The sequence below is a fragment of the Bacillus sp. SH5-2 genome, from assembly GCF_008368905.1.
In the GTDB taxonomy this organism is placed as follows: domain Bacteria; phylum Bacillota; class Bacilli; order Bacillales; family Bacillaceae_G; genus Bacillus_A; species Bacillus_A luti.
This window is the reverse complement of record NZ_QOSD01000004.1, coordinates 57,672-114,226: the sequence shown is the minus strand read 5'-3', so window position 1 is coordinate 114,226 and position 56,555 is coordinate 57,672. Positions and strand designations below refer to the sequence as shown.

66 protein-coding genes and 8 pseudogenes (1 of these 74 only partly in view) are annotated in these 56,555 nt (G+C 34.4%); 53 read left to right on the top strand and 21 right to left on the bottom strand.

The genetic code is table 11. The features are described 5' to 3' along the window. Positions 1-114 precede the first annotated feature (114 nt). Positions 115-1,249: pseudogene (locus DN410_RS03965) on the top strand (BA2291 family sporulation histidine kinase). A 33-nt stretch (positions 1,250-1,282) separates the two neighbouring features. Here DN410_RS03965 and DN410_RS03960 read toward each other — a convergent pair. Continuing rightward, a complete protein-coding gene (locus DN410_RS03960) occupies positions 1,283-2,032 on the bottom strand; it encodes a DUF4397 domain-containing protein (RefSeq protein ID WP_149175433.1) in 750 nt (249 codons plus the stop codon). An 826-nt stretch (positions 2,033-2,858) separates the two neighbouring features. On the opposite strand from DN410_RS03960, the gene DN410_RS03955 reads away from it, so the two are divergent. The 10 genes from DN410_RS03955 to DN410_RS03910 all read left to right on the top strand — a co-directional run bounded on the left by DN410_RS03955 (position 2,859) and on the right by DN410_RS03910 (position 12,370). Beyond that, a complete protein-coding gene (locus DN410_RS03955) occupies positions 2,859-4,169 on the top strand; it encodes an aspartate aminotransferase family protein (protein WP_149175432.1) in 1,311 nt (436 codons plus the stop codon). Then, entirely contained in the window at positions 4,166-4,864 is a 699-nt protein-coding gene (gene atoD / locus DN410_RS03950; RefSeq protein WP_149175431.1) for an acetate CoA-transferase subunit alpha, read from the top strand. Before DN410_RS03955 ends, atoD begins: the two co-directional genes overlap by 4 nt. Continuing rightward, a complete protein-coding gene (locus tag DN410_RS03945; RefSeq protein ID WP_149175430.1) occupies positions 4,849-5,511 on the top strand; it encodes a CoA transferase subunit B in 663 nt (220 codons plus the stop codon). The genes atoD and DN410_RS03945 overlap by 16 nt, the downstream gene beginning before the upstream one ends. A gap of 15 nt (positions 5,512-5,526) precedes the next feature. Then, positions 5,527-6,795, top strand: a complete 1,269-nt coding sequence (locus DN410_RS03940; RefSeq protein ID WP_149175429.1) for a peptidase — start codon at positions 5,527-5,529, stop codon at positions 6,793-6,795. Next, the gene (gene ablB / locus DN410_RS03935; protein WP_149175428.1) at positions 6,792-7,643 is read left to right on the top strand and encodes a putative beta-lysine N-acetyltransferase; all 852 of its coding nucleotides are present in this window, start codon (positions 6,792-6,794) and stop codon (positions 7,641-7,643) included. The genes DN410_RS03940 and ablB overlap by 4 nt, the downstream gene beginning before the upstream one ends. A gap of 118 nt (positions 7,644-7,761) precedes the next feature. Further along, a complete protein-coding gene (gene rocR, locus DN410_RS03930; protein WP_149175427.1) occupies positions 7,762-9,147 on the top strand; it encodes an arginine utilization transcriptional regulator RocR in 1,386 nt (461 codons plus the stop codon). A 210-nt stretch (positions 9,148-9,357) separates the two neighbouring features. Next, complete coding sequence (gene kamA / locus DN410_RS03925) at positions 9,358-10,776, top strand: lysine 2,3-aminomutase (RefSeq protein WP_149175426.1); 1,419 nt, start codon at positions 9,358-9,360, stop codon at positions 10,774-10,776. Then, positions 10,773-11,045, top strand: a complete 273-nt coding sequence (locus DN410_RS03920) for a YokU family protein (protein ID WP_000995763.1) — start codon at positions 10,773-10,775, stop codon at positions 11,043-11,045. The genes kamA and DN410_RS03920 overlap by 4 nt, the downstream gene beginning before the upstream one ends. Positions 11,046-11,117: 72 nt before the next feature. Further along, the gene (locus tag DN410_RS03915) at positions 11,118-11,333 is read left to right on the top strand and encodes a YozE family protein (protein WP_002171816.1); all 216 of its coding nucleotides are present in this window, start codon (positions 11,118-11,120) and stop codon (positions 11,331-11,333) included. Between the two features lie 374 nt (positions 11,334-11,707). Further along, a complete protein-coding gene (locus tag DN410_RS03910; protein WP_000101497.1) occupies positions 11,708-12,370 on the top strand; it encodes a hypothetical protein in 663 nt (220 codons plus the stop codon). A 4-nt stretch (positions 12,371-12,374) separates the two neighbouring features. On the opposite strand, the gene DN410_RS03905 is transcribed toward DN410_RS03910, so the two are convergent. Then, positions 12,375-12,530, bottom strand: a complete 156-nt coding sequence (locus tag DN410_RS03905) for a DUF3930 family protein (RefSeq protein ID WP_002018281.1) — start codon at positions 12,528-12,530, stop codon at positions 12,375-12,377. Positions 12,531-12,679: 149 nt separating this feature from the next. Here DN410_RS03905 and DN410_RS03900 point away from each other — a divergent pair, with 149 nt between their 5' ends. The 5 genes from DN410_RS03900 to DN410_RS03880 all read left to right on the top strand — a co-directional run bounded on the left by DN410_RS03900 (position 12,680) and on the right by DN410_RS03880 (position 15,423). Beyond that, positions 12,680-12,859 (top strand): YozD family protein, encoded by a 180-nt coding sequence (locus tag DN410_RS03900; RefSeq protein ID WP_000658451.1) that lies wholly within the window; start codon positions 12,680-12,682, stop codon positions 12,857-12,859. A gap of 110 nt (positions 12,860-12,969) precedes the next feature. Further along, positions 12,970-13,152 carry a hypothetical protein gene (locus tag DN410_RS03895; protein WP_000473370.1) on the top strand — a complete coding sequence of 61 codons (183 nt, stop codon included), beginning with the start codon at positions 12,970-12,972 and terminating at the stop codon, positions 13,150-13,152. Next, a complete protein-coding gene (locus DN410_RS03890; protein ID WP_149175425.1) occupies positions 13,152-13,973 on the top strand; it encodes a serine/threonine protein kinase in 822 nt (273 codons plus the stop codon). The genes DN410_RS03895 and DN410_RS03890 overlap by 1 nt, the downstream gene beginning before the upstream one ends. Then, entirely contained in the window at positions 13,955-14,710 is a 756-nt protein-coding gene (locus DN410_RS03885) for a sporulation protein (RefSeq protein ID WP_149175424.1), read from the top strand. Before DN410_RS03890 ends, DN410_RS03885 begins: the two co-directional genes overlap by 19 nt. Positions 14,711-14,787: 77 nt before the next feature. After that, entirely contained in the window at positions 14,788-15,423 is a 636-nt protein-coding gene (locus DN410_RS03880) for a phosphatase PAP2 family protein (RefSeq protein ID WP_149175423.1), read from the top strand. Here the strand turns inward: DN410_RS03880 and DN410_RS03875 are convergent. The 3 genes from DN410_RS03875 to DN410_RS03865 form a co-directional block, all read right to left on the bottom strand. Then, the gene (locus DN410_RS03875; protein WP_149175422.1) at positions 15,413-16,294 is read right to left on the bottom strand and encodes a cation diffusion facilitator family transporter; all 882 of its coding nucleotides are present in this window, start codon (positions 16,292-16,294) and stop codon (positions 15,413-15,415) included. The two genes, DN410_RS03880 and DN410_RS03875, sit on opposite strands and share 11 nt — an antisense overlap. A 340-nt stretch (positions 16,295-16,634) precedes the next feature. Then, positions 16,635-16,949 (bottom strand): thioredoxin family protein, encoded by a 315-nt coding sequence (locus DN410_RS03870; protein ID WP_001206934.1) that lies wholly within the window; start codon positions 16,947-16,949, stop codon positions 16,635-16,637. 79 nt (positions 16,950-17,028) lie between these two features. After that, positions 17,029-18,147: a site-specific integrase gene (locus DN410_RS03865; protein WP_149175421.1), complete on the bottom strand. Its 1,119-nt coding sequence runs from the start codon at positions 18,145-18,147 to the stop codon at positions 17,029-17,031. Positions 18,148-18,349: 202 nt separating this feature from the next. On the opposite strand from DN410_RS03865, the gene DN410_RS28330 reads away from it, so the two are divergent. Next, a complete protein-coding gene (locus tag DN410_RS28330; protein WP_255446661.1) occupies positions 18,350-18,487 on the top strand; it encodes a hypothetical protein in 138 nt (45 codons plus the stop codon). A gap of 492 nt (positions 18,488-18,979) precedes the next feature. Here the strand turns inward: DN410_RS28330 and DN410_RS03855 are convergent, their stop codons facing one another. Beyond that, a complete protein-coding gene (locus tag DN410_RS03855) occupies positions 18,980-19,588 on the bottom strand; it encodes a TetR/AcrR family transcriptional regulator (protein WP_149175420.1) in 609 nt (202 codons plus the stop codon). A gap of 126 nt (positions 19,589-19,714) precedes the next feature. Between DN410_RS03855 and DN410_RS03850 the strand changes: the two genes are divergently transcribed. The 3 genes from DN410_RS03850 (at position 19,715) to DN410_RS03840 (ending at position 23,495) form a co-directional block, all read left to right on the top strand. Then, a complete protein-coding gene (locus DN410_RS03850) occupies positions 19,715-20,038 on the top strand; it encodes a hypothetical protein (RefSeq protein WP_097855869.1) in 324 nt (107 codons plus the stop codon). 155 nt (positions 20,039-20,193) lie between these two features. Continuing rightward, positions 20,194-21,480 carry a TcaA 3rd/4th domain-containing protein gene (locus DN410_RS03845; protein ID WP_149175419.1) on the top strand — a complete coding sequence of 429 codons (1,287 nt, stop codon included), beginning with the start codon at positions 20,194-20,196 and terminating at the stop codon, positions 21,478-21,480. 206 nt (positions 21,481-21,686) lie between these two features. Then, on the top strand, positions 21,687-23,495 hold the full coding sequence (locus tag DN410_RS03840) for a hypothetical protein (protein WP_149175418.1): 1,809 nt from the start codon (positions 21,687-21,689) through the stop codon (positions 23,493-23,495). Between the two features lie 412 nt (positions 23,496-23,907). On the opposite strand, the gene DN410_RS03830 is transcribed toward DN410_RS03840, so the two are convergent. From DN410_RS03830 to DN410_RS03815, 4 genes are all read right to left on the bottom strand, one after another. Beyond that, entirely contained in the window at positions 23,908-24,267 is a 360-nt protein-coding gene (locus tag DN410_RS03830; RefSeq protein ID WP_149175417.1) for a hypothetical protein, read from the bottom strand. A gap of 1 nt (position 24,268) precedes the next feature. Continuing rightward, on the bottom strand, positions 24,269-24,751 hold the full coding sequence (locus DN410_RS03825; protein WP_149175416.1) for a stress protein: 483 nt from the start codon (positions 24,749-24,751) through the stop codon (positions 24,269-24,271). 147 nt (positions 24,752-24,898) lie between these two features. Then, positions 24,899-25,258, bottom strand: coding sequence for an ImmA/IrrE family metallo-endopeptidase (locus tag DN410_RS03820; protein WP_255446660.1), 360 nt, complete (start codon positions 25,256-25,258; stop codon positions 24,899-24,901). A gap of 247 nt (positions 25,259-25,505) precedes the next feature. Continuing rightward, complete coding sequence (locus tag DN410_RS03815; protein ID WP_149175414.1) at positions 25,506-25,883, bottom strand: helix-turn-helix domain-containing protein; 378 nt, start codon at positions 25,881-25,883, stop codon at positions 25,506-25,508. A gap of 551 nt (positions 25,884-26,434) precedes the next feature. On the opposite strand from DN410_RS03815, the gene DN410_RS03805 reads away from it, so the two are divergent. The 15 genes and pseudogenes from DN410_RS03805 (at position 26,435) to DN410_RS03750 (ending at position 33,320) form a co-directional block, all read left to right on the top strand. Beyond that, positions 26,435-26,710: a helix-turn-helix domain-containing protein gene (locus DN410_RS03805; RefSeq protein ID WP_149175413.1), complete on the top strand. Its 276-nt coding sequence runs from the start codon at positions 26,435-26,437 to the stop codon at positions 26,708-26,710. Between the two features lie 12 nt (positions 26,711-26,722). Continuing rightward, positions 26,723-26,974, top strand: coding sequence for a helix-turn-helix domain-containing protein (locus DN410_RS03800; RefSeq protein ID WP_149175412.1), 252 nt, complete (start codon positions 26,723-26,725; stop codon positions 26,972-26,974). Positions 26,975-27,017: 43 nt separating this feature from the next. Continuing rightward, positions 27,018-27,149 carry a hypothetical protein gene (locus DN410_RS28320; protein ID WP_255446659.1) on the top strand — a complete coding sequence of 44 codons (132 nt, stop codon included), beginning with the start codon at positions 27,018-27,020 and terminating at the stop codon, positions 27,147-27,149. Next, a complete protein-coding gene (locus tag DN410_RS03795) occupies positions 27,146-27,466 on the top strand; it encodes a hypothetical protein (RefSeq protein WP_149175411.1) in 321 nt (106 codons plus the stop codon). Before DN410_RS28320 ends, DN410_RS03795 begins: the two co-directional genes overlap by 4 nt. Before the next feature lie 3 nt (positions 27,467-27,469). Next, positions 27,470-27,661, top strand: coding sequence for a hypothetical protein (locus DN410_RS03790; RefSeq protein ID WP_255446658.1), 192 nt, complete (start codon positions 27,470-27,472; stop codon positions 27,659-27,661). A gap of 77 nt (positions 27,662-27,738) precedes the next feature. Further along, positions 27,739-28,674: pseudogene (locus tag DN410_RS03785) on the top strand (YqaJ viral recombinase family nuclease). Positions 28,675-28,689: 15 nt separating this feature from the next. After that, positions 28,690-29,496: a recombination protein RecT gene (recT, locus tag DN410_RS03780; protein ID WP_149175409.1), complete on the top strand. Its 807-nt coding sequence runs from the start codon at positions 28,690-28,692 to the stop codon at positions 29,494-29,496. Next, a complete protein-coding gene (locus tag DN410_RS28145) occupies positions 29,489-29,665 on the top strand; it encodes a hypothetical protein (RefSeq protein WP_218947462.1) in 177 nt (58 codons plus the stop codon). Before recT ends, DN410_RS28145 begins: the two co-directional genes overlap by 8 nt. 5 nt (positions 29,666-29,670) lie before the next feature. Beyond that, positions 29,671-30,486, top strand: a complete 816-nt coding sequence (locus DN410_RS03775) for a DnaD domain protein (RefSeq protein WP_149175408.1) — start codon at positions 29,671-29,673, stop codon at positions 30,484-30,486. A 64-nt stretch (positions 30,487-30,550) separates the two neighbouring features. Further along, positions 30,551-30,691 carry a hypothetical protein gene (locus DN410_RS28315; RefSeq protein ID WP_255446657.1) on the top strand — a complete coding sequence of 47 codons (141 nt, stop codon included), beginning with the start codon at positions 30,551-30,553 and terminating at the stop codon, positions 30,689-30,691. Positions 30,692-30,697: 6 nt separating this feature from the next. Beyond that, positions 30,698-31,249 carry an ATP-binding protein gene (locus DN410_RS03770; protein ID WP_255446656.1) on the top strand — a complete coding sequence of 184 codons (552 nt, stop codon included), beginning with the start codon at positions 30,698-30,700 and terminating at the stop codon, positions 31,247-31,249. A gap of 5 nt (positions 31,250-31,254) precedes the next feature. Further along, positions 31,255-31,470, top strand: coding sequence for a hypothetical protein (locus DN410_RS03765; RefSeq protein WP_149175407.1), 216 nt, complete (start codon positions 31,255-31,257; stop codon positions 31,468-31,470). Positions 31,471-31,964: 494 nt separating this feature from the next. Continuing rightward, entirely contained in the window at positions 31,965-32,408 is a 444-nt protein-coding gene (locus tag DN410_RS03760) for a hypothetical protein (RefSeq protein ID WP_149175406.1), read from the top strand. Further along, positions 32,401-33,129 carry a sigma-70 family RNA polymerase sigma factor gene (locus DN410_RS03755; RefSeq protein WP_255446655.1) on the top strand — a complete coding sequence of 243 codons (729 nt, stop codon included), beginning with the start codon at positions 32,401-32,403 and terminating at the stop codon, positions 33,127-33,129. Before DN410_RS03760 ends, DN410_RS03755 begins: the two co-directional genes overlap by 8 nt. Beyond that, a complete protein-coding gene (locus DN410_RS03750; RefSeq protein ID WP_149175405.1) occupies positions 33,126-33,320 on the top strand; it encodes a hypothetical protein in 195 nt (64 codons plus the stop codon). Before DN410_RS03755 ends, DN410_RS03750 begins: the two co-directional genes overlap by 4 nt. Positions 33,321-33,753: 433 nt before the next feature. On the opposite strand, the gene DN410_RS03745 is transcribed toward DN410_RS03750, so the two are convergent. From DN410_RS03745 to DN410_RS03725, 4 genes are all read right to left on the bottom strand, one after another. Then, entirely contained in the window at positions 33,754-34,440 is a 687-nt protein-coding gene (locus DN410_RS03745; protein WP_149175404.1) for a collagen-like protein, read from the bottom strand. Between the two features lie 1,648 nt (positions 34,441-36,088). Further along, positions 36,089-36,646, bottom strand: a complete 558-nt coding sequence (locus DN410_RS03735; RefSeq protein WP_149175403.1) for a hypothetical protein — start codon at positions 36,644-36,646, stop codon at positions 36,089-36,091. 1,674 nt (positions 36,647-38,320) lie between these two features. Next, the gene (locus tag DN410_RS03730) at positions 38,321-38,620 is read right to left on the bottom strand and encodes a hypothetical protein (RefSeq protein WP_149175402.1); all 300 of its coding nucleotides are present in this window, start codon (positions 38,618-38,620) and stop codon (positions 38,321-38,323) included. 80 nt (positions 38,621-38,700) lie between these two features. Continuing rightward, positions 38,701-38,922, bottom strand: a complete 222-nt coding sequence (locus DN410_RS03725) for a hypothetical protein (protein WP_000807684.1) — start codon at positions 38,920-38,922, stop codon at positions 38,701-38,703. Between the two features lie 723 nt (positions 38,923-39,645). Here DN410_RS03725 and DN410_RS03715 point away from each other — a divergent pair. Then, positions 39,646-40,543: pseudogene (locus DN410_RS03715) on the top strand (FtsK/SpoIIIE domain-containing protein); the annotation flags it as partial. A 31-nt stretch (positions 40,544-40,574) separates the two neighbouring features. Beyond that, positions 40,575-41,103, top strand: a pseudogene (locus DN410_RS03710) (replication-relaxation family protein). Positions 41,104-41,287: 184 nt separating this feature from the next. On the opposite strand, the gene DN410_RS03705 reads toward DN410_RS03710, so the two are convergent. Then, positions 41,288-41,488 (bottom strand): DUF1657 domain-containing protein, encoded by a 201-nt coding sequence (locus DN410_RS03705; protein WP_097903137.1) that lies wholly within the window; start codon positions 41,486-41,488, stop codon positions 41,288-41,290. Between the two features lie 360 nt (positions 41,489-41,848). Here DN410_RS03705 and DN410_RS03700 point away from each other — a divergent pair, with 360 nt between their 5' ends. From DN410_RS03700 to DN410_RS03690, 3 genes and pseudogenes are all read left to right on the top strand, one after another. Next, complete coding sequence (locus DN410_RS03700; RefSeq protein WP_149175400.1) at positions 41,849-43,075, top strand: phospholipase D-like domain-containing protein; 1,227 nt, start codon at positions 41,849-41,851, stop codon at positions 43,073-43,075. Positions 43,076-43,464: 389 nt separating this feature from the next. Further along, complete coding sequence (locus DN410_RS03695) at positions 43,465-43,752, top strand: gamma-type small acid-soluble spore protein (RefSeq protein WP_149175399.1); 288 nt, start codon at positions 43,465-43,467, stop codon at positions 43,750-43,752. A gap of 54 nt (positions 43,753-43,806) precedes the next feature. Further along, positions 43,807-44,100: pseudogene (locus DN410_RS03690) on the top strand (replication-relaxation family protein); the annotation flags it as partial. Between the two features lie 297 nt (positions 44,101-44,397). Here DN410_RS03690 and DN410_RS03685 read toward each other — a convergent pair. Beyond that, positions 44,398-45,564, bottom strand: a complete 1,167-nt coding sequence (locus DN410_RS03685; protein ID WP_149175398.1) for a serine hydrolase domain-containing protein — start codon at positions 45,562-45,564, stop codon at positions 44,398-44,400. A 530-nt stretch (positions 45,565-46,094) separates the two neighbouring features. Between DN410_RS03685 and DN410_RS03680 the strand changes: the two genes are divergently transcribed. Next, a complete protein-coding gene (locus DN410_RS03680) occupies positions 46,095-46,781 on the top strand; it encodes an IS6 family transposase (protein ID WP_149175397.1) in 687 nt (228 codons plus the stop codon). Between the two features lie 26 nt (positions 46,782-46,807). Here the strand turns inward: DN410_RS03680 and DN410_RS03675 are convergent, their stop codons facing one another. The 3 genes and pseudogenes from DN410_RS03675 to DN410_RS28305 all read right to left on the bottom strand — a co-directional run bounded on the left by DN410_RS03675 (position 46,808) and on the right by DN410_RS28305 (position 47,845). Next, positions 46,808-47,020 (bottom strand): hypothetical protein, encoded by a 213-nt coding sequence (locus DN410_RS03675; protein ID WP_149175396.1) that lies wholly within the window; start codon positions 47,018-47,020, stop codon positions 46,808-46,810. A gap of 375 nt (positions 47,021-47,395) precedes the next feature. Continuing rightward, positions 47,396-47,500: pseudogene (locus DN410_RS28310) on the bottom strand (thioredoxin domain-containing protein); the annotation flags it as partial. A 40-nt stretch (positions 47,501-47,540) separates the two neighbouring features. Beyond that, a pseudogene (locus DN410_RS28305) lies at positions 47,541-47,845 on the bottom strand (site-specific integrase). A gap of 383 nt (positions 47,846-48,228) precedes the next feature. Between DN410_RS28305 and DN410_RS27825 the strand changes: the two are divergent. Beyond that, a complete protein-coding gene (locus DN410_RS27825; RefSeq protein ID WP_179958574.1) occupies positions 48,229-48,366 on the top strand; it encodes a hypothetical protein in 138 nt (45 codons plus the stop codon). A gap of 189 nt (positions 48,367-48,555) precedes the next feature. Here the strand turns inward: DN410_RS27825 and DN410_RS03665 are convergent, their stop codons facing one another. Then, on the bottom strand, positions 48,556-49,167 hold the full coding sequence (locus tag DN410_RS03665) for a hypothetical protein (protein ID WP_149175395.1): 612 nt from the start codon (positions 49,165-49,167) through the stop codon (positions 48,556-48,558). Positions 49,168-49,625: 458 nt separating this feature from the next. Between DN410_RS03665 and DN410_RS03660 the strand changes: the two genes are divergently transcribed. The 6 genes from DN410_RS03660 to DN410_RS28300 all read left to right on the top strand — a co-directional run bounded on the left by DN410_RS03660 (position 49,626) and on the right by DN410_RS28300 (position 52,379). Further along, positions 49,626-49,979 carry a hypothetical protein gene (locus DN410_RS03660; protein ID WP_370456768.1) on the top strand — a complete coding sequence of 118 codons (354 nt, stop codon included), beginning with the start codon at positions 49,626-49,628 and terminating at the stop codon, positions 49,977-49,979. Between the two features lie 112 nt (positions 49,980-50,091). Continuing rightward, a complete protein-coding gene (locus DN410_RS03655) occupies positions 50,092-50,289 on the top strand; it encodes a hypothetical protein (protein ID WP_149175393.1) in 198 nt (65 codons plus the stop codon). Positions 50,290-50,422: 133 nt separating this feature from the next. Further along, the gene (locus DN410_RS03650) at positions 50,423-50,653 is read left to right on the top strand and encodes a DUF3947 family protein (RefSeq protein ID WP_149175392.1); all 231 of its coding nucleotides are present in this window, start codon (positions 50,423-50,425) and stop codon (positions 50,651-50,653) included. 139 nt (positions 50,654-50,792) lie between these two features. Next, the gene (locus DN410_RS03645) at positions 50,793-51,329 is read left to right on the top strand and encodes a C1q-like domain-containing protein (RefSeq protein WP_149175391.1); all 537 of its coding nucleotides are present in this window, start codon (positions 50,793-50,795) and stop codon (positions 51,327-51,329) included. Between the two features lie 96 nt (positions 51,330-51,425). Beyond that, positions 51,426-52,037 carry a hypothetical protein gene (locus DN410_RS03640; protein ID WP_149175390.1) on the top strand — a complete coding sequence of 204 codons (612 nt, stop codon included), beginning with the start codon at positions 51,426-51,428 and terminating at the stop codon, positions 52,035-52,037. Between the two features lie 219 nt (positions 52,038-52,256). After that, positions 52,257-52,379: a hypothetical protein gene (locus tag DN410_RS28300; protein WP_255446653.1), complete on the top strand. Its 123-nt coding sequence runs from the start codon at positions 52,257-52,259 to the stop codon at positions 52,377-52,379. Positions 52,380-52,633: 254 nt separating this feature from the next. Here DN410_RS28300 and DN410_RS03635 read toward each other — a convergent pair whose 3' ends face one another. Further along, on the bottom strand, positions 52,634-52,828 hold the full coding sequence (locus DN410_RS03635) for a hypothetical protein (RefSeq protein ID WP_149175389.1): 195 nt from the start codon (positions 52,826-52,828) through the stop codon (positions 52,634-52,636). 224 nt (positions 52,829-53,052) lie between these two features. Here DN410_RS03635 and DN410_RS03630 point away from each other — a divergent pair. The 5 genes and pseudogenes from DN410_RS03630 to DN410_RS03610 form a co-directional block, all read left to right on the top strand. Then, positions 53,053-53,619, top strand: a pseudogene (locus DN410_RS03630) (glycoside hydrolase family 25 protein); the annotation flags it as partial. 389 nt (positions 53,620-54,008) lie between these two features. Further along, positions 54,009-54,860, top strand: coding sequence for a peptidylprolyl isomerase PrsA (locus DN410_RS03625; RefSeq protein ID WP_149175388.1), 852 nt, complete (start codon positions 54,009-54,011; stop codon positions 54,858-54,860). Positions 54,861-55,233: 373 nt separating this feature from the next. Then, positions 55,234-55,452, top strand: a complete 219-nt coding sequence (locus DN410_RS03620) for a hypothetical protein (RefSeq protein ID WP_000864295.1) — start codon at positions 55,234-55,236, stop codon at positions 55,450-55,452. Between the two features lie 242 nt (positions 55,453-55,694). After that, positions 55,695-56,102: a hypothetical protein gene (locus DN410_RS03615; RefSeq protein ID WP_149175387.1), complete on the top strand. Its 408-nt coding sequence runs from the start codon at positions 55,695-55,697 to the stop codon at positions 56,100-56,102. A 344-nt stretch (positions 56,103-56,446) separates the two neighbouring features. After that, on the top strand, positions 56,447-56,555 hold the beginning of the coding sequence (locus DN410_RS03610) for a YolD-like family protein (RefSeq protein ID WP_149175386.1). Its footprint extends 239 nt past the window's final position; only the first 109 of its 348 coding nucleotides appear in the window; it begins with the start codon at positions 56,447-56,449; its stop codon lies beyond the right edge, outside the window.

Here is a 56,555-nt window from a genome sequence, read left to right as displayed (position 1 = left end):
AATTATTAAGAAGTGAAAAAATTTTATCAACAGATATTAACAAAATGTGACAATAATCTATTAACGAAATGCTTTTTTTGTGTTAACATTCAAAATATAAAGGGTATTCGTCGTATGGAAATGGAGGGAATGGGGGGTTTTTCCAATCGATAAGGATATTAAAGAAGTATTTTGTACGTACTTGAAAAACAATAGGCACCAATTCGTAGAGAACTGGAAAAACAAAATGATAATTTCCGAAAAAGATCCATTTAAACAAGAAGTAGTTCAAAATGGAGAAGAGTTATTTGAGTTAATTATTGAACTGACTATGGAAGATAAAGGTATTGAATATCTTCAACCATTGTGTGAGAAAATTGCTATTGAGCGTGCGGGAGCAGATGCGAATATTGGGGATTTTGTCTATAATGCAAACGTGGGAAGAAATGAACTTTTTGAAGCGATGTGTGAATTAGATGTAAGCGCTCGTGAACTAAAACCAATAATGGCTCAAGTACATACTTGTTTTGACAAATTAATTTATTATACTGTTTTAAAATACTCGGAAATTATTACGAGAAATTTAGAAGAAAAACAGCAATATATTAATGAAACACATAAAGAAAGGCTGACGATTTTAGGACAAATGTCGGCTAGTTTTGTACATGAATTTCGTAATCCGCTTACTTCAATAATGGGGTTTGTCAAATTATTAAAAACAGATCATCCTAGTTTATCGTATTTAGATATCATTTCACATGAATTAGATCAATTAAATTTTCGAATTTCGCAATTTTTACTCGTGTCGAAAAAAGAAATGTGGAATGAGTCGGAACGGTTTTGGCTGAATGACTTGTTTCAAGATATTATACAATTCTTATACCCGAGTTTGGTCAATGCAAATGTTTCAATTGAAAAGAATTTGCCATATCCAATTCCACTTGTTGGCTATCGGAGTGAAGTGAGACAAGTATTTTTAAATATTTTAATGAACTCAATTGACGCTCTGGAATCAATGAAAGAAGAACGGAAAATTATCATTGATGTATTTGAGGAAGATCAAGCTATACGAATTGTAATAAAAAATAATGGACCAATGATTCCGGCAGAAAACGTTGAAACGATTTTTGAACCATTTGTAACTACTAAAAAGTTAGGAACTGGCATTGGATTGTTTGTATGTAAACAAATTGTAGAAAAACATAATGGGTCCATTATGTGTCGTTCAGATAACGATTGGACAGAATTTCAAATTGCATTTCAAAAATAAACAGTCTACACCAAATAAATGGTGTAGACTGTTTTAATTTGTAAGAATAACGGTTTCTAATTTTGGATCTTTAGAGGAGTAACCCACTATGGAAATTGTATAAGTAATATTAGGTTCAACGCTGAATTTCGGTATAGTTAACAAAACCTCTTTATTATCTGCAAGTGAAATTTCAATGTCTGCTGTACCAGGGCTAACTTCTAAAAAATCTGTTATTTGTTTAAAGAGTACATTTTCAAATAAATGATCTCCACCTTTTAAATCTACATTTACAACAGGAGTATCTGGAGAAAAATGCGCAAATCGTATTTTTGCTTGACCTGCTGGTAAATGTGTATTATCAAGCATAGGTTGTAATTGTATATGATTATCGCTATTTATTGCGGCAAAAGTATAAGAGTGATTTCCCATTATTGGTACTAAAGCTGAAAAGATGGGAGTTTCATTTCCGACAGGAACAATATCTATACGGTATTTACCTTGCACTAATGTTAAATAGGGACTAAATTGTTTAAATGAAATATTTTTAATAACCTTTTGCCCGTTTACTAAAATGTCAACTGCAGGTGTATTTGGAGCAGAGTGAAAAAATCTTATGTGTGACGGTAAAGCAGCTTCTTGTGAATCTCTTTTTTCATATGCCTGTACAAGTTTCGTAACTGCATCATAATATTTCATATATAGTTCTACATATTTTTTCGGATTATGAAATTGATAGTAACGAGCGAGCTGTTCGTACCGTGCAGCTTCTTGTCCATATTTTTCGATTTCAGATTGAGACATGAACATTCCTCCTTTATCATCATTAAAACTATATGCGAAGGGAGAAAGAGGTTATGCGAAAAACTTGTTTTTTAAGTATTAATCGGTAAATTGAAAGCATGTCAGACTAGGGATTTTTTAAATTATAGGCAAATACACATACAAAGTGATAATTGTCCTTCATAAATTATAAAGGAAAGAAAGTTTGACTATGAGGAAAGGAGTGGGACATTGGGGTGAGGATATCCCAATCGTAATTGTGAACGGAGTTATGGAGAACTTTGTGCGAAAGGCTGTAGGATGCATTTTAAATTTGAAGTATTGGTGTTTCTATTTATTTTAGCAAGTGACGGTATTAACTGAAAAAAGAGCGTCGTGCCGAACTGATTAATGTGGTTAATCGGTTCTTTTTTTTGAATAAAACGAAGGGGAATATACGTGAAATATTGGTTTCTTTAAAAATAATTGCTATGCATTTAGTAGGATTAATTGTCGAGATTTGTTTGAAAATATGCAATATAAAGTAGGGGAATAGGAAGGAGTTTAAAGGGAGTTTCGTCGAAGTTTACACAATGCCGGCATTTGAGGGAAGCTGGCATTATGTTAGAAAAATATTTAGTAGAGTGTTAACTTTATATAAGGGAGGGTTATTTGAGCGTATAAATAAGGGTTGGTCTTCGATTTAAGTTCTGAATTTTCTGTTTTTAAAATTAATATTTAGCACTCATTTGTATATTTTATAATAGTTTTTTGATAAATTCACTGCTTTTGCAGAGGATTCTTTTTTATGAAAGAAACGTCAATTTTCTTCATATATATATACAAATTGGAGAAATGGGGGAGCGCTATGCGCGATTACTTAATTAAACCACTTGTTGGTCAGCCGTATCCAATGATTTCACATGGAAAAGGTGTTTATTTGTATGATCAGAACGGTAATAAATATTTTGATGGTTCGTCAGGAGCAATTACGGCAGGTATTGGGCATGGTGTACAGGAGATTGCAGACGTTATTAAAAAGCAAGCAGAGGAGATTGCTTTCGTTTATAGATCACAGTTTACGAGTGAGCCGGCTGAAAAATTAGCGAAGAAGTTAAGTGATTTAAGTGTAGGAGATTTGAACTGGAGCTTTTTTGTGAATAGTGGTACAGAAGCGAATGAAACAGCTATGAAAATCGCAATTCAGCATTTTCAGGAACGTGGTATTCAAGGTAAACATAAAATTATGTCACGATGGATGAGCTATCACGGTATTACGATGGGAGCTTTATCAATGTCTGGACATCCTTTGCGCAGACAACGTTTCGTATCTATTTTGGAAGATTATCCAACTATCCCAGCTCCATATTGTTTCAGATGTCCCGTTCAAAAGGTATATCCAACCTGTCAGCTCGCTTGTGCGACTGAACTAGAAAGATCAATTGAAAGAATTGGTGCAGAACATATTGCAGCTTTTATCGCTGAACCGATTATCGGAGCAGCTGGAGGAGCGGTTGTTCCTCCGAAAGAATATTATAAAGTAATTAAAGATATTTGTAGTCATTACGATATTTTATTTATCGCTGATGAAGTAATGACTGGGCTTGGTCGTACTGGTGCATGGTTTGCGATGGAGCATTGGGGTGTTGAACCGGACATTATGACACTTGGTAAAGGTTTAGGAGCTGGATACACACCAATGGCAGCGACGGTTGTAAGTGACCGTGTAATGGAGCCGATTTTACGAGGGTCACGTTCTGTTATGAGTGGGCATACGTTAAGTGCGAATCCATTATCTGCAGCAACGGCACTAGCTGTTATTGAATATATGGAGAAGCATAATCTACCTGAAAAAACAGCAGAAAAGGGAGAGTATTTAATAAAAGGATTACAGAAAATTCAGCAACAATCGACAATCATTGCTGATGTGCGCGGAAAAGGATTGCTGATTGGAATAGAATTGCAACCGTTTACAAAAGCGTCTGAACTTATTTCGGTTGCAGCTAAAAATGGACTTCTTTTATACCAAGCTGTTTCAGGGCAAGCAGGAAAAGAAGATAGTGCACTGCTTGTAGCACCGCCAATGACAACTACATATTCCGAGTTAGATGAATTACTTTCAATTTTTGCAAAAAGTGTAGAAGAAATGATGCAAAAAGGAGGGCATAGTATCGCATGACAACTATTACAAATACGTTCAATAAATTAAAAGAGATAGATGAAGTAATTTCATTATTCCACGATGATATGACATTAATGTTTGGGGGATTTGGGGGGATTGGATCCCCTCCATCTTTAATACAGGCTATTTTAGAAAAAGGAATTACAAATTTAAATTTAATAGGAAATGACACGGGATTTCCTGATGTAGGAATTGGTCGTCTTGTTACGAATGAAAGAGTAAAATCATTAATTACTTCTCATATTGGTTCAAATCCAAATGCAGGAAGACAACTAAACGAAGGAAGATTACAAATCGAGTTTTCTCCCCAAGGAACATTAGCAGAGCGAATTCGCGCTGGTGGTGTAGGACTTGGTGGCGTATTAGTTGATGTAGGTGTTGATACGATTGTAGAAGAAGGAAAACGCACAGTTGAAATGAATGGTAAGACATATTTAGTTGAAACAGCATTAACGGCTGAAGTTGCGATTGTTTATGCGAAAAAGGCGGATCCATTTGGTAATCTTGTGTTTGATAAGAGCGCTCGTAACATGAATCCTCACGTTGCTATGGCCGGGGATATAACGATTGTAGAAGCAGAAGAAATCGTACCCCTTGGAAGTTTAGATCCAGAGGAAATCGTGGTTCCAGGTGTATTCGTGAATTATATCGTGCCATCGGAAGGAGTGAATTGGAAATGGGTATGGGCGTAGAAGTGAGAGATAAGATTGCTAGACGTGCTGCGAAAGAAATACAAAATGGAATGATTGTAAATTTAGGTATTGGAATTCCATCGCTAGTACCGAATCATTTGCCTGAAGATATAAACGTCATGTTTCATGCGGAAAATGGAATCGTTGGTATGGGGCCTACGCCAAGTAAAGGAAATGAAGATGAAAATTTATGTAACGCAGCAGGTTTACCAACTTCTCTTATTGCAGGAGCAAGTTATTTCGATAGCTGCACAGCGTTTGGAATGATTCGAAAAGGTTTACTAGACATAACAATTCTTGGCTCATTACAAGTGAGTGAGAATGGTGATTTAGCAAACTGGATTGTACCAGGGAAACGTGTTCCAGGCATTGGGGGAGCGATGGATTTAGCACAAAAAGCGAAGCGTGTCGTTGTTGTGATGAATCATGTTGATAAGTATGGAAATGCAAAAATTGTTTCAGAGTGTACATTGCCATTAACTTCAAAGAAATGTGTAGATTTAATTATTACGGATATGGCTGTAATGGAAGTGACGCAGGATGGACTTATTTTACAAGAATTAATGAGCCCATACACAGTGGAGGATATAAAGCGACATACGGAAGCTAATTTTCAAATTGGCTCGAATTTACTAGTAATTGAATGAGGGGAGATGTAATATATGGAGCAATTAAAAAAGCAGGTTTGCGATTATATTGAGAGTCATGAAGAGGAAAGTGTGAAATTTTTAAAGCGATTAATTCAAGAAAAAAGCGTATCTGGTGATGAAAGTGGTGCACAGGCAATTGTGATTGAAAAGCTACGTGAGTTAGGTTTAGATCTTGATATTTGGGAGCCTTCTTTTTCTAAAATGAAAGATCATCCTTATTTTGTATCACCTCGTACAAGCTTTTCAGACAGCCCAAACATTGTGGCCACTTTAAAAGGAAGCGGCGACGGGAAATCTATGATATTAAATGGGCATATAGATGTAGTTCCAGAAGGAGATGTGAATCAGTGGGATCATCATCCTTATAGTGGTGAGAAAATAGGAAATCGTATATACGGTCGTGGAACGACGGATATGAAGGGCGGAAATGTCGCACTTATGCTTGCGATGGAAGCAATTATTGAATCGGGTATTGAATTAAAAGGAGATATCTATTTTCAAAGTGTAATAGAAGAAGAAAGTGGCGGAGCAGGAACATTAGCGACTATATTGCGAGGGTATAAGGCAGATGGTGTTATTATTCCAGAACCGACAAATATGAAGTTTTTCCCGAAACAACAAGGGTCCATGTGGTTTCGTCTACATGTGAAAGGAAAAGCAGCACATGGTGGAACGCGTTATGAAGGTGTAAGTGCAATTGAAAAAAGTATGTTCGTTGTGGATCATTTGAGAAAATTAGAAGAAAAGAGAAATAGTAGAATTACAGATCCATTATTTAATGGGATTCCGATTCCAATCCCAATTAACATAGGGAAAATTGAAGGTGGTAGTTGGCCAAGTTCTGTTCCCGATTCGCTAACTTTAGAAGGAAGATGCGGAATCGCGCCGAATGAGACTATAGAGGCAGCAAAAGAAGAGTTTGAGAGTTGGATTGGTGAATTACATGATGTGGACAACTGGTTTGTAGAAAATCCAGTAGAAGTGGAATGGTTTGGAGCGAGGTGGGTTCCTGGTGAGCTAGAAGAAAATCATGAACTGATTACAACACTTCAGCATAATTTTGTTGAAATCGAGGGGGAAAATCCGATTATAGAAGCATCTCCGTGGGGGACTGATGGAGGTTTATTTACACAAATCGCAGGTGTACCAACGATAGTGTTTGGACCAGGAGAGACGAAAGTAGCGCATTATCCAAATGAATATATAGAAGTTGATAAAATGATAGCTGCCGCAAAAATTATTGCATGTACATTACTAGATTGGTGTGAGGTGAAAAAATGAAATACTATGAATCTTTTAAAGAACAGTCGAATTATTATACAGTAGAAGGCGTTTTAGATTTTTTTAATAAACGTATCCGAGTAGATCACTATACAGGAAATGTTGAGAGCATTATACAAACTATTGATGAACTAGCAGAGAAACATTCTCTCACTAAATGTATTATAAAAGGAAAGGGAGAGCATGTTTCAACATGGCTCTCTTTCGGTTTCTTATTAGAAGCAACAATACCACATTATTTTCAAGGACACGATGCATACTTCTTTGTGAAATATAATAATGATGAAAGACGAAATAGTATTCATTGGGCTGAGGAAGATACCATTTTAAGTGGTGTAAAAGCAAAAGAGGTTACGGAAAAAATAGTCCCGAAGGAATTTCTGTTAAGAAAAGCGACAGAAGCGGATGCGGAAGAGTTAGCGGCTGTCTTTGGAAAAGTATTTGAAGTGTACCCGACACCTTTAAATGAAGCGAGTTATGTATTACAGACGATGAAAGAAGACGATACAATTTACTACGTGTATGAATTCGAGGGGAAAATCATTAGTACAGCATCTGCAGAAATGAACATAAAAGAAGGAAATGCAGAATTAACGAATTGTGCTACTTTACCTGAATATCGTAAACACGGGTTTATGAAAAGTCTACTCATTAAGTTAGAGGAAGAACTTCAAGAAAAATCGATTTTCTGTTCTTATACAATTGCTCGCTCGCTTTCTTTTGGAATGAATGCGGCCTTTCATCAGTTAGGATATACGTATACAGGAAGACTCGCGAACAATTGTTACATTTTCGATAAGTTGGAAGATATGAATATATGGGTGAAAGATTTATCTAATCATAAATAGGTGAAAGAAATATATAAGCATCATAAAAATAATAGGACGGAATCGTCATGCTTATAATCGCACAGAGGGATGCCAAAAATCCGGCGCTTAATTTGCTGAATTTTTGGCAAAAGGGGGGATGACATTGCTAGCAGTTTCGACACAAGAAGTCATTGAGGCGATTTTGGGCAGTATAGATGAAGCCATACACGCAGTGGATGAAAATGGGATTACGATCTTTTATAATACAGTTGCTGCAAAACATGATGGATCCAAAATTGAAAAAGTATTAGGTAAGCATTTGTTAGAAGCATTTCCTTCTCTATCTAGGGAAACAAGTACATTGATGAAAGTATTAGATACGAAAAAGCCAATTGTACATCAAGTACAGCATTATCAAAATTTAAATGGAGAAGACGTTTGTACAGTAAATACGACGTTACCTATATTTATTGATGGGAATATTGCTGGTGCTGTTGAAATTGCAAAAGACTATTCTACAATTCAACAACTTACTGATACAATTGTCGATTTACAGTCAAAAATAAAGCGATCATCTAACAATAAGGTGATTAAAAAGCATGTTGCGTTTGAGACGATAGTGACTAATGATGCTCGGTTTAAACAGACGAAAGAATTAGCGCAAAAAGTAGCGCCAACTGATGCAAATGTTTTAATATATGGGGAAACAGGAACAGGGAAAGAGCTATTTGTGCAAGCGATTCATGAAGCTTCTAAACGGAAAAATAAGCCATTCATTGCACAAAACTGTGCAGCGTTGCCAGAGTCGTTATTAGAAAGTTTATTGTTTGGAACGACAAAAGGAAGTTATACAGGGGCAATTGAAAGAGCAGGGTTATTTGAACTTGTAGATGGAGGGACATTATTTTTAGATGAATTGAATTCAATGCCACTGGATTTACAAGCAAAAATGCTACGTGTATTAGAGGATGGGGTTATTCGTCGTATTGGTGATAATAAGACAAGAAAAGTAGATGTTCGAGTTATTACCGCAATGAATCAGCCACCAGAAGTATGTTTAAGAGAGAATAAAATTCGCACTGATTTATATTATAGATTAAATGTCTTTTCGTTATATATCCCGCCGTTACGCGAAAGAACGGAGGATGTAGTATTATTAGCTTCTTATTTTTTGAAAGAATATAATAAAAGTTATAAAAAAGGTGTACTTCAAATGGATAAGGAAGCGAAAGAAAGATTACAGGCTTATCAATGGCCCGGAAATGTTCGTGAGTTAAAACATACGATTGAACATGCAGTTATTATCGCAGAAGGGAATACATTAACAGCCAATTGTTTACCACGTACATTTCGGAAAGAGAATCTTCCAAAGAAGAAGAGCGTTTTACCACTTAGAGAAGCACTTCATCAAACGGAAAAGGAATTAATAGATCAAGCGTTAATTGAAACGGAAGGGAATATATTACAAGCTGCAAAAATGTTAGGCATCCCTCGTCAAACGCTTCAATATAAACTGAGCAAGTACGACAAAACCGCCGAATAATCGGCGGTTTTTGTGTGTTTGCACCAATAAAAGAGCGTTTACATATATAAAATGTAATGAATATGATAGTATGTATGGATTTCATACAGTGCTTAAAAAATATTTTTCGCTTATGTAATAAGGTTCTCCGTACATTTACTTATCAATAAAGTAAAGTTGGCATAACTATTGCTTATATAAAGGATGAGCGTATAAAAAGGGGGAATAGCAATGTTACATGATGTATACAAACCAAATCGTCACTGGAAGGATATCGAATTATGGAAGGATGTTACTGAGGAGCAATGGAATGATTGGGTTTGGCAATTAACGAATACGATCAAAACGTTAGATGATTTAAAGAAAGTGATTAACTTAACACCTGAAGAAGAAGAGGGCGTTAAAATTTCAACGAAAACGATCCCGTTAAACATTACACCGTACTATGCTTGGCTAATGAATCCTGATGATCCACGCTGTCCGATTCGGATGCAATCAGTACCGATTTCGGAAGAGTTATATAAAACGAAATATGATTTAGAAGATCCTCTTCATGAAGATGAAGATTCACCAGTTCCAGGGCTAACACATCGTTATCCGGACCGCGTACTATTTTTAGTAACGAATCAATGTTCTATGTATTGTCGTTACTGTACACGCCGTCGTTTTAGTGGACAAATTGGAATGGGTGTACCGAAGAAACAATTAGACGATGCAATTGGTTACATTCGTGATACACCACAAGTACGAGATGTATTAATCTCCGGTGGTGACGGTCTTCTAATTAATGATAAAATTTTAGAATATGTATTAAAAAGTTTACGAGAGATTCCGCATGTCGAGATTATTCGTATCGGAACGAGAGCACCGGTAGTATTCCCGCAGCGTATTACAGAGAATTTATGTAACATTATTAAAAAATACCATCCAGTATGGTTAAATACGCACTTTAATACATCTATTGAAATTACAGAAGAATCGAAAAAAGCATGTGAAATGCTAGCGAATGCTGGTGTTCCAATCGGGAACCAAGCAGTAATTTTAGCTGGTATTAACGACAGCGTTCCAATTATGAAGAAACTTATGCATGATTTAGTAAAAATTCGTGTACGTCCATACTACATTTATCAATGTGACTTATCTGAAGGTATCGGTCATTTCCGTGCACCTGTTTCTAAAGGTCTTGAAATTATTGAAGGTTTACGCGGACATACATCTGGTTATGCGGTTCCAACGTTTGTTGTCGATGCACCAGGCGGTGGCGGTAAAATTGCGCTTCAGCCAAACTATTTAATCTCACAAAGTGCAGATAAAGTGGTACTCCGTAACTTCGAAGGTGTTATTACGACGTATCCAGAGCCAGAGAGCTACATCCCAGGAAGAGCGGAAGGATACTTTAAAGAGATTTATCCAAACTACGAAGAAAAACGTTCAGATGTAGGTATCGCAGGTCTTATGAGCGATAAGAAATTTAACCTTGTTCCAGACGACCTACAGCGTATGAGCCGTCGTAAAGACTATGAAGATAATGACACGCATGCATCTTTAAAAGATAAACGTGATAAGCGCGACCAATTAAAAGATAAAAAGTATCAAGCGCAAATGGCTAAATTAGAAGAAAACGACAAAACTGAGGGTGATGCAGTATGAATTGTATGTGGTGTGACAGTACAGAAGCGAAAGAAAGCTTGAATACTGTATATTGGGAACTACCAGATGGTACGAAAGCCATTGAAATCCAAGAAACACCATGTATTTCTTGTTCCTCATGTGGAATGGACTATCAATCAGACCACACAGTAAAAGAAATTGAAGATCAGTTATTTTTAATTTATACGAAAGATTTGCCAAAACAACTAACATACGAAGAATTAATGGGAAGACCACGTTTATTAAAAAGGAATTATTTTGACTTTTAACCAGCTTTTATGCTGGTTTTTTTCTTTTTTGCCTTGTATAATGTACCCAAGTTAGAAAGGTAGGGAATACGTTTGAAAAAGACATTTTACCATTATATGATGAAGCATCGTGCAGCTTTATTTAGAAATGAAATTTCAGATTTAGCAGAGGCGATGTATGATGATTTAAGTTTTCCGAAGCAATCTGAAGACTATGATGAAATTAGTTCATACTTAGAGTTAAGTGGAATGCTAGAAAGTATGTCTATATTTGATGAAGCATGGGATTTATACATACAAGAGAGATAAAAACAAAATGAAAAACATACAGAATATATTACTTTTTTAAAGTGAGGTATTCTGTATATTTTTTATTCTGCTATTTGTTAGTGGCAAAACTCCCAACGCAAAATCCGGCTGGAGCAAAAAGGGTAGGCTACCCGTAAACGACCGATTGGTGCGGGATAAACACAATCCCAACTGATTAAAGTTTCGCTTTATACGAAATATCTTGATTTGAAGCTAGTCTATTTACTAGCTTTTTTGTGTTTTACATGAAAATTTATGTAGTGATATTTTTTTATCGAAAAAATTTATGAATATAAGCTTCTGTGATAAGCGTTTTTATGTAGGTTGCATATACTGATATCAAAATCACGACGTCAAAAAAAGGAGAGATAGAGATGGCAAGAAAAAAACAACCTAAATACAACGTAGGGGACATAGTCGTGATTACGCTATATGGAACCGTTGGTAAAATCACAAATATGAAAGTTTTAGATGGAGTTTATGTATACGAAGTAAATAATCACGATGGATTTTACGTAGAACAAACATTGCAGCATGTTTCAGAACAAGAAATGAAAAAGGGCGACACAGAGTGGATTGAATTAAATTATAATTTCACATTTGGTGATCTCGTGCAAGTAACAGGATATGATAAAGATGTTTTCCGTATTGTCGGTTTTCGAACAGAAGTATGGAGATATAAAAATGACGCATGGGAAGATACAATATATGAATTGTCACGAATTACAGATGGTGAATGGTTAGAAGCCGATGAATCAGATTTAACGTTACTTGCCAATGCTCAAACGGCAAATGCAATTTTGAAGAAAATGAAACAAGATAAAGCTGGTATGAATAAATTAGATTTAGGAAAATTAAAGTCAATTAACAACTCGAAAAAAGTGAGTGTTAAGACGAATCGTCAAGAAATCATTGATGGATTACTTGATATTTATAACGATTATCAATTGTTATTTGATACATTTAAAGATGAAGAATATAAAATTGTAATGGATGTTGTTCATAATTATTTAGTTAAATTGACAGAGAAAAAATAGTTAACTAGAAAGAGAGAATAAATTGAACAACAACATATGCAGTATAAGGTATGCCTACAATTATTAAAAAAATAAAAAGCCATTTAATAAGAGAGTCTGCCCATTGATCTTCATGCATGAACTCTTCTTTTGTTTGCTCTACTTCATATTGATATTCCATTTTCATTTCCCCCTTTGGATAGCTTGTACTACCATCGTATGCACCTTGTCCGAATGATATGACCTATAAAAAAATAAAAACTATTTTTCTAATCTCATATACATAATTTTGAGATTTTTTCATAAAACAGAAATAAAGGAGTGATGCTCATGAAGGAAATTGAAGTCGTAATTGATACGGAAGAGATTGCGGAGTTTTTTTATGAGCAACTAATTGAAAGAGGATACGTCCCAAAACGAGAAGAAATTGAAGATCTCGCAGATATTACATTCGAGTATTTATTAGAGAAATGTATGATTGATGAAGTTTTTGATGAAGAAGATGAGTGAAAGTAACGACGGGCTTAACTCGTCGTTTTTTACTCTTTACAAACTTGTCACAAACATATTCGACAATTGTTGGTATAATTAAAAGAAAATTTTACTCAAGAGGTGAAGGGATGTTCAAAAAAATTATTGATTCTTTATTAGGAAAGAAAAAATATCGTTCGTATTCGAGTAGTGATTATCGTCATAGAGGGCGCTCTTATTCAAGTAGCGATTATAAACGACGTTCATCTGGTTATGGACATCATCATTATAAAAGAAAACGTAAAAGCCGTAGCTTCTTTTCAAGTAGCTGATGAAATGGCGTCGTGTACTAGCTTTATTTGATAGACCACTGCGAAAAAATACAATCGTTGCAGAACGTTATAAAATTGAATCAGTAATTGGAATGGGCAGTTATGGGGTTACATATGTCGTTAATGATTTACAAATAAATAGATATAAAGTCTTAAAACAATTAAGACGAAGTAAACAAAGATATGAATCTGGTAGAAGATCATTTGAACAAGAGAAAATGATTTTACAAACATTAAATCATCATGCAATTCCTAGTTTATATGATTATTTCGTATGGGAGAAAAAGTGCTTTTTTGTAATGGAATATATGCCTGGTAAAAATTTCGAAGATTATATTTTTTTAGATGGACATATATATACAGAACGTGAAGTTTTTGAAATTTTATACGAAATATTAGAAATTGTTTCGGTGTTTCATAGTAAAGGTATTATTCACAGAGATTTACGTATTCCGAATATATTAATGAAAGAAAAACAGATTAGTATTATTGATTTTGGATTGGCTAAATATAAAGGTGAGGGTGATGAGCGAGCTACAACTTATGAAGGTGAACAAGCTTTGATGCGAGAAGTTCATTTTCGAAGTGATTTTTATGCTCTTGGTCATTTCTCGTTATTTTTATTATATGCCGGATACGAATCTACTGAAAAACATGAAAAACCATGGTATGAAGAGTTAACTTTGGAAAATTATAATCGAGAAATACTTATGCGAATGTTACAAATAAAAATGCCGTACTATGAGAATGTACAAGATTTAAAAAAAGAGGTAGCTTTTGCTTTAGAAAGGATGGGGGCCCCATGTTTCAAAAGTTTTTAGCAAGCGTTGGTATTGGTAGTGCAAAAGTAGATACTGTTCTTGAAAAAGATGAGTATATTGTTGGAGAAGAGATAGTAGGTAAGGTGCATATAACTGGTGGTTCAGTTAGCCAACAAATTGAAAGCATTTACTTAACGTTATCGACCTCGTATGTACGGGAAGTCGATGATAAAAAAATAACAGCAACGTACGATTTAGAGAGAGTTTGTTTAACAGAACCTTTTTCGGTAGAGTCGAATGAAAAGGTGGAAATTCCTTTTTCATTTGAAATGCCAGTAGAAGCTCCACTTACACTCGGAATGAAAACAGTTTGGGTACATACGGGTCTTGATATTAAACGTAGTATTGATCCAAGTGACCGTGATTACATTCAAGTGTTGCCAAATGCACTGTTAAGTAGTGTATTAGATAGTGTAAATCAATTAGGCTTTAAAGCACGTCATATAGAATGTGAAGAATTACCGTATCGATTACGTAAGCAAGTTCCATTCGCACAAGAATTTGAGTTTATTCCGGTTTCTGGAGAGCATTATGGGAAGTTAGATGAGTTAGAATTATTAATCTTGCCGAGTGCTTATGACCGTCTAGAAATCGTTATGGAAGTAGATAGAAAATCTCGTGGATTAGCTGGGCTATTTGCAGAAGCGCTTGATCTTGATGAGAAAATTATTCGCTTCACAGTAACGAATGAAGATATTCCAACGATGAAGCAAAAAATTAACAATTATCTTTTTTAATAATCTATGCATAAAAAAGAAATGGAGTGGGAAACTAAAACAACCGCTCCATTTTTTTGCATAGTGAGGTTATGTATGTGAAACGATATCGACATTTATACTTGTTAAGCTGTACTTTACTTATTTGTTTTGTCGTACTATCACTTTCGTATCATACCGCTTGTATTGAAAAATTTGATGATGTAGTTGCACACTTTATTCAAAGCTTTCGAAACGATTACTTGACAGCCTATTTTACTTGGGTGTCTTTTATCGGTTCCAAAAGAATATATTTCCCGTTACTCATAATTCTTGTAATGTATTTTCTCGTTAGAAAAAAGTTGCTTAGTGCATTACTTCTAACAATTAATTACTACGGATCTCGTTATTTGAACAGTATGCTTAAACTATGGTACGAACGAGCAAGACCAGATGTAACGCAGCTTGTTACTGCAACTGGATATAGTTTTCCGAGCGGTCATACGATGAATGCTACTGCTTTTTTAGGATTTGTTGCATACGTCACAATTACAGAAGAGCGTATTACATTGCATAAAAAATTATTGATTATTTTTATAGCGAGCTTTGTTGTATTATCTATTTCAGTTAGCCGAATATATCTTGGCGTTCACTATCCATCTGACATATTAGCAGGATGGGCAGCTGGCGGTAGCTGGCTCGTTTTATGTGTTATATTTCATAAAGCCTTCATTAAAAAAGAACCTATGTCATAATAGGTTCTTTTTCCATTGGTTCAACATGAATGTGAGCGTGGTAAATGCCAAACTTTTTCCGAAGCATAGCCTCGATGTTGTCAGTAATACAGTGACTTTCTCCTACATCCATACGAGCATCTACCTCTATTGTAATATCAACGTACGTTTGATTCCCATACATACGTGCTCGAATATCTACAATGTTTGCCACACCACCAATACTTTCAATAGCATCAGCATATTCTTCCATTTTATCAGGGTCAATTCCATCCGTTAACATATGAGAAGCTTCTACGAAAATATCCCATGCAGTTTTACAAATAATAAGACCAACAATTAAAGCGGCAATAGGATCTAAAATAGGCATTTGGAACTGTGAACCGACAATACCTACTACAGTACCAATACTTACGAGCGCATCTGATAAATTATCCTTTGCAGCGGCTTCTAATGATTTACTTTTTGTTCGCGCTGCAATCTTTTTCGTATACAAATATACAAAGTACATAACGACAGCAGAAAATAAGGCTACCCACGCAGCGAGTACATTAGGCGCCGCTTGTTTCGGATTTATAAAAGATTGAATGGCACTAATAACAACTTCTAATCCGACCGTTGCCATAATAAAAGAAGCAACAAGTGATGCAATTTGTTCTGCACGTGAATGCCCATAGGGATGATCTGGGTCACGAGGTTTACGAGAAATTTTTAGACCAATTAATATCGCTAAAGAAGCACCGATATCCGTTAAGTTATTTAAACCGTCAGCACGTAATGCGCTAGAGAGGGTAATATAACTGATGATGATTTTCATAGAGGATAAAAATATGTAGGCCATAATGCTGACAATAGCACCTTTATCAGCTTCTTTATGAGAAAGAGTATCCATTTTAATCACTCGCCTTTCTACAAGGAATTTCTTTCTATACATAGAGTATCAAACGAAACTCGTGTGGGTCTATACAAACATTGTTGACGTTTTATAGCTTTTTAAGAAGCGGATAACAAAGTTTCGTGAAGGAAAAATATGTTGTAAAGTGCAAAGCGATAGTTGGTACACTATGCATTAGTATTTAAGTATGGAGAGAGGGGCAAAAAGTATCATCATTTTCATTTGCCATGAAGAAACAGCATATTGTACAAATGAAGAATTAAAAAAGATACTACGAAGAATCGTTGTGAAAATAGATGAAAACCCTCTGAAAAATATTTTTCAGAGGGTTTTCATCTTAGTATGCTTCTAAAAACTCAGTAACTTGCTCTTCAGTTTTTGCATTAGCGCTATGTAAGTGGCCTAGCTTCTCACCATTTTGATATACAAGTAAACTTGGAATACCCATTACTTGATACTCTTCAGCGATACTTGGGAACTCATCTTTATTAATAGAATACCATTCAAATTTATTGAACTCTTCCATTACATCTCCGATAAAGTTGTCCATACGCACGCAATCTGGGCACCAAGTCGTAAAGAACTTAACAACTACTGGCTCCTCGCTTGCGATGATGTCTTTGAATTCCTTGTCAGACTTGATTTCTCTCATGTTTTTGGCTCCTCTCAATGTCACACGGATAAGCTAGTATTTTTATGCAAAATCCGTAATTGCAAACATTTTGCAAACATTAGTGTTTTTGAAATAAATTGTTTGCAAAATCTTCGACTGCTTTTTCTTGTAGGCCTGGTACGACATGCGAGTAGGTGTCCAATGTGATACCTACTTTTTTATGTCCTAATCGTTCACTTACGATTTTCGGGTGAATACCTTGTTTCAACATTAATGTTGCATGGGTATGCCGTAGATCGTGGAACCGAATATCAGGAACCCCACATTTCTTTATAAGCTTTTTCCAGAGCTGTGTCAAACTTCTGAAATTGCAAGGGTTACCATTATAGGTTGGGCAAACTAAATCAAAATTATTATATCCATCGCCATACCGTTCTTTTTCTTCGTTTATCTTCTGAAGATGTTCTTGAAGAGCTAGTAAAGTGATTTCAGGCAGAACAATTAATCTTTTTCCTGAAGATGTTTTAGGTTCATGAAATTCTTTAGTGATATGAGAGAGGGAACGGTTAACTGATAGAGTTCTTCTCTCAAAATCAATATCCTTCCATTGAAGCCCTAAGATTTCACCTTTACGCATTCCGCATGTAATTGCAAGAAGGTAGGCAATATAATAACGGCTTTCTTTTGCGTTCTCTAAAAAAAGAAGAACTTCTTCTTCAGTCCATGTATTAACCGTTCTTGCATCAGCACCAGCAGTAGGATGGCTAATGACATCAGCAACATTCTTTTTTACAATTTCATGGCGTACAGCGTAAGATAATGCAGTTCGTACGATTTGATGAATACTACGAACTGTGACAGGTTTCATTTCTTCTGACAAGGAACTATAGAACTTCTCGAGGTCTATACCTTTTAACTTTTGCATTGGAATATTACCGAGTTTTGGTATAATATGATTGTTAATATGTTTTCGGTAATTATAGTACGTAGTTTCTCTAAGATTTATCTTTCTGGCAGCAAGATATTGAAGGGAAAATTCACGTACTCTCATTTTTGTAGGCTCAATATATGAGCCTTCTTCTATTTCTACGATTTTTTTAGCCAAGTCTGCTTGTGCTTCTTTTTTTGTTTTATACCCAGAAAACCATTTCTGTCTTCGTTTTCCTGTCTCTGGATCTGGACCAACATCAATAATCATCGACCACTTTGTTCTTCTTTTTCGAATATGCCCTTTCACTGTATACACTCCTTCAACTTACATTGATTCATGTTGTATAAGTCTAGTTGTAATTTTGCTGCTATGAAAATTACATAGTTGGACATATCAGCGATGGATGCATTTTACCATATATGAACAAATTCAGTTATAGGATATGATTGTCAGTCGATGTTAAATAATAGTAGAATATTAGTAGATTCGGATAAAGGGAGGGGAGAACATGGGAGAATTCACGAAGGACCCTGGTGGTCATAGAATGTCCGATCCAGGTCATGAAGCTGGTTCAGGTGGTGGTGCAGGATACGCTGATCCAGGCGGTGGCGGTTGGAAAACAAATTCTGATCCAGGAGGATGGTAATTATGTATTTTTACTCAAAAGAATCACAGGAACCAGGAACAGGATGGAAAGTAATCTCTGATCCCAGAACGGGAATATAAAGACGAAAAGCACAGTGATAATACACTGTGTTGATTTAAAATAAAGATTGATGATTTGTAAAAAAGATTGATAATTTAAAACAAAGTTTGATAAAACCCTATATTAATTAGGGTCCTTATTTTGACCTTTAAACTTTTAGCTGTATTGTTCAATTAAAGGGCCATTATATTGAATAAGAGCTTGCATAAAACCCCACTTTTTTATGCAGCTGCCAGGCTTCTTCAGAAGCTGAAAATGTTGATTTATCAACGATGTATAAAATCCTGCATAAACGATAAAAAACGCCAAAGAGCCAAACCCTTGATATATATAGGTTTGGCTCTTTGGCATATTTCTTAAAAATTGCGATTATGTTAACTAATAGTGAATATAATATCCATTAGGAAATCACTCATAAGTAATAGCTCTTAATTAACCTTCCTTATTAGGTTCTCGAACTTGAAGAAATTCAATAAAAACACTTAATATTTCTTGTATTTGAATTCGATTGTCAACAAAGTGTTGCAAATTATATCCATTAAAAAGTGCCATGCCTACTGTTGCTAAAGTTCTGGCATCTAATGGACTTCCGACAATACCTTCGTCCTTCATTTTCTGAAAAAAATGTGTAAGGAATGATTTCCATTCCTCCATCTGGAAAATAAGCCTTTCTTTTATCTGAGGTAATTCATTCGAAATCATACATCCTTGGAGAAGCATGGGAGAAGCCCCCTTTTCATAAGCTTCATTTACCAAACGCATAGAGTATTCTTTAAATGTATTTAGCAAATTACAATCCTTTTGAGTAAGAGCTTCTTTTAAATCCTCAAAATAGAAATCGATACCATTTTTTATCAACCTCAGTAAGAACTCCTCTTTGGTAGGAAAATGAGCATAGAAAGCACCTTTAGAGTAACCAGCGTGTTTTACAATCTGATCAACGCTTGTACTAGAATAGCTTTGCTTAGAAAACAATTCAATTCCTGATCGCATTAATTTGTTGATGGTGTCTTCTGATTGTTTTTGATGATGATTTAACATATAAACCTCCTTTTTTTAAAAAATGAATATTGTATTAATTGCAACAAATTCTTCATCATATAATAAATTGATTAATACCGACTAGTTTGTATTAAAAACTTATTTTAAGGGAGAAGGGAGATATTTATGAAAAAAGTGTTATTCTTAATGCCTTTTTTATTTTTGACTGCTTGTGGTGGTGGAGGTTTAGTTGGTACTAGTTGGGAGAATAAAACTGATTCAGATTGTGGCTTAGGAGATTTGGTGACATTTCATAAAAATAACAAGGCTACAGTCATGGACGGTGAAGACCAATACGCAATGAGTTATGAGGAAGTATCTGATAATGAATATGTTTTTACCTATGGAAGTATATCTAAGACATTTAAAATAGAACAGGAAGATGACAATTTGAAACTTGGGTTACTAAATGATGACGAAGTTTGTACTTTTAATCAAATAGATCAGTAATTGGGAAGCAACAGAAAGCTCATCCTTAGAATAGATTGGATTACTTGGTACTTAGAGAGATATAGATATATTATGCCTATTCAGGTATAAATGCTGAGGCTAGTCTATAAGAATATGAATTGTTTATGCAAGAAAAGGGTTCGAGGAGGAATTTTATGAAAAAGAAATTATTAATCTTTGGAATACCAATTGTAGCTGTATTAATTATTATTCTTTTAGTAATAGGCAAATCACCTTCCCCATCAGATCTTTCAGCTGACTTTGAAGAAAAGGTCAGAAGTGAAGATGTCGAGGGGTTAATGGATTTGGTTATGGTCGACAAAGGGGTACAATGGGATGAAAATAGCGCTAAAAGTATTATTAATTACTTGAATGAAGAAGAACGGGATTTCAAAGATCAAATCATGTTATTAAATGCACAGGCAAGTTACTATGAAACTGACGGAATATCGAGTAATAAAATTTCTCAATTATATCCTGGTAATAGTATTTCAAGTATCGGTCCATTTTACATAACTAAAGAAAATGGCCTATTTGGCGATAAATACGTTCTTAAAGCACGAGGATATAAGCTAAAAGTGAATGGAGAAAAGGGAGCAATAGTTACCCTAAATGACAAAAATATTGACATGGATAAGGGATCAATCATGTTAGGTACATTTGGACCGGGTGTATACGTTATTAAAGGGCAAAAAAATTTTGATTATGTAACTGTTAAAGATCAAAAAAAGGTCACACTTTTTGATATAGACGATTTTGAGGAAACAGCAAGTTTGAACTTTTCCGGTGAAACAGTACCGGTTAGCGTGGATATTCCAACCACTTTATTGGTAAATGGTAAGAAAACAAAAGAAATTAAAAATGATGCCCAATTTGGCCCTGTAAAAGATGGCATTACGTTACAAGGAGTAACGGAATTTCCGTGGGGTAACGGGAAAAGTGAACTACAGAAAATTGAAATCAAATCGAAAAAGCAATATAATTTAGCACCCAATCCAATAGTAGATGAGACCATAAAAAAACAGATTACAACAGTGATAAATGATTTTTACAAGAATTCAATCGCAGCCAAAGTACAAAAAGACCCTAATCAGTTAACAAATGTATCAAATCATTTGAAATTGGAGTACACAAAAACCATTGAACGTTATGATGGTGATATACGCTATTTTAAAGGTGAAGCCTTAGGCACTAGAATCGATTTTTCACACGTAACATGTCGAATCGATGAAGGGAGCTATCTTCTAGAAATTCCAGTTGAATATCATGAAAAATCAAATGAAAGTGTTCTCTCTCTTTATACAGAAAAATATTCAAAGAAATTAATTACATTAAAGTATGATGAGAAACAAAAAAATTGGCTTATTGAAAATGAAACAGATCAACTAGTTTTGGGTGATGACTATATGACAAGCGAAGAAGTAGTAAAGACAACATTTTAATGTTGAAGTTAAAAGGTCAGGTCTGAGTGTTTAGTATTTTTGAAGAAACCGCATTTTTATTAAAAGAATGCGGTTTCTTTAGGTTAAAGGTAAATTACATTTTTTATTTCTATCATCATTTGTATATTAAACTAAATGAGAAGTAAACCCTTTGCTGTATTCATATTTTTTTTCACTAAGACTATGTTTATGGAGGAGAGTATATAATGATAAAAAATATCTTTTCTTTGTTATTAGCCTTCGTGATGATTACTTCATGTGTTGTTCCCCTTTATATACAACCATCTAAAGTTCATGCAGCATCGAATCAAGAACAAAAAAATGGAATAGAGTATGTGAATAAAAGGTTGGGATTTTCGCTAATAATCCCGAAAACTTGGGAAGGAAATTATACACTTAAAGAGGAAGATGGTCATGTTAGATTTCTATTTACGTATGAAGGTAAAATAAATGATGCTATTCCTCCATTGTTTACAATTAGTCTTGAAGATAAAAAAGAAGAAGGATGGAACGAGGGTATTAGATGGACGGGTGAACTCGGTACTAAAGGTAACATGGGTTATTATAGTTACTATGATGCTCTACATCTTTATCGAGATGGTACTTCACCCGGAGAAGAGCAAGATACTGTATCAACCATGGTAACTCAAGTATTTGATATTTTTAATACTTTTAAAATAATAGAGACAAATGAAACTGGAGCAAAAGGAGCTACAGCAGGTGAAGCGAAACCAAAAGAGCAAGGGGAAAATGGAAGAACAGCAGAAGAAGAAACGAATCAAGAAACGGCCAATGGGATTAAATATATAAATCAAGACTTAGGGTTCGAACTAACAGTTCCAAAAATATGGGGAAATCATTACGCTGTTGAAGAAAATGATCAGGGTGGTGTAATCTTTAAATTTAAGTTCAACGGCAAAGTATATGATGATATTTATTTGTTTAACATTTATGTAGCGAATAAGGAATATTCTAGCGAAGAACAGGAAGAGCTAGGAGATAATGGTGTTCTTGGTATTGGGAATGGTAAAACCTATCTAGTGACTGAAAACCTTGCTATGAATTTTTACGACAACTATGATGATTATTTTTCATCTGTACCTAAAGAGGGCCGAAATGTAATTAAAGCTATGAGTAAACAAATGGGGGATATCGATTTTAAAGTGTTGGGAGAAAAGGGAGTAGAAGAAGCAAAGATAAATGAGGAGAAACCAGAAGGGGACAGAGCAGAAGAAATTATAGAGTCTGAGTTATATCAAGAAAATCTAGGGCGGCATCAAAAGCTCTATATCCTTAAGACTCCTATCGAAAATATTAAAACGGAAGTCATTAAGGAACGATTAAGTGATACCAATTATACTGGGATAAATGGCGGCTTTAACTGGCAAAATGACTATGACAATCCTACAAAAATTGATGCCCGTAATATTTCTTATTTTATAGGGGATGAAGAAGGATACGATTATAATTATTTAAAAAGTGATCAAAGATCATGGTCCACCTTCATTACCTATTATGATAAAAAATTACAACAAACAAGAGCGAAGATTCTGGATGTTAGAAATATGGAAGAAGTTAAAAAACACTTTAAGAGCCATCAGGAAATCATCAATGCAATTGGTGGAAAAGGATATAAATTAGAGCCTTGGGGAACCGGAAATATTTTGTCAAAGTCATTTTACTATTTTGTTGCACCCGCAAGAAGAACGGCGCTTGGATTTAAAGAAGGGGGTGATAAGATTTATGCCTATTTAATCATTTCCAAGTATAACTTAACAGTTGGAAATATGGAAGGAATGTTGGAGGAATTAGGATTTGATGAAAAAAACAGTATTATGTTAGATGGTTCCGGATCAACATCTATGCAAGTTTATAGAAATGATAAAGATTTATTAATTCAAGACAAGGGGTCAGAACCTTTTACGAATCAAGTGGGAAACCGACATATCTACAATATGGTTCGATTAATTGATACAACTAATATAATAAATAACTTAGAGGATAAAGATAAATAGGTATAGCTAAGAATCTACTATTTAGAGAAAAAAGAGAAAAATCCCCCCGATGAATAGATGGTTATCTAATTAAACTTTCAATGAGAATAGACAAGGAAAAGTCTTTTGATGATGTTATGAGCCAAGTCGAAAATAAACTTTAGGCACCTTGAAAATGATCAAACTTTTTTATAAAAACCAAAGACAGATTTGCTGAGTAAAACCCCATTTTGATCAAACTTTTTTCAAAGTGGGTTCTTTTTATTTATCTTAAAATGCTGGTTTATGAGGTATTTTTGATCAAACTTTATTTCAAAGCAACACACTGTGCTTTTTATAAAGAAAAGACACCCTAAGGTGCCTTCCTCCGACTTGAACCATCTTAATTTTAATAATATGCATTGGACTCTCATCCAAATAATATTTTACCAGATTAAAAAGTCTCTTCAATGAGCTTACGGACGTTCAAACGTTTGGTAGGGTTCCCATCACGCTTGAAGTTTATGTCAATGCTACCCTTTTTATTGTCTGACAGTTTAAGCATTTTGCCTTCACGAATACAATTCGCTGCGTCAATAAATGCCGGACGGTAGACTCGCCCCCATGATGATATTTCTAAAGGTAAACTTGGATGTTTACGCCAAAGTTCTGGTTCTTGAGTAGTTATGAAATATTGCTTTTGGGATTCATCAATTTCGCGTTCGTTTTCTGGGATATTAAGAAATGGAATTAATAAGTTGATGACTTTATATGCTTCATCTTTTGTAAGGGATTGCATATGTGTTTCGGACATGTTACTTCACTACCTTATCCATGACTTCTTTATATTTATTAAATTCTTCATCTTTCATATCGCCATTCATCTGTAAAAGGAAATTACCCTTAGCATATGTATGTGAGAAAAGCAGTGGAGCTGAGTTTCCTAGCTCTTCATAGTACTTCTTAGCTTTCTCTAAATCTTCTTTCTTACTAAATTCAAACACACGGCCACCTTTATCCTCAACTAATTTCGGTGTAAGGATACGTTTCCCATCTTTACGTATGTTTCCAAACCCTTTTTGTTCTAAATCTGTAGCGTTCTCAGCCTCTAATCCAGCTTTCTTGAACTCACTAATAAGTGAAGTTGTAGCAACCGGCTCAGACTTCTTAGCTTGTTGTTTTGGTTTCGATTCAGTCGTAGTCTTCTCATTTGAGCTACAAGCGGCCATTCCCATAAGTAAGGAGCTACATGTTAATGCTATAAGTAATTTTTTTTCATGTATCTTTCCTCCGTACATTCAATTTGTAAAATTTATAGAAATCATAACAAATCTAGTTACAATTCTTGTGTCATATTTTGTTGATAACGAAAAAATAAACATTAAAATAAAAAGAGAGCTGAGTGCTCTCTTAGTATATTTTAAGTTCTTTTTAAGTGAACTCACTTATGCTAACCGTTCCTGCAAGTGAATTCTATTGTGAATTTGAGTAAGGCGTTTTTTACATAATTCAGGACTTACCTGAAACACTTCAGACATATCAGGGATAATAGTATCATTTAAAGGATTTATATATATTAACATATGAAAAGGAATAGCAGCATAAATGGTAAAACGAACCGCATCCCCTTCTTGCAACTCACGAAAAGTAGTAGGTATTATTCCTTGTATACCAACATGCCGCATGATATGGCATAATTCATGGAAAAAGACTTCTCGTTGTTTTATTAAAGGAAGACGGGAGTCGAGAACAATCATCTTTATAAGGTCATTTGCTATGTAATACGAATTGATATTTTCTTTCAAAAGTATAATGTTGCATTTGTGTGCGATTTTTTCAATACATAAATCACTGGGTGTTCGAATACCGAGGTTTTGATAAAACGACGTAATCCAGTCTTCTAGTAGAGTTGTTTGGTATGAAAAATTCAAGTATTTCACCTCATTGTTAAAAGCAGGAACGTTTGTTCTTGTTTTACTGTAAAAATAAAAGCCCGTGAAGGGGGCTTTTATTGATTAGTATAAAATTCATTAAAACTTCCATTTATATTTCTTATTTTCTACGTTTTTCCGCTAATTCTACAACCATATCAAAATGACGTTTAATCATTTCCACATCCTCTGGAGAGAGTTTTTTCCATTTTTCTATATCAAAGAATCCCATGTCGTTTATACCAAGATGTGTGACGTGATTGGTTATCTCCGAGAGAGAGTCATAATCGTTTTCAGATGGTACAGAGGTGTTGGTTCTTCCTAAAAGATAATCAACAGATAGATCAAAGAAATCCGCTAATTTTTTTAAAGTTTCGTTATCTGGTTCACTTCTTCCGTTTTCGTAATGAGAGTATCTCGCTCTGGATATTCCAAGGTATTTAGCTACCTCTTCCTGTGTTCGTTTGCCTCTTGCTTTTTTTAATCTTTCCTCAATCATAAGATTCCTCCTCTCGAATAGTTATTATGAGCAATAACGATATATAAATTCTATCTCTATTATAGATACAAAAAGTATCACTTTGAATAAAATGATAAAAAAAGTATCAAGGGGGTGGTATATTGAAACGTATCCGGTTAATACATGAAAGGAAAATAAGGGGACTTACTCAAAGAGAACTAGCATGTGCACTAAATTTATCATAAGTATATATAAGGAAACTTGAAAAAGGTGATTCTGAACCAGGTAGAAAGACATTACTTAAGTTTGAAAAATTATATGGGATTAGGGATCGTGAGTTGTTTCCTGATATTTTTTTAAGTATTTTTGATACAAAATGTATCAAAAATGAAGCGGGGGGGGGCTAATTCTATGCATCAACTCCAAGAATGGTATCACATAATACACCTTCAAATGAAATTAATAGGATATTACCTACGCGCTAGATAATGATCCGAATTTTACAAAAGAAGACGCAGTCCAAGAGTTGCTGGAAGTAATACAAAATTTAGATTGTGAAAAGCCGTATATTCAAGAAATGGGGTGAATGAATGACCATCGAAGAGCAAATCCAACAAGCAGTAACAAAAGCAATTCAACCATTAGTAGAGCTTCTTCAAAACCAACAGTTACAAGTTGTAAACCAAAAGCCGTTACTTACATTGGAAGAAGCGATGGAGATTTTGGGAGTCGGTAAGAACAGAATGTACGAAATCGTTAAAACTGATGATTTTCCGGCATTTAGAGAAGGGAAGCGTTGGATGATCATTCCTCATAAATTTTATGAGTGGATTGAACAACAAGCTGGAAATACAAAAATGATGTAGGGGGGTGTATGTATGAATTTAGAAGAATCGTTAAAAGAACTTATTCGTGAAGTTGTGAGAGAAGAGGTTAGGGCGGCGTTAGCTGAGTTTCAACAACAATCACAACCAAACAAGGTAATGCGAGTAAAAGAAGCAGCTGCTTATCTCAACATCGCAGTTTGCAGAATGTATGAATTAGCGAATCATCCGCAGTTTCCAGTTATTCGAGAAGGGCGCAAGCTACTCTTCTTACAAAAAGACTTGGAAGCATGGTTAGAAGCGTAAAAGAAGGACCATTACCTTGATTGAAAGTACATTCAGTCTTTGTATGGTAGCGGTGGTTATTGTGTCATTCGTGGGTGGCGTAGCGCTAGTAGGTACATTTATTGAAAAACTTATCGACGAGCATGATCAGCTAGAGAAAGAAAATGAACAATTAAGGAAGGAGAAAAGAGCATGAGTATTACAGCACCAGTTCTACCAAAAGACATACAAAAGAAACAAACGTTAGATGCATTCTTACAATATTGCAATCAAAAGCAAATTGAAGCGTTAAGAAAACATGATGCAATTGCACTTTGTACATGGATTAAGGAAGCGCGACTAGCAAGGAGAGAACTTGCGGCACTGTATCGAGCGAAAGAAAAGCACGATGTGGAACGTGAAAGGGATCGTAAAAACATCTTAGGAATTATTCAGCGGTTGAAAAGCCAGGGGGTTAATGCATCACTTGTTGAACGTGCCCATTATATAACCATTTGTGAGGAGGTGAGTTGAATTATGGAAACTCCAATCGTAATAGGGAATCATCATGATTCATGCCAACAAGATTTCGAACATTATTGCAGCGATTGTGGAGGTGAAATGTACTTTGGAATGACGTATTACGAATTCGAAGGAAATTTAATTTGTGAAGATTGTGCTGAAAAGTTTTTAGAGCGGCACGCAACGAGGTTTGTTGCAGGGGAATAAAAAAGAACCCACGGCAATGGGTTCCCTTTGAAAAATAAGTCAGAGCTAGTATATCACAGGAAGCGAGTGAATAGAACATGCAAGCAAAAGTATTGGTTAATACACTCAACATGGACCGCGCTCAGTGGCTACAAGCACGTACACAAGGTATTGGTGGTTCAGATGTTTCTGCTATCGCAGGTTTAAATAAATGGAAATCAGCGGTTCAAGTATTTTTTGAAAAAACACAAGCGATTGAAAAAGAAGATATACAAAGTGAAGCGGCATATTTCGGTAACGTTTTGGAAGAGGTAGTTGCGAATTAGTTTGCAAAACGTACGGATTTAAAGGTGCAACGCAGAAACGCAATTTTACAGCATCCTGAATATCCGTGGATGCTCGCGAATGTAGACCGATTGATTGTAGGTGAGAAGATTGGTCTTGAATGCAAAATAGCATCGGAATATTTAAAAAAAGAGTGGAAAGGTGAAGAAGTTCCATCTGATTACCTCTTACAGTGTCAACATTACATGGCCATTACTGGCTATGAAGCATGGTGGATTGCGGTACTCATCGGTGGAAATAAGTTTGTTCATAAAAAAATCGAACGCGATGAGGAATTGATTCAGTACCTTATCGATATTGAAAAAGACTTTTGGCTTAATAACGTTGAGAAAAATGAGCCACCAATGTTTGACGGTTCAGATGCATCAACAGAGCTTCTGAAACACTTATATCCAGAATCCATTGCGGATAACTTTGTAAGTTTAGGTAAGCAAGAAGAAATTCTCATTGAAGCTCGTGATCAAGTGGATCGAGAAATTAAAGTCCTGCAAGTACAAAAAGCAGAGTACGAAAACAAAATCAAAGCAAAACTCGGTACCAATGAAGCTGGTGGAACTGAGAATTACAAAGTGTATTGGAAGTCATACACAACAAATCGTTTTGACAGCAAGCGATTTAAAGCAGATCATCCTGATTTGTATGAGCAGTATGCTAAAGAATCTATATCGAGAAAATTCACGGTTAAATAAGGGAGGAAATAAATAATGGCAACTAACAAAGATGTTAAAAATCAATTAGCGGCTCGTAAGTCAAGTGCACCAGTAACACCTGAACAAACAGTGGAAGCGTATATGAAGAAAATGGCCCCGCGTTTTGCGGAAGTATTACCAAAGCATATGAGCATGGATCGTATGAGCCGAATTGCACTAACAACGATTCGTACAAATCAAAAGTTGCTTGAATGCAAAGTACCATCGCTTATGGGAGCTGTTATGCAAGCCGTACAATTAGGGCTTGAGCCTGGATTACTAGGACATTGCTATATCTTACCATACAAGAGTGAAGCGACTTTCATTATCGGATATAAAGGCATGATTGATTTAGCAAGACGTTCTGGTCATATCCAAAGCATTTACGCGCATGCTGTTTATGAAAATGATGAGTTCGAATATGAGCTCGGTTTGCATCCACAACTAAAACATAAGCCATCATTCGGTGAACGTGGTGAATTTATTGGTGCTTATGCAGTCGCGCATTTCAAAGATGGTGGGCATCAAATGGAATTTATGCCGAAAAGTGAAATTGAAAAGCGTCGTCAACGTTCAGCAGCAGCTAATTCAAGTTATAGTCCATGGGCAAGTGACTATGATGAGATGGCGAAGAAAACAGTGGTTCGTTACATGTTTAAATACTTACCAATCAGTATCGAAGTTCAGTCACAAGCGCAGCATGACGAAGTTGTTCGCAAAGATATCACAGAAGAACCGGAATTTATCGAAGCTGATCTAATTGAAGTGGAACAGTCAGTTGAAGGGAATGAACAAAAAGATTTCGTGATTGAAGGTGAGTAACAAATCAAAGGTGCTTCTCTCTCGCAAATTGTGGGAGAGAGCACAATTAAAAGATGAGTTGAAACAGTCGATTGCACGTTATATACAAACTGGTTATCCAGGTTATCGGATAGAGAAAGTCATTAAGGAAAATGAGTCTTACATCGCGATTCGCAGCATAAGGGGGTAGGTGGGATGGCAACTTTTAGAGTTAGCAAGGATAAAAATTATACAACCATCAATAATACAGGTTTTCGTGATGATCGTTTAAGTTGGAAAGCGAAAGGCATTTTAGCCTATATATTATCACTTCCTGATGATTGGTTTTTTTACATGGAAGAGATAGCTACACACTCGAAAGATAAAATAAGTAGCTTGTATTCAGGTATGAAGGAACTTAAAGAACATGGATATGTCAAAAGGTTTCCTATAAAAGATGAGAAAGGAAAAATCACTAAGTGGGACACCGTTATATACGAAGTTCCACAAACAGAAAAACCACAAGTGGAAAACCCACATGTAGAAATTCCACAAATGGTCGAGCCACATATGGAAAATCAAACACTACTAAGTACTAATAATTTACTAAGTACTAATCTAACTAATGATGATGTAGATAAGCATCCTCTGATAGATGGAGAATTTCAAAAAAGTTATAACTACCTTTTACAGAACAACATCCCGTTAAGTGAAACAGCTATGCAGGACCTTGGAGAATTTAATGATGTATTTGGTAGCCAAATCATTATGGAAGCTGTCGATAGAGCGGTTGATCAGAACGCAAAACGATGGAAATACATTAGCAGTATTTTATTCAACTGGCAAAAAAGTAACGTGAAAACAATGGCAGATGTAATCAAGCTAGATGAGGATTATAAAAACCAAAGAGGTGGTGTAGGCAATGCAACACGTCGGGGACGCACTGGCAGAGGTTATGGTACGAGCAGAAGCTATGAGGAAGAAAATGCAAGCAGAGAACGCAACATGCCAAGCTTCATTAAACGAGTATAGATGCGTAAAGTGTCATGATTCAGAAGTGGTTTTTTACGAGGAAGTTAATCAATTCAGTATGCGAGTGGCTATGCAAAAGGATTGTGAATGTAAAGCGCAGCGAGTACTAGAACGCAGATTAAAAAACGCGATGATTCCAGAAGAATTTACAGATGCTCGGTTTGATTCTTACAAACGAGAAACAGACGAACAAAAGCTTCTGTAGAGCACGATGGGAAAATACTTGCAAAACTTCAAAGAGATCAAGGAAACAAAACAAAATAGCCTGGGTTTCATCGCGACATTTGGAGAGCTTCGGATTAAACAACTAGAGCCAACAAAGCGCGCGCAAGCGAAGAGAGAACACAATAGCTTTGGGCTTGGTAAAACACATCTTCAAGTAGCTGCAGCAAAGTATCTCATGAAGCGAGGGCATAGTTTACTGCTTATATCAGACGGAACTTTCATGGATGATCTCATTGCAGCCAAGATGATGAACGATGATAAGAAAGAATTTAACCGGTTGTTAAACCACGCAAAACAAGTAGAGGTTCTCATCTGGGATGACTTAGGGAAGTCAAAATGGTCAGAAGCGAAAGAGAACCTCTACTATCAAATCATTGATTATAGGTATCGTCATAATTTGCCGATTTTATATAGCTCAAATGAAGATGATGAAACATTACCTGAAAAGATTGGTTATGCAGCAAAGAGTCGATTATTTGGAATGAGTAAACATTACTTAATCGCTGTAGAAGGCGATGATTATCGTGAAAAGGAGTGAAGAAAATGTGCATGATATACAGTAACACTGGTGTGATTCATAAAGAAATTTATCCTGGGATGATAACGATTGAGGGTTGTACTTGTGAGATGGCAAAGCAGCAAGAAGCTACACAAAAAGAACATTGGGGAGCTTGGTTACAAAGGTTTGCAGAATGGGAAAAGGGGTGCAGCGTGAGCAATGTTGTTCGAGGCTATCCAAAAGGAAAGTACGCAGTATAAGTAAAAAAGGACAAGCAGTTGTACCTGCTGTCCTTTATAGGAGAAAAATTATTCTGGATTAGAACTACGAATAACCAGAAAAAACGCTTTTAACCAGTGTTGTCAAAGATGTAATAATCTATGCAACAAATGACCTTAGAAGGAATTCAAAACACCAAAATGGCTTGCATTGGTAAACAGGCTCAAAAGTAGTATATGCAAAATAAAAAATCCCATACAAAAAGCAGACAACAATTTTGGTTGTCTGCCAGTGAGTTGAATGAGTTAGCTAATTGTGATAAATTGCTTTCCCATTACAAGAAGAGTGAAGCTGCTAGTCAAACAGCTTGTAGATAGTATTTTCGAAATTTTAAAAAATATAAAGAGAAAGCAGATAAGTGAAGAACCTACCTGCTTACTACTGTAAAAAAAGAAAGAAGTACCAGCCGTGGATTGAGCAGCTTGGAAGTAGTATGTATTGATTTGGAAAAATTATTCAAGGGGTGAAGAGAAGAATGGCATCGATAGTGAATAGTGTATGTGAAATAATTCGGTTAATAAGTGAAACGAAAGTAAAACGCATCCAAATCACATACGAAATTGGAGATATCATCGAGCAGAAATGTAGACGTTGTTATTACAATCGTTCAGAAAAAGAATGTTTTAGTATCAGTGTTTGTAATAATTGCCCGACTGGCGAAGAATTACGCCAGTTGAGTAGGTATCTTGATACGCAGCAGAAAAATCGCGGTGGAAAACGAAAGGATATACCTATTGGACTTACTCCAGAGCGTGTACGCGAATTGAATCAGAAAGGCATCCCAGATAAAGATATCAGCATTATGTATGATCGTAGTCCTTCTTATGTCGGGAAAATGAAACAACAATGGAAACAAGCTGGTGTTTGGAAAGGACCAACTTTAATGTGGGAAATCAAAAGGAGTGGGGAGAATGACTGAAACGGTTGATGTGAAAGCCATGTCGGATGATGGGTTTATGAAAAAATACAAAAATCTAGTTTATAATTTCGTTTGGAAAAAATACAGTTCGACTGCTGAAGTGATAAAAAGTAATACGGGATTAGAAGTAGATGATTTAATTCAATACGGCATGATCGGTTTACTGAAAGCGAGAGAGGGTTTTGATCCTGCATATGGATGCAAATTTTCTACCTACGCCATTCCAAAGATATTCGGCATAATTGCAGTGAACATTAGAGACGCTCAAAAGGTAAAGGTACCACGTGATGTTTATTACTTAAAAGGGAAAATCATGAATCAGGGACTTTTGGGAGAGAAACCAGAAGAAATTAGTAAGCAGTTAGATGTACCCCTACAAGAGATTGAAAAAGCCTTGCAGTATCAACAAATAACAAAATCATTACATGAGGTAGCTCATTCAGCTGGGAATGGCGACGATGATTTAACAATAGAACAAATGCTGGTTGATGAACGGTTAATGAGTAAAACAGAAGAGATTGAGAATGAAATGTTGGTTAATTCTTTTGTTCGGACTTTACCGGATCGAGAAATGATTGTATGGGATATGTACTCACAAAACAAGCCACAACAAGAAATCAGCAATCACGCCGGAGTGAGCCAACCACATATTAGCCGCATCTTAAAACGAATCAACGAACGAGCTATTGCTTTCGGGAAGAGTCAGGGGGGAGCGAGATGATTTTAACAGCATTAGGAATTTATTTAATGCTCGGTTCTTTTTACAGCTATTGGTGTAGAAATAAGGGACTGGATCAAGTAATCGAAAAGGTACCAGCTCCAACAGCTGCTATTATTGCGCTATTCATTCTTTTTTGGGCGTCGATATTGGCTTTAGATATTTATAACCGTTTTTTCAGAAAGAAGGAATAGCAAGTTGAGCATTTATGAAATTAAAGCATAGGGGGAATTAAATTATGTTTTGGTTAGGATGCCTTATAGGCTATTTCCGGTAAAGGAAAAGCACATGGAAATGGTATATGTGGGTCTTTTTTTTAATGGCTCATGAATTGCACCTCTTATTTATTAAATGTCTTATTAATATATGCATTGAGTATTTAAGAGGAATATGGAAATTGTCTACTATTACAAATGAAAGTGGTGGATATTTAAACAAAAACGCTATTTTAATAGCGGGGGCGGAATAGTATACCTAAAGGAGTATACTGTTTACAAAGATATGTATCGAGACTGTACAGGAAAGCGTATGGGAGTGTCTGGTGACTCTTAAAATAAAAAAGAGGGCCAAAAGGCTCTCTTCAATAGTTATTGGGTTCGCCAGCAAAACAAAAAGTTTCAAAATGCATTAAAAATTTTGTGAACATGAAGTACAAGGTCCACCAGTAGGTTGGAATACAACATTATCAACAAAAGCTGTTGCACCTTGCCCTGGAGGTGGCTCAATATTTTGGAAAGAAATACATGCCTCTGTTACACCAGCAGGGATACAAACAACAAGAGTATAACTTTGGAAATTAGATTGTGGTTGTTTATTAACTGGTACAATATGTGGAATATTTAATGATCCAAGTGTTGTAAAAGTAGGAGGACAGCCCTGTCCAAGCTCTGGAAATGATACAGCAGCGACAAGAAATGCCCCGTCTCTTACATCGGCAGCAAAAGAAAGCGTAAAACAACATCCTTCCTCAACATCAATGCGTTGACTCAAGCTTCCGCCTGGTCCAATCGCCGCAGCTAAAAGACTAAACGTATCATCCGGAAGAAAACGACCACTGTGAACATTTGGTTCACCTACTTCTTCAACATCCCCTGTTTGAACCCACCCTGGTACAGTATCACCTGTCACACCTGGGAAGTCAAATCCAGGATTGTCAAGAAGATTTGTACATGGGCAACACGCTACTGCAGTTGGTCCTGTTGGTCCTGTTGGTCCTGTTGGTCCTGTTGGTCCAGTCGGTCCAATTTGAGGTGGGGGTACAGGGGGGAGAAAACACTCACATGGAATATGAAATTTCTTTTTAAATTCACTCATTTTTACACCATCCTTATCATTCACCCACTTACACTCTACAACTTATGAATTAGTTAACACTCAAGTATAAGAAAAAAGCCCTTGAAAATTAAAATAAATAAAAAAATAAGCCCTTATGTCACAAATATAAACCCATTCCATAATATATAAGGAACATGGGTTCACTCTAAAAAGCGTTTAATATATAAGAAGCTCCGCTTCCTGAAACAATATAGTTGAACCTGTAGCTCCTGTTGGTTCTGTTGGTAAAGTGAATGACGAAAAATAGGTAGGAGTGTTGAAGCGATTAAATTTGATTCAACAGCAGTTCCACGGAAAAAATATTTTCTTCATTCATAACTTCACTTCCTGTGATTGCTCGTCATAGGAGGTGAAGTTAGCAAAAAGCAAATTATGAAGTCGGAAAGCAATCATATAAAAGCGTAAGGATTATTAAGGGCAATTAAAGAACGTATTGAAAGTGAAAGGAAAATGTAAGAAGAATTGTACGATCATAGTGGTTGGATGATATACAATAGTGAATAGGTTGAGGTGGACAAGCGGTTGTATTTTATAAATTAAACAAAAATTTCAATTGATAAGTATTCAAAAATCAAAAAAGAGCACTTAATAAAGTGCTCTCGTGACGAGATTCATTTTGTAATGACTATTTCAATTTATAAAGAAAGGAACACAGAATATTATATGTGCGTACAGTCAATTGAGTTCGTTTTATACAAACAAAGAGCAGCTAGCAAAAGCTATCTGCCCCGTTTTGAAGGAGGAATCAATTGTTACAGATTGGCGTATTCAAAGAATGTACAAAATTTCGGGATTTATTCGGGCCCAACTAAAAAGAGCACCTTCAAGTAGTGCTCTCAGTAAGTTGGGCCCTCAGAGAGTAGTGTGGCACACATGATAATATATGTGAGTTATTCATTGAGGTGCAAATACCTAATAAAAACTACACTTTGCACAACAAAGCAGCTAGCAAAAGCTAACTGCAATGAGAAATTTACATTCATGAATTTAAGGAGTATAAATTGCATCGTTAAGTATAGTATGGACAGAAATCTTAAGGTTATGTAATGAAAATTAACAAAGAGTAGCTAGCTGTATTAATGGCTCTTTGTGATACAACCTGGGTAAGAAGCAAAGTGTGCTGTGATTAATATTAGCGGAATATTGAGTTTTATTCTGGTTGTACAAACATAGTTAAAGAAAGAATATAGCATACAACATTGATATCAATGTCAATGCAATCCATCCAATTAAAAGAGCTATATATTTAAAAAAGTTCATAATTACTTCTTTTAGAAATTGATTGCTCTATTCAAGAGAATTTATTGAATTTTTAAAAGTTATTATTTGAATGCAAAAAGAGCGCATATATAAGTATGCTCTTCAATAAGAAAAGCGGATTTCTATGAGTGGAGAGTTTCCATACAATAGCATATGCTTTTCCATTTTAAGGGTGAAAAGTTTTTAACCAAAACGTTATTTGATACTAAAATTATCCGTTTTAAAGGAGCACTATAAAAAGTGCTCCTTTAAAAAAATATTGTTATTTACTTAATTTTAATAATAACTAACAAAAAGAAATTGGAGTTTGCTTACTGTGATATAAGTTGCGGAAAATTTATTACGGCTGGAATTACTGTGAATATTCTTAGTGAAATTGTTGCTGACCTTGTTGGTTACCCATTTGCTGACCTTGTTGGTTACCCATTTGCTGACCTTGTTGGTTACCCATTTGCTGACCTTGTTGGTTACCCATTTGCTGACCTTGTTGGTTACTCATCTGTTGACCTTGTTGGCCACCCATTTGTTGGCTCACTTGATCAACTTGTGATTGAGCCTGAGAAATAGCTTGATTTATTTGACTTAATGTTTGATTAGATTGTAGATACTGTAATCCTTGGTTTAATGTTTGGATGGCTTGTTGAATTGTTTGCTGTAATTGTTGATCAGTTTGTTGCATTTGTTGTTGAGATTGTTGACTAAATTGTTGAAGTTGTTGCATTAATTGGTTAGCTTGTTGTAATCCTTGTTGGCCACCCATTTGTTGATTTTGTTGTAATCCTTGTTGTTGACCTTGAGATGCTTGTGATAAAGATTGATGTAACTGTTGAATTTGATTTTTAAGACTAGTTAATTCTTGTGAAACTTCTAAATCAGCAGCTTTACGTGCCACAGCTTCAACTTTTTTCTCAGTACGTTTGTCCATTTTTAACTCCTCCTTATGTACCCACATAATAGTGTGGAACATTTTTATAATGTACAAATTCTTATTTTTGATACTAAAAAATAAAGTTTAGAGACTAAGGAAGCGAGATATATAAATAGTACTTTAATCGAAAATAGGACAAGTAAAATTGCTTGTCCTAGAAGGAGGGGGATGCTTCAAAACACCAAAATGACTCGTATTGGTAAACAGGTTCCTGAATAGTATGATTCAAATTAAGAAAGGTATACAAAAATAGCAGGCAAAGTTTCTTTGCCTGCTTGTGGGTTAAATGATTTAGCTAATTGTTAAAATTTAACTTACCATTATTTTATAAGAAGAGTGAAGCCACTAGTTCGAATGACTTATAAGTATCGTGTGCAGTTTAACTAAAGATATGTAAAAGAAGCTAAAGAATTTATTTTATAACAAAAAAGAGCGCTATTTGTAAGTGCTCTTGAAAGACGGGCTTCAATAATAACAAGAGATCGATTCAATAGAATAGATGATTTTCTTATTTTAAGGTAAAAATTAAACGTAAAATAGGAGAACAGAGATACATAGGCTGTTCTCCTAAGGAGCCGGAATACTGAATTTAAAGTGCATCTCAAATGACAATCAATCAAGCATTTCATAAATAGTATGTACTTATGTTGAAATTTAATACAGCAAAGCAGTTAGCTAATTAAGCTAACTGCGATGTTCTCAGTACTGTCTCTAAAGGATATGTGATTTGGCACAATTTCATGGGAAAACTAATATGGCTGTTAGCCTACCTATTAGTATGTAAAGTTTTTGGTGCTTTATTCTAGGATTTTATAATAAAGCACCAATGAAAATAATATGGCAGACAGTTAGTAAGTGAGCTGCCTGCCAAATGAATGAACAGCTGTAATTTGGAAAGATTGAGCTACATCTGTAATAGCTCATGAGTATAATAGGTGAAAACTTAAAAGTTTATTCAGTGGATAAAGTGAACTAAATATAAACCTCATTTAAAAATGAAACCAACATGCAAAAAAAGAGCACTGTAAACAAGTGCCCTTTGATAAGGAGGTAACCCGTTGAGCTAAAAACCTTTCAGTACTAAGGTATGTTTAAGGAGTAGGAAATAAAACCAAAAGTGTAGAGGAATAAAAAAGGAAGAGAAAATTCACCTGTCGATGGGTTAGGGGGAGAATGTCTTTTTAGTTGGTATGTAAGTATTATATATTATTAAAATATACAAAAAAGAGCACTTTAAACAAGTACTCTTTGAAAGAGGAGTAATGGTAATGATCTTTAATGAGTCTCGCCTAATAATATATGTGCAACGAACTTAAATGTGAGAGTTGCATACGAAAAGAGCACTTTATATAAGTGCTCTTTATGAGGAAGAATATATGAAACAATTAACAACCCAATACATTTTATGCAAGCATAAGTCAAAATATTTAAGGAATCGGTCTAATTCTTATTTATGAAAAAAGCAGCTAGCAAAAGCTAACTGCTCGACTCTCCAAGGGGATTGGGCAATAAGGTATCTATAGTACTGACGGAATGTTGAGTTTTATTCGGTTGAGCCTAAAAAGAACTGTATATTAGTAGTCTCTTATAGTAACAGTTACTGGCGTTATGTGTAAGAACTACACGTTTATCTTGAAAATAATGATTATTTATTCAAATGTAAATTCACAATTAGAGCACAATCGCATCAATACGCTCACAATTAACTACAGTGATATCTCCGTTTTCACCTATAAATGTAGCGAGGCGTGATCTATTATGGAATCCTACAAATATAGAAGCTTTTAATATTGTGCCGTCAACTAATAGCTGTTTTATTTTTTTTCCTAAGTAAAATGTTTCTAAAAGATAGCAAATATCTTTAGAACCCTCTTTTGGGGTTGGGATAAAAGAAAGTTGGTTATTTGGAAGAGATGTTAGATTAGGATTGAATATTTTGGGAGTAATAGCATAGTTGATGAAAACTGACATTTTTCTGGCTCCTCTATTTTATAATTTATATTGAAATATACTGTATGAAATAGGGCTTTTTTCAAAGCCCTATCTTTACTCTACTCAGCTTCAATTCTAAGCGCTTGAATATCACGACAGTCCAAAACAATTATAGAGCCAGGTTCTGTTGTGTTATCGACAAATGTTACACAAAAATTATCTGGATTAAAATTAGTAAAAATAAGATCCTCTAGTGTTGTTCCCGTAAGGAAAACATCTACTTCTGTACCTAACTGTAATCTTTCTAATTGTTCGCAAACACATTTTGTATGCTCAGCCATATAATAACACCTCCTTTTCTCAATTTACTATTAATATATGTATAAATTAAATAGAACGACTGGAGTAATAGCTTAGTAATATTAATTATTTTGCTAGTTAATATTTTTACAAAATACTCCTTTTATCATAAAGGGTGATGAAATTGGATAAACAGGAACAGATAATGCCCATTAAAGGGTGGATAAGAGAAATACAAAAGAGCAGCTAGCAAAAGCTAACTGCTCATACAAGGAAAACAGAGAAAGATAACCATGTATCTATAGTATTGCCGGAATATTAAGTTTTACCCTATTTAAATCAAAAAATGAATTTAATGATTACGATTCGATTAAAGATACTTAAAACACACTATTAATATTAAGTACAAAAGTAAGAACAATGTAAGTGTGATTGTAATTATACTTCTAATCGTTGTTTTCGCAGTAGTTGGCGTATTCATTCCTATAAGGCCACCAATAAAGGTCCAAGCTGTTAATATCAGTAAAAAAATTATTGGGTCGGTAGAACTCCAATTCATCGCTGTATTAATAGATTCATTTTCAAAGTATAGGATAAGTAAGCCACCACAAATAAATGAAAAAATAAAAGACCATAAGTTTATAGTATATTTCATGATTGCTCCTTTATTAACATGATGTTTTTTACTGAATTTTAGCAAAAAGTAAATGGGATTAATACAAAATAATCCATTTATAATTAATCAGATCGAGCGGAGGGGAACCAAATACGATAATTATAAATTAATGATTCGTGTATTCAGTAAACTTATACCGGAAAAATGGAAATGGTCTACAGAATTGATAACACCAGGTAAGTGGTTAGTTCCTATAGGTCAAAGCCTAGAGAAGTTAATTTCTCATGACTTTGATGAAACACCTCATTTGGCTGTAGGTGGACTAATACGCATGGGGAAGACGGTGTTTTTAAAAAAATTATTTGCGTCATTATCTATAGCAAATCCTGATCACGCTCATTTTTATTTAATGGATTTAAAAGAAGAAGGCCTTGAATTTGGGGAATACGATGACTTGAAACAAGTGGAATATATTGCAAAGACGCCGGATCAAACATATGAAATGTTGTTTAAAGTAATGGAGAAAATGAATGAGCGCGGCAAGTATATGAAAGAAAGACGTTTTAAAAATATTGTTCATACAAAAGAAAGGGATCGATACTTTATTGTTATAGATGAGGGTGCTGTATTAGCTCCGTCAAAAGGATTACCGAGGGCGCACAATAAAATGTTGGAGGAGTCAATACATGCTAAGTCATATTGCACGTGTTGGGGGCGCATTAGGATTTCGCATTATCTTTTGTACACAGTATCCTACAGCTGACACATTGCCTCGAGTAATCAAACAAATGGCCAATGCAAAATTAGGTTTTCGATTACCGACACGAGTGGCATCTGAGGTTGTTATCGATCAGTCCGGATTAGAAACCTTACCCTCGATTCAAGGACGTGCGATATATATGAAGGAAGATCTAACCGAGGTCCAGGTACCATACATCGATGATGAGGTCATGTGGGAACATCTAAAAGAATACGAGGTGGAAAAACATGAACATCCAGAGCCCTATGAAAATCAACCGTCAGATGACGATACTTGCGACGATTAGAAAACTACAGTTTGCAACGAGAAGACATTTAATGAGTGTGCATGATAGGGGTGGAATACGAAATGCAAACCAAATTATGAGTGATTTGAAGCCGTATTTGAGCAAAACCATGCAAGGAAAAGAATACGTATATTATTTGAATAAAGAAGGGCATGCCATGTTTGTTGATGACGGAAAGGTTGTTTCAAAATAAATACAACCATGCATTATTACGGAATGAAGCATGGTTGTATTTATTTTGCCCAGATGATTGGCAAATCGAAACAGATATACGTTATATAAAGAACAGAGAGAAAAAGAAAATAGTTCCTGATGTAAAATTTCGTGATGAAGAAAGGATACTTCATGCAGTCGAGGTAGATCGTTCACAGAAAATGAAAGCGAATGAAGAGAAGTTAAAAAAGTATGAAGAGCTTACGCGGATTTATAAACAGAAGCATAATGGGAAAATGCCGGTGATTCATTTCTTTACGGTAACGAAATACAGAGAAAAGAAATTGGAAGAGTTAGCAGCAAAATATGATATATATGTGAAGATATATGTGATTCCGAGTATATAAGAGTCTAACAAAAAAATAACAGCCTTTACATAGGATTGTTATTTTTACATTCCAAATAAGGCTGTTTATTTCTTTAATCTAGAGATTTTTACATATTACGTGTAATAATTGCATTTTGATAATCGTTATCTAAGCTGAGCACGCTTCCATTTGGTCGATATTCTATGTGAAAGGTATTATGTTATTACTTATACTCAGGCTCTTCTTGTTCAATCTGCTCAAGACGAGGATTTAAAGATTCAATAATTTCTTGAGTTTGTTGTGCTGCACCTTTATATAATTGTTTTGCTTGCTGGTTATCAGTATCAAGAACAAATCCTTCTAGGCATGCTTGAGCACTCTTTAATCCAGCGATAGTTTGTTTAAGTTTAGTGCTTACTGTCATATAATATTTCCTCCTTGTAAATGCATTTCAAAATATAGAATGCCTATTTTGTTATCATAGTACGATTTCCAATTTTAGGGTTATTAGAAATGATAACCCTAAATTAGAGGTATATGAATAAGAAATTTTACAGTTAATTATTTGAAGGAGGATTTTTTAGCCAATAGATACATGGAATATCGTTAAGCGGTGTTATATTAACTCGAATAGAAAATTCATAAGAAAAATCTACCATGTAAGAACGTAATTGACTTACATATTCTATGGAAAAGATTGGATTCATGGATGGATATGGAATAGTTTTGTCCCGATAACAAAAACTAACAGAAAAAGAACGATAATATATAAAGGAGATTAAATATGCTGAAAAAGATAGGGGGAATTCTCCGAGCACTCCTCTTTGTATTTATTGGCGGATGTTTTGTTTTACTTGTTTGGGGTAAAATCGACAGAACAATAGCTGAAAAAAGTGGGAGATTTGACCAGCAGCCTAGCCAATACCCTATTCGTCAGAGTGATATTACTATGTATACAGACGGGAAACAGTTAAACAATCAATTATTCTCAGATATAAAGAAAGCAAAACATTACGTACATATTAACTTTTTCTCTATTGCTGATGATAAAGTAAGTCACCAGTTTCTAGAGTTATTGAGGCAAAAAAGTCAGGAAGGTGTAGAAGTATACTATGCAGTGGACAGGCTAGGTGGAGTTTTACTAAAGAAGAAGGAAAGAGAATTATTAGTTAAAAGAGGAGTGCATTTTACGTATTATAATAAGCCAGCTTTCCCTTATCTTTTTTCTTCTTTGGATCATCGGAATCATCGTCGTATTTCAGTTATTGATGGGAAAATTGGGTACATTGGTGGATTTAACATTGGAAAGAAATATTTAGGGGAAAAGGAAAAACTTGGTTACTGGAGAGATTATCACCTTCAAATACGAGGAGAAGGCGTTCAAGATCTAGAACACCAATTTGTGTTAGACTGGAAGAAAAACTCAGAGGAACCGATTCCGATACACAGTGCGATAAAGGAAAAGGGAGCAACTTCGCATCGATTTACTGCATATTATAGTGGAGAAAAACTTGGGCAAGATTATGCAATGCTGTTTCAACAAGCAAAAGAATCCATCATTATACTAACACCTTATTTTATACCCAAAGATAGAACTATTTGGAACGCATTAGTGGATGCAAGAAAGAGGGGAGTTCGTGTCAAAATTCTGTTCTCACCTCATTCGGATGCACTGTTAGTTAAAGAAGCAGCGTATCCATATATTCGAAAAGCATTAAAACAAGAGATGGAAGTATATGGTTATAAAAGTGGAGTGTTACACGGTAAAGTATTTTTGATTGATGAAAAAGTATTGATGGTTGGGACCGTGAATTTTGATTCGCTCTCGTTTCATTTAAATGAAGAAATGAACTGTTATATTCACGACCCGGTCTATATTTCGAAAATAAAACCAGTGATTACTGCAGACTTACAAAATTCAAAACGAGTAACATCCTCTGACGTCAATCAATTATCTATAAAAGAAAAAATGAAAGAAAAGGTTGCAAAAATGTTTGAGTATTATTTGTGAAAACAAAGGATTTTTATATTAAGGAGTAGTAAACTGCATTTTATTAGAATAAATTAAATTACTGACACTATTTCAAACGGTAGTTTTGGTATAAGGTGCATAATAGTAAAGGGAACAAGCAGAAAAGAAGTGAATTTATAAGATTAAGTTACTTGTCCAACCATAGTGTACTTAACCGAAATACAGTGAGGAAAATATAAATCTATTGAGAATGGATGCGATAATTACTCATGGGAATATCCTTTTTGTGATTTTTTGTAAATGGTCTTTCCTTGTGCATTTAAATAAGGGATTATTACTGCGAGAGATATATGTGTCAATTTAAAAAAATCTGTATGGATATCTTCTTGATAGGTTGGTTATATTACCTGTTGTGGAGGTGACAAATAATGGATAAAAACCAACAAGGTCATAATAAAACAATTTCTGCTGCTCAAAGTACAAATGCTAGCTACGGTACAGAATTTGCAACTGAAACGAATGTACAAGCAGTAAAACAAGCAAACGCACAATCAGAGGCACAGAAAGCACAAGCTTCTGCTGCTCAAAGTGCAAATGCTAGTTATGGTACAGAGTTTGCAACTGAAACAAATGTAAATCAAGTAAAACAACAAAATGCTCAGTCAGCAGCGAAAAAATCACAAGCTTTTGATAAGAATCAGGGCACTGATCAATAACAAAGAAAAATACTCCTCGATTCAAGAGGAGTATTTTTTATGCTGTTTTAATGAGAGTACCGCCATATAAAAAATAAATAGAAGAAAAAGACTATTCCTGATGTGAAGTTTCGAGATGAGGAAGGTATACTCCATGCAGTCGAGGTAGATCGTACGCAGAAGATGAAAATAAATGAAGAGAAGATAAAAAAATATGAAGAGTTCACACAAGTTTATAGACAGAAGCATAATGGGAAAATGCCAGTCATTCATTTTTTTACGGCTACGAAATACAGGGAAAAGAAACTGGAGGAGTTAGCTGGCAAGTATGATGTATATGTGAAGGTCTATGTGATAGCAAGTATATAAGAGCGAAATGAAAAATTAACAGTCCTTTTGTGGGGACATATATCGTTGTAATTCTTCAGCAATCGGTTGAAGTTCATCAAGAATCGAAAGATTCATAAAGAAACGCCATCCTTTCTTATAATTCTACAGAAAGGATAACGCCTTTTTTGCTTTATGAGTAGTGTAAAACCTTAGCGTGATAGCGATGTGGCGATGCCCCAATAACGATTAAATCACATCAAAATCCGTATATACGAAATTTATAAAGTATCTCTTTTATATACAACTATAGCAGAATCCTATTCGCTTTCTTTTCATCTATTTATTAAATTCAATTTTCATCATTTTATTAAACTGCGCAGCAATATCGATCCCACCTAAAGAGTTAATACTGATAGCCAATGTATGTTTGCCTCCAATTACTCCGCCAGCAAAAGTTGTAAATCCAGGAATTCCTCCTCCGTGACCCCAAACTGAAACACCATTTGGAAGTTTAGTCTCATAGATTCCAAGACCATATCCATCACCAACCTCTTTTCCTTCAACAGGAACTGTAGTAAGCATTTCTTTTAGTTGATTTCCCTTCAGTAACTTACCACCGAGTAAAGATGAAAAGAACTTATTTAAATCGTCCGCATTAGAAATCATATCTCCAGCTGAATTAGCTAAACTCGGATTATAATCGGTCATGTCTTTCAACTCACTATTTTCGTCAATTTTCATATAACCCCGGGCATGATTCTTTCCTGGGATAACTGGTGAATTTCCTGGTAAAAACGTATTTGACAGGTCCAAAGGTTCAATAATTCGCTTTTCAATTTCTTCCGCATAACTATTACCAGTTATTTTTTCAATAAGCATTCCCAATATTACGTATCCTGTGTTTGAATACGACCAGCCTTTACCTGGCGAAAAATCTGGAGGCAGAGCAAGTCCTATTTTCACTATTTCTTCTGCTGTATACGTTTTTTTCAAATTCATTATGTCAGCGTCTTTTGACTTTAAGTATTCAGCTATACCACTCGTATGATTCAAAAGTTGACGTATCGTAATTTGATGGCCATCATACCCATTTCCTTGAATGAGACCCGGTAGCCACTTTTCAATTGGATCGTCAAGTTGTACGCGATTTTCTCCTACTAATTGAAGAACAGTCGTGGCAGTAAAAGTCTTCGTCACACTACCAATCCGAAAGCGATAATCCGATTTCATCGGTTTCTTTGTACTTAAATCCGCCACGCCAGCAGTATAACTACTAGTTTTTCCATTGTTATACGCCTTAGCTAATATCCCTGGAGCGCCAAGCTGTACTGTTTCCTGCATTACTTGTTTCCAGCCATTCCGATTCTTTTGATCATGTACTTGTGACGAACTAGATATATTTTGAGCTGACTCTGCTTTCACAGTAAAACCAGGTGTGAATAGAGTAGTACCCGCTAATAAAACTGCTAAACTGGCTAACTTAATTTGATTACGTGTTTTCATAAATATTTTCTCTCCTCTACCAATAATAGTATACATGGTTGAACCATACAGCAATTGGCTTCATCAAAAGTAAAACTTCATTGTTTAATTTGTAATTTCATTCATAGTTAGTATTTTAGCAACACTACTGGACTTAGCACTCTTTGAAATTCACCATTTTTCATATACATGTTCTCCTATGAAGTGAATTCATTTTCTTGAAATCCTCTTCACATTTGTAATATATAAGTTAGCTCTGTTCCCCCCTTTCACGCTACGTTATATCTCGATCATACACAGTGAAATTCTCTTTTTTCTTACCTATTCCTTACAAATTGCTTACGTACAAAAACTTGTAATATAAGGAGGAAATTAATTTCGAATACATGTATTAACAAAAAAGAAACACAGTGTTTTTACTTCTGTGTTTCCAATGTTCTTATATTTTTTGATTTGTTACTATATAGCTTATTTTATTGCTCTACAGGTTCTGTTGCAAAGTTTTTAAAACTTAGCTAAACTTTTGCAAAACAGAGTGAGGAGAATCATAAATGGGATATTTTAAAGGAAAACAGTTCAAGAAAGATATTATTTTGGTAGTCGTCGGCTACTATTGTCGTTTTTCTTTAAGTTATCGAGATGTATCTGAAATCCTGAAGGAACGTGGTGTATCAATTCATCCCACAACGATTATGCGATGGGTGCATGAATATGGCAACCTCATCTATCAAATCTGGAAAAAGAAAAACAAATCTGCACGGTTATCTTGGCATTTGGATGAAACCTACATCAAAGTGAAGAGAGAATGGCGATATCTTTATCGTGCAATTGATAAAGATGGGTACACATTAGATATTCAACTTCGTAAAAAACGAGACAACAAGGCAGCTTATGCCTTTATGAAGCGATTAGTAACAACTTGTGGAGAACCAACGGTTCTCACAACAGATAAAGCACCAGCGCTACTTTGTGTGTTCAAAAAGTTAAAGGAAAATGGATTCTATAACCATACAAAGCATTGTACTATCAAACATCTTAATAATCTTATTGAACAAGGCCATCGGCATGTGAAACGTCGGTTTGTGAAATCGTCTGGGTTTCAAAATCTTCGCCATGCTTCACGTACCTTGAAAGGCGTCGAAACCGCTCATGCCTTATACAGACAAAACAGAAGTCTGAAGCCAGACTCCTGTTTTTCGACATACAATGAATTACAACAATTACTAACCATTGCATAAAATTTAACTATATTTGACTCAACTTTTTATCTGTTAAGAAACCTTGCAACAGAACCAGGTGCAGCAACTGTTTCACCAACTACGGTGTTTACAGAAGAAGGCGGATTTTTTAGTACGAATGTTACTGCTACCGGGCCTGGAAATATAACTCTTATAGCGTCTGGTACGGTAAATGGATTTCTTTTCTTTGGAGAAACGACTACAACTTCACCTTGTCTATGATTAAGTGAAATTCCCATAAGGGGTAGGACTTCATTACTATCAATCTAAAAAATAACCCACCTCAAAACGAAAAAGCTAACTTCTTATCTTTTTTTAGATAAGAAGTTAGCTTTTTGTTTATTACTGATAAGGAAGCGACTATTATAAGTTGTTTCTTTAATTGATGATTTTCGTCATAATGGCAGTACGAGTGATGTGTAAAAGAAGAAATACAATGAAGGTTTTTAGTAGAAGAAAAATAAAAAATTGCTAACAAGTTTGCAAACGAAAATGCAAACTAAACGATTACTTCTTAGTAAAGGTAAGAGGGAAATGGTAGCTGATATATCCTCTAAACCCTTATATATTAATGATTATTAACTTTGCATAACGATGCATAAAACGTACTACTTTACCCGAACGCAATCTGGGCACCAAGTCGTAAAGAACTTAACAACTACCGGCTCCTCACTTGCGATGATGTCTTTGAATTCTTGTTCAGATTTGATTTCTTTCATGTTTTGTTGCTCCTTTTTCACTTATAAGTTTTGGAATAATTCAGGTGGTGTTTTCGTTTGTAAATTGATCCACCGTAGTCTCTTGAAGTCCTTGTACAACATGTGAGTAGGTATCCAGTGTGATACCTACTTTTGTATGTCTTAATCATTCACTTGTAATTTTCAGATATACACCTTAAATTCTAGAAACGAATATTAGGAACCTCACTTTTCTTTATAAGCTTTTTCATGAGCTGTGTCAAACTTCTGAATTTAGGGGTTACCGTTATAGGATGGGCAAATTAAATCATAACTATTGTACCGATCGTCATAACATTCTAGTACCGTTATTAATGACAAGTACAAAAAAGTATGGAGAAATTAGAAATTGGCACTGCAATTTTTTGGGGCAATGAAATTATTAAAACGGAATTTGAATATTGCGAAAAAATCATTAATATATAAATAAAATTAAAAAGTATTTACTTAAAAAAAGCACCCACATGGATGCTTTTTTGTTATATAGAAATTACACACTAAACATATATTAATTCCCTTTGTTACTACACGTTAAGGAATAGTAACAAAACGATGATACCGATGAAACCATATAAAAACAAAAAGAATCCGAATATGGGTAGTTTTGTGTGAAAGTTGAGCATGATAAACCTCCTTTTGTATATAGAAGATTTTAATATATTGTTGGTCTATTTAGAAGAATAACTATAAATTGGATGATTACACATTAAATGTTAATGCGAATGAAAGAATTGCAGTTAAAGATTAATAAACTCGAAAAAAAGCACGATGTGGAAAGTGAGAAACGTGAAATCGTACAATATTCTTGGGATTATTTAGCGGTTAAAAAATCAGGATATAAACGCTGATGAAGTGGAAATAGCTCATTACATCTCTTTTTTGGAGGAGGTAAGTTAGGTTGTTGAAATGGGGAAAGAAACTATTTTGAAGCCCACCTTGTTTGAGACACAATACAAGGTAAGCTTCAATGAAACGAAACGGATTGAATTTGTTCTCAAATTATACATGAACAAGGTATTGAAAGAGATGAATCGTATCTAGTCTATTTTATTCCATATATAACAAAGCTGGTTAGCTTCTGATTCAAGTGCTATTAAATGCTCATTTTTAATAGAGTTATTCGTAAACATTCTGTTTTTTTGGATGTTAAGGACTGTATAATTCACATCGTTATGTTCATTTGAAAATGTTGATTCATTTAATAATGTTAGCGTTGAGTTAATGTTGTATTTATCAATTCGCTCTCTTTTTCCTTTGAAAAATAGTTTGATAAGATGCGGCTCATCATTAATAAACAAACCGAGTTCAGGTGATGAGCGGACGATTAAATCATCTGATATCCAATGTGATTTACCTGGATCGAACCAAGAGATGTCTTTGTTTTTAATAAATTTTTTGTACTGTTTTATGACATCAATGTAGTTTTGCTTTTTCTTCTGATCAACTGTTTGTACTAATGTTTCGAAACATTCAAAAGATAGTTCATTTTGATGAAATTTAATAACAGTTTCTCGTAATTGTTTCCAGTAATCAAAAATTGGTTGGTATTCAGGTTGAGATTTTAGATTTTTTACAAAGGTTGTTTTAGCAGCACTACTTTTCAGTGTGAAGTCTAAAAATTGTGTAAGGCTCATTTTAATTTCTGCCATAGTACACTCCCTTTCTGAATTTTACCAATTCGATAATAGGAAGGAAATCCTTCCTAAAAGAGCAGCTAGCAAAAGCTAACTGCTCCACTCATGGAATATTGAGTTTTATAAAAGTCGGGATAAAATATCTTTGATTAATCCTGAAGCCCCAATGAGGAGTATCGATAGAAAAATAATTGATAATATACTTTTTCGGTCTTTTAAACTCTAGGTATAAGTTAATAATTGCACCAATTGCAACAATAATAAAGATAATGAATCTTAATGTATCTGTCATGAATAACAACCCTATAAATTACTTAATTGTATTATAAAGGGGTTTTTCTTGTGATTAGGTTGTTTGAGCAAGATTTAAGGTAATTTTAAACGAAAAATTGTATGAAAGAAGATATGTGAAAAAGGGATGGTGTAGAACTCAAGTTTTTTAAATGGAAAATAGGGATTTGCCTTAAACATTAATTGCAGTCAAGAATATTTATAACAATATGAATAAAGAAATAGGTCCAATTTTTGTAATGGTGGAGGGGATTATTGTGGACATAACTCAAAGTGTGGTAAGAATAGTGGTTAATGGGAAAGACCTTCCGTTCACTTCAGTTCAAACCTCTGCATGGAATCATGGACCTGTAAATGATTTAATCGTTTCAACAAATCAGAGAGTGAATGAGCTTTATCAATCCATGTGGTCACAAGTACCGGTTACGATTTCGGTGTATTTTCTTCAAGGGGCGGACGTAATGAGATTCGTTAGGGTAGCTGGAATTAATGAACTTGTAACGGGAGAATATACATATCATTTCATTTGGGGATAATAAGAATTACAAGTAGCCTAACAGCTGCTTTTTTATTTTGTTATTTGAAGATAATGTAGTCAAAAAAGTGTCCGAAAATTGTTTACACATAAATTCATTATGAAACTTGTAATTGAAATATGTAATTAGAGGGGGAATTGATCAAATTTATCGTATTTTATCCCGGTATTTAAATGTTGGAATTGTTATATTTAGAAGTGAAGCGGAGTTAATTTCAACTTTAGACGGGTGTAATTCAGTTAGTTCAATTTTAGGTGAAGGGGAAGTACGCGGAAATGATATGTGTGAATATTTTTTTGTTGATGTATAAATGAAACTTCTTAGTTTTGATTCATTATTAATATAATAATTGAATATAAGCTGGCGGACTAGCTTGTAGCACTCACTGAAATAAAGAAGCATATCATACTTAGTAATATTTAATATGGAAGTGGGTTGAAATAATGTTTAATTCATATTTGTTTTCTCAAACTGGCATGCGACCAGCATATGGTACGTCAATAACGTATAGCGGGGCACAAAGTACAATTCAAGCTGTTCAACAAGCACTACAAATGCAGCAAGGTGTACAACCGTATTATTCATCCGTGGAGTATTATTACCCGGTGCATCATATAACACCGTACGGAAGTTCTTTTCTTACTATTCCATACGGAACTGTATACAATTTATAAACTGTAAGGAATCTAGTTGTATATAAAAATATAAGGGTGCAAGTATAGGGCACCCTTACTAGAAAAAATATTAGCTCGTCCAAACATTACTAATCACTCTTACATAATATGCAGTAATAAACATGAAAGGGGAACTAGTATGTCTTGTTATTACTATTGTAAATATTGTAAGGAGTACAAAAAGAAACAGCATGACTGTTGTAAGAACACAAGTAAGTGCAATGACAACAAAGACAAGCTTGTAAGGGCATCTGCATTTAGAGCTAGAAATACGGTGGATCAAACGGTACCTGCTAATACTTTTGTAAAGGTATTGTTCCAAAATGAACAATTTGATTTAGCAAATGAGTATAATCCGGCAACGTCTATTTTTATTCCGAAGACTAGAGGGGTTTATTCTATTATTGGAACAATTGGTTTCTTTCCAAACAATCTCAACTTAAATTATAGAGCGCGTGTAGAAATTCGTGTGAATGGAAACGCTGCAATAGCTATAGATAATGACTTTTTTGGTCCGATAAGTTTTGGAAATGTAGTAAGTGTTTCGACGATAATTCAATTGAATGAAGGAGATCAAGTAGAGGTCTATGCGCAAAGTAGTATAGATGGGGTTTTAAGTCCTTTAGAAGATGGTGCACATTTTGAAGCTGCAAGATTTCCTTCTCCAATTAAATAATGAGTATACAGAAGATAAAAGGTAAAGCCTCATCATGAGTTTTACCTTTTATTAAAAATAGTAATAGTTTGTCCAAACAATTCTAATCTATTTTACATATTATATAATAATAAGTTTAAAGGGGGACTTACTACGTCTTATTATTACTGTAAGTATTGTAAAGAATACAAAAAGCAAAGTCATGACTGTTTTAGGAAAAATAGTCAATGTGATAGGAAGTATGTAAAAGTGAATTGTTGCGATGATAAGAAGGACGAGCTTGTAAGGGCGTCTGCATTTAGAGCTGTTAATACAATGAATCAACCTGTTTCGGCAAATACTTCTGTTAAAGTATTATTTCAAAATGAGCAATTTGATTTAGCAAATGAATATAATCCAGCTGCGTCTACTTTTATTCCGAAAACTAGAGGGGTCTATAGTGTATTGGGGAATATAACATTTTCTCCAAATGATATTACTGTGAATTACAGAGCTAGAGTTGAAATTCGTGTGAATGGAAATCCAGCAATAGCGATAGACAATGACTTTTTTGGGACAGGGGTATTTTTTAATAATGATGTCTCAGTAACTTCTATTCTTCAATTAGAAGCAGGGGATTTCGTTGAAGTATTTGCAGAGAGTAGCATTGCTGGTGTAATTGTACAAAATGTTAATGGTTTTAATACGGTTCACTTTGAGGCAGCGAGATTTCCTTCTCCAACTAAATGAAGCTGAAGATTAGATGTTTTGTAGAATGTTTTAAGACCCTCATCAAATGGTGAGGGGTTTTTATTGTTTTTCTAATATATATAAGTGAATTAATTAAATATATTGTTATTTGAGCATAATTCCGTGCTTTCAGGATCATGAAAATACAAAGTTGAAAAAAGCATTTTTGTAGAAAATTAGCTAACAAATGTAAAATGCGCTTCTAATTAAAAAAACGGTATGAATACGAATAAAGGGTTTTATTCGTATTCATACCGTTTAGGTTGCGCATTAGCATACCGTTTAGGTTGCGCATTAGCAATAGTCAATTGTAACATTCATGAAAAAATAAATGGTGAATAAGTTTATATGTACAGAGGAATATGGATGATGGTTAAACAAAAAGAGAGCATACATAAAAAGTACGCTCTAAAGAAAGATAGGTTTTATGAGTGGATAATCTCCATACGATAATATATGTGCATTTAATGAAAACGTGTAAGGAATCAATAAATTATCAATGGAATATCAAGAAATGAGTAATTAAAGCCTAGTAATGAATTGTATCCTTCAAAATTATCGAAGTATCTAAGCTGTAAAACTGTGAATTATGTGGATTAACAACGGGATAGGGATTGTACTTCGATTTCATCTTTCTTATAGTCTGGGTATTGAGTGATAGTTTGGCATTTAGGGATGCGAAGTTGATTAATTATAGAAACATTTGTAATTACTTCATTACAAGGACCGAAAAATGTAACTTTTAGTTTTGAATTCGGTGGAACTTTGAATACGATAGGTTTTTTTTCCATGAAATCAGCTCCTAATATTGAGTGTGATATATGATTCAGGTGAATAGGTGTATTAATATAATATGTAATTTTAGTAAAGTTGATTGTAATAATGTGAAAAGGATATATTTTTGAAAAAAATAATAATGATTCTCCTTATTTACATAATAGACTGCTAGCTTTAGGCATATGGGACTTACAATAAAAAAAGCTTTGAATATGATAATAAAAAGGAGTTGAATTGAATGGGTTTTATTGTAGATGTTTCAAAATGGAACGGAACTATTAATTGGGATATTGCAGCACCTCAGCTAGATTTAGTTATTGCTAGAGTTCAAGATGGCTCAAACACGGTGGATTTTATGTATCCAAGCTATGTGAATGAAATGAAAAAGCGCAGTATTCCATTTGGTAATTATGCATTTTGCCGTTTTATATCTATTGCTGACGCAAAGAAAGAAGCGCAAGATTTTTGGAATCGTGGTGATAAATCTGCTAAGTTTTGGGTGGCGGATGTAGAAGTTCAAACGATGGTAGATATGCAAGGGGGAACTCAAGCATTTATAGATGAATTACGTCGTTTAGGTGCGGAAAAAGTAGGGTTATATGTAGGGCATCACACGTATGTATCATTTGGAGCACGAAATATTGAGGCTGATTTCGTTTGGATTCCTCGTTATGGAGGAAATAAGCCAGCATACCCATGTGATATTTGGCAATATACGGATTCTGGAAATGTTTCTGGTATTGGAAAATGTGATGTAAATCAATTAATAGGAAACAAGTCACTTTCTTGGTTTATAGATTCGAATTAAGTAAATCAAACTAGCATAGTGGACATGCAGTAGTCAAGCAATATTATGTTGGGAACAGAGCGAATTACTAGGAAGAGCCTGAATGTATGAATAATAAGGGGAGTAGCTGGATCAAAATCATTCCGTGTGTGTGAAAGAAGAAAAAGAAGGTGAATATAAGGCAAAAGCATTGGATACTAGAAACACATTTTTTCAGTCAGTAATTAAATGTGTTTTAATGTATACGTAAATAGTCTTCTTAGTAATAAAATAGGAAGACTATTAACATTAGAAGGTAAAAGAGCATATTCGATTCAAATGAAATGAATTACATGTAGAAAACACACTGTTTTCACAATAGCAGTGTATAGTTACTTTTACATATTGATAAAAGTGAGGTATTTGAATTGAAAAAGAAAAAGCTATTTTTGGGAACGATTATTTCATGCGTAGTGTTGGCATTATCTGCATGTGGTTCCTCTGACAACGTAGTAACATCAAAAGTAGGAAACATTTCAGAGAAAGAGTTAAGTAAAGAGTTGCATGAAAAATATGGTGAAAGTACTTTATATCAAATGATGTTAAGTAAGGCACTGCTAGATAAATATAAAGTTTCAGATGAAGAAGCACAAAAGAAAGTAGAAGAAGCGAAAGAGAAAATGGGCGACAACTTTAAATCGACTTTAGAGCAATTAGGATTGAAAAATGAAGATGAATTAAAAGAGAAAATGAAGCCAGAAATTGCATTTGAGAAAGCGATTAAAGAGACTGTTACAGAAAAAGATGTAAAAGAGAACTATAAACCAGAAATGAAGGTAAGTCACATACTAGTAAAAGATGAAAAGACTGCTAAAGAAGTGAAAGAAAAGGTAAATAATGGTGAAGATTTTGCTGCTTTAGCGAAGCAATATTCAGAAGATACCGGTTCAAAAGAACAGGGCGGGGAAATACCTGGTTTTGCTCCTGGACAAACAGTGAAAGAATTTGAGGAAGCTGCGTATAAATTAGATGCAGGACAAGTAAGTGAGCCAATTAAAACTACTTACGGTTACCATATTATTAAAGCGACTGATAAAAAAGAATTGAAGCCGTTTGATGAAGTAAAGGGTGAAATCCGTAAAGATTTAGAAGAACAAAGATTACAAGATACGACAGGTAAATGGAAACAACAAGTAGTCACTGATTTATTGAAAGCTGCTGATATTAAGGTAAATGATAAGGAATTTAAAGATACATTTGAATTTCTAGAAAAGAAATAAATTAGAAAAGGGAACTCATATAGAGTTCCCTTTTCTAATTAGTGTGTGAGTTATAAATAGATAGTAAGACAATACAATATTACATTTTAATATTAAGAATTACAATGTAAAATTATGGATATAAATAAAGGGGAGAAAATAATTGTTTTATAGATTGTTGGTATTATAATGTTTTAGTTAATTAATTTTATTAAATATAAATCAAATATATTAATTTTCTTGAAGTGGATAAACATTATTTGAAGAATAATACATATAATTGTATTGAAAAAATATTGCCGTTATAGGAAATGACAAGCTGAGCATTCTATGAAAAAGAATGCTTATTTTTAATTCAACTAGTTATTAAATAAATTAAGCTAGGAGAGATATTATGAAAGTCATTTTTCAAAGAGAAGGCGGAGGGAAAGTTTTTGAATCTTATGATGAAAATATAAGTGATTTAATGGTGATATTAAAAGAAACGAAAGGGATAAAAATCGGGATGGTTGAATATGAAGTGGTAAAATATAAACTGGAGTATTTTCGTCATCCGAAAAAAGCAGAAACAGAGAGAGAGTTACATATAATAATACAGCCTAAACATATTTAATCGAGTATGTACGAAAAGAGAGTGTTGCTATTGCTCTCTTTTCATAGAAACTTATAAAGAATCGATTTTGTTACGTTATAAGTTTCTTAAGTTTTGTGAGTTCGTTCATTATAATATATGTGTTTGTGTAAGGATGGTTAATACAAAAAGATCAAAACTTTGTAGTATAGGCAGGGACTTTATATTTAAGTAAATAAATATATTAGAAAATAGTTTTTTAAGGAATATTGGAGGGGCAAAAAATGAGTTTAGCAAGTTATATAGGCTGTAACGTTAAAATTCCGTTAACTGATCCAGATTCTAATAATCTAATTGTTTTTGGACCATGTTTTTCAGATGATAGTGCACTTGAAGTTGTGCAAGAATTTCAGTTCCAAACAAATTATACGTATGAAGTTTCATCTGGTTGGGGAATTGAAATAGTTGAGTGGCAAACATTAAAGGAGAAGCAAGAAGCTAAAGAAAAGCTTTTAACTTTACGCTCGATTATGGAAGGATATTCAAATGAGGGGGAATATTTTGAATTATTTAGTTGTTGGGTTGGTGATGAAGATCAGGAACGAGTAGGAGATTTGAAATTGAAAATAAATCATTTTAGTATAGATGAAATTTGTATTCCAGAAAGAACACTAGTTAGGATAGAAAAATAAATGTTGATAACATCAAGTATTAGAAAAAGCGATTTCACACTGAGTGAAGTCGCTTTTGTCGTTATTACATGTACTTAATTTGGGGAGTGGAAAAATTTTGTTTGAAAAAGGAAAATGAAACGAAGGGTATAAGTATAATTCCATGATAAAAATTATATTTAATAAAAAAATATAAGCATGCCTCTTCTCAAAAGAATATATGTTCGTGTATAATTAGAACAAACGTTCCTTGCGTAAGGACGTTTTATAATTTAGAAATACATACAATCTTAGTAATTACGAAAAAATGATTGAGGAACAATATATTTGAAATAGAATAGATAAATGATCAAGGAGATAAAGAAATGAATGAAGTAAAGGTGCAGAAAGAAAAAAGAGAGTGGGTTCCATTTACAGTCATGTCGGAACAATTGTTAAGTGTGCGAAAGATTATTGGCGAGAAACTAAAAGTAA

Bases quoted from the DNA above. Each gene is read 5' to 3' on its own strand.
- DN410_RS03960 (WP_149175433.1), bottom strand. From the start codon at position 2,032: ATGTCTCAATCTGAAATCGAAAAATATGGACAAGAAGCTGCACGGTAC.
- DN410_RS03955 (WP_149175432.1), top strand. From the start codon at position 2,859: ATGCGCGATTACTTAATTAAACCACTTGTTGGTCAGCCGTATCCAATG.
- atoD (WP_149175431.1), top strand. From the start codon at position 4,166: ATGACAACTATTACAAATACGTTCAATAAATTAAAAGAGATAGATGAA.
- DN410_RS03945 (WP_149175430.1), top strand. From the start codon at position 4,849: ATGGGTATGGGCGTAGAAGTGAGAGATAAGATTGCTAGACGTGCTGCG.
- DN410_RS03940 (WP_149175429.1), top strand. From the start codon at position 5,527: ATGGAGCAATTAAAAAAGCAGGTTTGCGATTATATTGAGAGTCATGAA.
- ablB (WP_149175428.1), top strand. From the start codon at position 6,792: ATGAAATACTATGAATCTTTTAAAGAACAGTCGAATTATTATACAGTA.
- rocR (WP_149175427.1), top strand. From the start codon at position 7,762: ATGACATTGCTAGCAGTTTCGACACAAGAAGTCATTGAGGCGATTTTG.
- kamA (WP_149175426.1), top strand. From the start codon at position 9,358: ATGTTACATGATGTATACAAACCAAATCGTCACTGGAAGGATATCGAA.
- DN410_RS03920 (WP_000995763.1), top strand. From the start codon at position 10,773: ATGAATTGTATGTGGTGTGACAGTACAGAAGCGAAAGAAAGCTTGAAT.
- DN410_RS03910 (WP_000101497.1), top strand. From the start codon at position 11,708: ATGGCAAGAAAAAAACAACCTAAATACAACGTAGGGGACATAGTCGTG.
- DN410_RS03905 (WP_002018281.1), bottom strand. From the start codon at position 12,530: ATGGAATATCAATATGAAGTAGAGCAAACAAAAGAAGAGTTCATGCAT.
- DN410_RS03900 (WP_000658451.1), top strand. From the start codon at position 12,680: ATGAAGGAAATTGAAGTCGTAATTGATACGGAAGAGATTGCGGAGTTT.
- DN410_RS03895 (WP_000473370.1), top strand. From the start codon at position 12,970: ATGTTCAAAAAAATTATTGATTCTTTATTAGGAAAGAAAAAATATCGT.
- DN410_RS03890 (WP_149175425.1), top strand. From the start codon at position 13,152: ATGAAATGGCGTCGTGTACTAGCTTTATTTGATAGACCACTGCGAAAA.
- DN410_RS03885 (WP_149175424.1), top strand. From the start codon at position 13,955: ATGTTTCAAAAGTTTTTAGCAAGCGTTGGTATTGGTAGTGCAAAAGTA.
- DN410_RS03875 (WP_149175422.1), bottom strand. From the start codon at position 16,294: ATGGATACTCTTTCTCATAAAGAAGCTGATAAAGGTGCTATTGTCAGC.
- DN410_RS03870 (WP_001206934.1), bottom strand. From the start codon at position 16,949: ATGAGAGAAATCAAGTCTGACAAGGAATTCAAAGACATCATCGCAAGC.
- DN410_RS28330 (WP_255446661.1), top strand. From the start codon at position 18,350: ATGGGAGAATTCACGAAGGACCCTGGTGGTCATAGAATGTCCGATCCA.
- DN410_RS03855 (WP_149175420.1), bottom strand. From the start codon at position 19,588: ATGTTAAATCATCATCAAAAACAATCAGAAGACACCATCAACAAATTA.
- DN410_RS03850 (WP_097855869.1), top strand. From the start codon at position 19,715: ATGAAAAAAGTGTTATTCTTAATGCCTTTTTTATTTTTGACTGCTTGT.
- DN410_RS03845 (WP_149175419.1), top strand. From the start codon at position 20,194: ATGAAAAAGAAATTATTAATCTTTGGAATACCAATTGTAGCTGTATTA.
- DN410_RS03840 (WP_149175418.1), top strand. From the start codon at position 21,687: ATGATAAAAAATATCTTTTCTTTGTTATTAGCCTTCGTGATGATTACT.
- DN410_RS03830 (WP_149175417.1), bottom strand. From the start codon at position 24,267: ATGTCCGAAACACATATGCAATCCCTTACAAAAGATGAAGCATATAAA.
- DN410_RS03825 (WP_149175416.1), bottom strand. From the start codon at position 24,751: ATGTACGGAGGAAAGATACATGAAAAAAAATTACTTATAGCATTAACA.
- DN410_RS03815 (WP_149175414.1), bottom strand. From the start codon at position 25,883: ATGATTGAGGAAAGATTAAAAAAAGCAAGAGGCAAACGAACACAGGAA.
- DN410_RS03805 (WP_149175413.1), top strand. From the start codon at position 26,435: ATGACCATCGAAGAGCAAATCCAACAAGCAGTAACAAAAGCAATTCAA.
- DN410_RS03800 (WP_149175412.1), top strand. From the start codon at position 26,723: ATGAATTTAGAAGAATCGTTAAAAGAACTTATTCGTGAAGTTGTGAGA.
- DN410_RS28320 (WP_255446659.1), top strand. From the start codon at position 27,018: ATGGTAGCGGTGGTTATTGTGTCATTCGTGGGTGGCGTAGCGCTAGTA.
- DN410_RS03795 (WP_149175411.1), top strand. From the start codon at position 27,146: ATGAGTATTACAGCACCAGTTCTACCAAAAGACATACAAAAGAAACAA.
- DN410_RS03790 (WP_255446658.1), top strand. From the start codon at position 27,470: ATGGAAACTCCAATCGTAATAGGGAATCATCATGATTCATGCCAACAA.
- recT (WP_149175409.1), top strand. From the start codon at position 28,690: ATGGCAACTAACAAAGATGTTAAAAATCAATTAGCGGCTCGTAAGTCA.
- DN410_RS03775 (WP_149175408.1), top strand. From the start codon at position 29,671: ATGGCAACTTTTAGAGTTAGCAAGGATAAAAATTATACAACCATCAAT.
- DN410_RS03770 (WP_255446656.1), top strand. From the start codon at position 30,698: ATGGGAAAATACTTGCAAAACTTCAAAGAGATCAAGGAAACAAAACAA.
- DN410_RS03765 (WP_149175407.1), top strand. From the start codon at position 31,255: ATGTGCATGATATACAGTAACACTGGTGTGATTCATAAAGAAATTTAT.
- DN410_RS03760 (WP_149175406.1), top strand. From the start codon at position 31,965: ATGGCATCGATAGTGAATAGTGTATGTGAAATAATTCGGTTAATAAGT.
- DN410_RS03755 (WP_255446655.1), top strand. From the start codon at position 32,401: ATGACTGAAACGGTTGATGTGAAAGCCATGTCGGATGATGGGTTTATG.
- DN410_RS03750 (WP_149175405.1), top strand. From the start codon at position 33,126: ATGATTTTAACAGCATTAGGAATTTATTTAATGCTCGGTTCTTTTTAC.
- DN410_RS03745 (WP_149175404.1), bottom strand. From the start codon at position 34,440: ATGAGTGAATTTAAAAAGAAATTTCATATTCCATGTGAGTGTTTTCTC.
- DN410_RS03735 (WP_149175403.1), bottom strand. From the start codon at position 36,646: ATGGACAAACGTACTGAGAAAAAAGTTGAAGCTGTGGCACGTAAAGCT.
- DN410_RS03730 (WP_149175402.1), bottom strand. From the start codon at position 38,620: ATGTCAGTTTTCATCAACTATGCTATTACTCCCAAAATATTCAATCCT.
- DN410_RS03725 (WP_000807684.1), bottom strand. From the start codon at position 38,922: ATGGCTGAGCATACAAAATGTGTTTGCGAACAATTAGAAAGATTACAG.
- DN410_RS03705 (WP_097903137.1), bottom strand. From the start codon at position 41,488: ATGACAGTAAGCACTAAACTTAAACAAACTATCGCTGGATTAAAGAGT.
- DN410_RS03700 (WP_149175400.1), top strand. From the start codon at position 41,849: ATGCTGAAAAAGATAGGGGGAATTCTCCGAGCACTCCTCTTTGTATTT.
- DN410_RS03695 (WP_149175399.1), top strand. From the start codon at position 43,465: ATGGATAAAAACCAACAAGGTCATAATAAAACAATTTCTGCTGCTCAA.
- DN410_RS03685 (WP_149175398.1), bottom strand. From the start codon at position 45,564: ATGAAAACACGTAATCAAATTAAGTTAGCCAGTTTAGCAGTTTTATTA.
- DN410_RS03680 (WP_149175397.1), top strand. From the start codon at position 46,095: ATGGGATATTTTAAAGGAAAACAGTTCAAGAAAGATATTATTTTGGTA.
- DN410_RS03675 (WP_149175396.1), bottom strand. From the start codon at position 47,020: ATGGGAATTTCACTTAATCATAGACAAGGTGAAGTTGTAGTCGTTTCT.
- DN410_RS27825 (WP_179958574.1), top strand. From the start codon at position 48,229: ATGTTAATGCGAATGAAAGAATTGCAGTTAAAGATTAATAAACTCGAA.
- DN410_RS03665 (WP_149175395.1), bottom strand. From the start codon at position 49,167: ATGGCAGAAATTAAAATGAGCCTTACACAATTTTTAGACTTCACACTG.
- DN410_RS03650 (WP_149175392.1), top strand. From the start codon at position 50,423: ATGTTTAATTCATATTTGTTTTCTCAAACTGGCATGCGACCAGCATAT.
- DN410_RS03645 (WP_149175391.1), top strand. From the start codon at position 50,793: ATGTCTTGTTATTACTATTGTAAATATTGTAAGGAGTACAAAAAGAAA.
- DN410_RS28300 (WP_255446653.1), top strand. From the start codon at position 52,257: ATGAATACGAATAAAGGGTTTTATTCGTATTCATACCGTTTAGGTTGC.
- DN410_RS03635 (WP_149175389.1), bottom strand. From the start codon at position 52,828: ATGGAAAAAAAACCTATCGTATTCAAAGTTCCACCGAATTCAAAACTA.
- DN410_RS03620 (WP_000864295.1), top strand. From the start codon at position 55,234: ATGAAAGTCATTTTTCAAAGAGAAGGCGGAGGGAAAGTTTTTGAATCT.
- DN410_RS03615 (WP_149175387.1), top strand. From the start codon at position 55,695: ATGAGTTTAGCAAGTTATATAGGCTGTAACGTTAAAATTCCGTTAACT.